The organism is Methylopila capsulata (assembly GCF_016907975.1).
Lineage (GTDB): Bacteria > Pseudomonadota > Alphaproteobacteria > Rhizobiales > Methylopilaceae > Methylopila > Methylopila capsulata.
Genome location: NZ_JAFBCY010000003.1, coordinates 222,923 through 276,995 on the forward strand (window position 1 = coordinate 222,923; position 54,073 = coordinate 276,995).

The 54,073-nt window shown below is 69.9% G+C and carries 57 protein-coding genes (2 of these 57 cut by a window edge); 35 read left to right on the forward strand and 22 right to left on the reverse strand.

The features are described 5' to 3' along the window. The 3 genes from JOD31_RS12310 to JOD31_RS12320 form a co-directional block, all read left to right on the forward strand. Positions 1–121, forward strand: the 3' portion of a protein-coding gene (locus JOD31_RS12310; RefSeq protein ID WP_204950649.1) for an agmatinase family protein. The gene continues 1,085 nt to the left of window position 1, outside the view; only the last 121 of its 1,206 coding nucleotides appear in the window; its start codon lies off the left edge, out of view; the stop codon is at positions 119–121. Between the two features lie 217 nt (positions 122–338). Then, positions 339–854 carry a hypothetical protein gene (locus tag JOD31_RS12315; protein WP_204950650.1) on the forward strand — a complete coding sequence of 172 codons (516 nt, stop codon included), beginning with the start codon at positions 339–341 and terminating at the stop codon, positions 852–854. Between the two features lie 20 nt (positions 855–874). Then, the gene (locus JOD31_RS12320; protein ID WP_204950651.1) at positions 875–1,468 is read left to right on the forward strand and encodes a HupE/UreJ family protein; all 594 of its coding nucleotides are present in this window, start codon (positions 875–877) and stop codon (positions 1,466–1,468) included. Between the two features lie 230 nt (positions 1,469–1,698). Here JOD31_RS12320 and JOD31_RS12325 read toward each other — a convergent pair whose 3' ends face one another. The 3 genes from JOD31_RS12325 to JOD31_RS12335 all read right to left on the reverse strand — a co-directional run bounded on the left by JOD31_RS12325 (position 1,699) and on the right by JOD31_RS12335 (position 4,368). After that, on the reverse strand, positions 1,699–2,919 hold the full coding sequence (locus tag JOD31_RS12325; protein ID WP_210341488.1) for a lytic murein transglycosylase: 1,221 nt from the start codon (positions 2,917–2,919) through the stop codon (positions 1,699–1,701). 82 nt (positions 2,920–3,001) lie between these two features. Further along, the gene (locus JOD31_RS12330; RefSeq protein WP_204950653.1) at positions 3,002–4,045 is read right to left on the reverse strand and encodes a DNA topoisomerase IB; all 1,044 of its coding nucleotides are present in this window, start codon (positions 4,043–4,045) and stop codon (positions 3,002–3,004) included. After that, positions 4,045–4,368 carry a DUF7218 family protein gene (locus tag JOD31_RS12335; protein ID WP_204950654.1) on the reverse strand — a complete coding sequence of 108 codons (324 nt, stop codon included), beginning with the start codon at positions 4,366–4,368 and terminating at the stop codon, positions 4,045–4,047. The genes JOD31_RS12330 and JOD31_RS12335 overlap by 1 nt, the downstream gene beginning before the upstream one ends. Positions 4,369–4,496: 128 nt before the next feature. Between JOD31_RS12335 and JOD31_RS12340 the strand changes: the two genes are divergently transcribed. After that, positions 4,497–5,510, forward strand: coding sequence for an asparaginase (locus JOD31_RS12340; RefSeq protein WP_204950655.1), 1,014 nt, complete (start codon positions 4,497–4,499; stop codon positions 5,508–5,510). 135 nt (positions 5,511–5,645) lie between these two features. Here JOD31_RS12340 and JOD31_RS12345 read toward each other — a convergent pair whose 3' ends face one another. Both JOD31_RS12345 and JOD31_RS12350 read right to left on the reverse strand, forming a co-directional pair. Further along, positions 5,646–6,488, reverse strand: a complete 843-nt coding sequence (locus JOD31_RS12345; RefSeq protein WP_204950656.1) for a transporter family protein — start codon at positions 6,486–6,488, stop codon at positions 5,646–5,648. Between the two features lie 405 nt (positions 6,489–6,893). Then, positions 6,894–8,267: a TIGR03808 family TAT-translocated repetitive protein gene (locus tag JOD31_RS12350; RefSeq protein WP_204950657.1), complete on the reverse strand. Its 1,374-nt coding sequence runs from the start codon at positions 8,265–8,267 to the stop codon at positions 6,894–6,896. Positions 8,268–8,371: 104 nt separating this feature from the next. On the opposite strand from JOD31_RS12350, the gene JOD31_RS12355 reads away from it, so the two are divergent. Further along, complete coding sequence (locus tag JOD31_RS12355; protein ID WP_204950658.1) at positions 8,372–9,148, forward strand: TlyA family RNA methyltransferase; 777 nt, start codon at positions 8,372–8,374, stop codon at positions 9,146–9,148. After that, positions 9,145–10,398, forward strand: a complete 1,254-nt coding sequence (locus JOD31_RS12360; RefSeq protein WP_204950659.1) for a class I SAM-dependent RNA methyltransferase — start codon at positions 9,145–9,147, stop codon at positions 10,396–10,398. Before JOD31_RS12355 ends, JOD31_RS12360 begins: the two co-directional genes overlap by 4 nt. Positions 10,399–10,514: 116 nt before the next feature. Here the strand turns inward: JOD31_RS12360 and JOD31_RS12365 are convergent, their stop codons facing one another. Continuing rightward, entirely contained in the window at positions 10,515–10,712 is a 198-nt protein-coding gene (locus JOD31_RS12365) for a DUF2735 domain-containing protein (protein WP_204950660.1), read from the reverse strand. A 536-nt stretch (positions 10,713–11,248) separates the two neighbouring features. Between JOD31_RS12365 and JOD31_RS12370 the strand changes: the two genes are divergently transcribed. After that, positions 11,249–12,289 (forward strand): glutamine synthetase beta-grasp domain-containing protein, encoded by a 1,041-nt coding sequence (locus JOD31_RS12370; RefSeq protein WP_204950661.1) that lies wholly within the window; start codon positions 11,249–11,251, stop codon positions 12,287–12,289. A gap of 296 nt (positions 12,290–12,585) precedes the next feature. After that, a complete protein-coding gene (locus JOD31_RS12375; protein ID WP_204950662.1) occupies positions 12,586–12,933 on the forward strand; it encodes a hypothetical protein in 348 nt (115 codons plus the stop codon). 220 nt (positions 12,934–13,153) lie between these two features. Here the strand turns inward: JOD31_RS12375 and JOD31_RS12380 are convergent, their stop codons facing one another. Both JOD31_RS12380 and fabI read right to left on the reverse strand, forming a co-directional pair. Further along, complete coding sequence (locus JOD31_RS12380; protein ID WP_204950663.1) at positions 13,154–13,738, reverse strand: histidine phosphatase family protein; 585 nt, start codon at positions 13,736–13,738, stop codon at positions 13,154–13,156. Continuing rightward, complete coding sequence (gene fabI / locus JOD31_RS12385; RefSeq protein WP_020186062.1) at positions 13,735–14,550, reverse strand: enoyl-ACP reductase FabI; 816 nt, start codon at positions 14,548–14,550, stop codon at positions 13,735–13,737. The genes JOD31_RS12380 and fabI overlap by 4 nt, the downstream gene beginning before the upstream one ends. A gap of 200 nt (positions 14,551–14,750) precedes the next feature. Between fabI and JOD31_RS12390 the strand changes: the two genes are divergently transcribed. Next, on the forward strand, positions 14,751–15,221 hold the full coding sequence (locus tag JOD31_RS12390) for a nuclear transport factor 2 family protein (RefSeq protein ID WP_204950664.1): 471 nt from the start codon (positions 14,751–14,753) through the stop codon (positions 15,219–15,221). A gap of 46 nt (positions 15,222–15,267) precedes the next feature. Here the strand turns inward: JOD31_RS12390 and JOD31_RS12395 are convergent, their stop codons facing one another. Both JOD31_RS12395 and JOD31_RS12400 read right to left on the reverse strand, forming a co-directional pair. Continuing rightward, positions 15,268–16,215: a DnaJ C-terminal domain-containing protein gene (locus JOD31_RS12395; protein WP_204950665.1), complete on the reverse strand. Its 948-nt coding sequence runs from the start codon at positions 16,213–16,215 to the stop codon at positions 15,268–15,270. A 113-nt stretch (positions 16,216–16,328) separates the two neighbouring features. Next, positions 16,329–16,895, reverse strand: a complete 567-nt coding sequence (locus JOD31_RS12400; protein ID WP_271206180.1) for an RT0821/Lpp0805 family surface protein — start codon at positions 16,893–16,895, stop codon at positions 16,329–16,331. Positions 16,896–17,005: 110 nt separating this feature from the next. Here JOD31_RS12400 and pdxH point away from each other — a divergent pair, with 110 nt between their 5' ends. Then, positions 17,006–17,638 carry a pyridoxamine 5'-phosphate oxidase gene (gene pdxH / locus JOD31_RS12405; RefSeq protein ID WP_271206196.1) on the forward strand — a complete coding sequence of 211 codons (633 nt, stop codon included), beginning with the start codon at positions 17,006–17,008 and terminating at the stop codon, positions 17,636–17,638. A gap of 20 nt (positions 17,639–17,658) precedes the next feature. Then, positions 17,659–18,552, forward strand: coding sequence for an SDR family NAD(P)-dependent oxidoreductase (locus JOD31_RS12410; protein WP_246482488.1), 894 nt, complete (start codon positions 17,659–17,661; stop codon positions 18,550–18,552). A gap of 24 nt (positions 18,553–18,576) precedes the next feature. On the opposite strand, the gene JOD31_RS12415 is transcribed toward JOD31_RS12410, so the two are convergent. The 5 genes from JOD31_RS12415 to JOD31_RS12435 all read right to left on the reverse strand — a co-directional run bounded on the left by JOD31_RS12415 (position 18,577) and on the right by JOD31_RS12435 (position 25,558). After that, positions 18,577–20,946, reverse strand: a complete 2,370-nt coding sequence (locus JOD31_RS12415; RefSeq protein WP_204950667.1) for a putative bifunctional diguanylate cyclase/phosphodiesterase — start codon at positions 20,944–20,946, stop codon at positions 18,577–18,579. 273 nt (positions 20,947–21,219) lie between these two features. Continuing rightward, entirely contained in the window at positions 21,220–22,200 is a 981-nt protein-coding gene (locus JOD31_RS12420; protein WP_204950668.1) for a magnesium transporter CorA family protein, read from the reverse strand. A 274-nt stretch (positions 22,201–22,474) separates the two neighbouring features. Further along, positions 22,475–22,753, reverse strand: a complete 279-nt coding sequence (locus tag JOD31_RS12425; RefSeq protein WP_204950669.1) for an exodeoxyribonuclease VII small subunit — start codon at positions 22,751–22,753, stop codon at positions 22,475–22,477. 42 nt (positions 22,754–22,795) lie between these two features. Next, positions 22,796–23,722: a histone deacetylase family protein gene (locus JOD31_RS12430; protein WP_204950670.1), complete on the reverse strand. Its 927-nt coding sequence runs from the start codon at positions 23,720–23,722 to the stop codon at positions 22,796–22,798. A gap of 93 nt (positions 23,723–23,815) precedes the next feature. Beyond that, on the reverse strand, positions 23,816–25,558 hold the full coding sequence (locus tag JOD31_RS12435) for an acyl-CoA dehydrogenase family protein (protein WP_204950671.1): 1,743 nt from the start codon (positions 25,556–25,558) through the stop codon (positions 23,816–23,818). 110 nt (positions 25,559–25,668) lie between these two features. Here JOD31_RS12435 and JOD31_RS12440 point away from each other — a divergent pair, with 110 nt between their 5' ends. The 6 genes from JOD31_RS12440 to JOD31_RS12465 all read left to right on the forward strand — a co-directional run bounded on the left by JOD31_RS12440 (position 25,669) and on the right by JOD31_RS12465 (position 30,665). After that, positions 25,669–26,676 (forward strand): L-threonylcarbamoyladenylate synthase, encoded by a 1,008-nt coding sequence (locus JOD31_RS12440; RefSeq protein ID WP_204950672.1) that lies wholly within the window; start codon positions 25,669–25,671, stop codon positions 26,674–26,676. Between the two features lie 135 nt (positions 26,677–26,811). Next, positions 26,812–28,230, forward strand: coding sequence for an FAD-binding oxidoreductase (locus JOD31_RS12445; protein WP_204950673.1), 1,419 nt, complete (start codon positions 26,812–26,814; stop codon positions 28,228–28,230). Between the two features lie 51 nt (positions 28,231–28,281). Beyond that, the gene (locus JOD31_RS12450) at positions 28,282–28,620 is read left to right on the forward strand and encodes a hypothetical protein (RefSeq protein ID WP_204950674.1); all 339 of its coding nucleotides are present in this window, start codon (positions 28,282–28,284) and stop codon (positions 28,618–28,620) included. A 234-nt stretch (positions 28,621–28,854) separates the two neighbouring features. Continuing rightward, entirely contained in the window at positions 28,855–29,367 is a 513-nt protein-coding gene (locus JOD31_RS19825; RefSeq protein ID WP_204950675.1) for a DUF1643 domain-containing protein, read from the forward strand. A gap of 21 nt (positions 29,368–29,388) precedes the next feature. Continuing rightward, on the forward strand, positions 29,389–29,955 hold the full coding sequence (locus JOD31_RS12460) for a hypothetical protein (protein ID WP_204950676.1): 567 nt from the start codon (positions 29,389–29,391) through the stop codon (positions 29,953–29,955). A gap of 5 nt (positions 29,956–29,960) precedes the next feature. Beyond that, positions 29,961–30,665 carry a dCTP deaminase domain-containing protein gene (locus JOD31_RS12465; protein ID WP_204950677.1) on the forward strand — a complete coding sequence of 235 codons (705 nt, stop codon included), beginning with the start codon at positions 29,961–29,963 and terminating at the stop codon, positions 30,663–30,665. 232 nt (positions 30,666–30,897) lie between these two features. Here the strand turns inward: JOD31_RS12465 and JOD31_RS12470 are convergent, their stop codons facing one another. After that, positions 30,898–31,605 (reverse strand): SOS response-associated peptidase, encoded by a 708-nt coding sequence (locus JOD31_RS12470; RefSeq protein ID WP_204950678.1) that lies wholly within the window; start codon positions 31,603–31,605, stop codon positions 30,898–30,900. Between the two features lie 119 nt (positions 31,606–31,724). Here JOD31_RS12470 and JOD31_RS12475 point away from each other — a divergent pair, with 119 nt between their 5' ends. The 4 genes from JOD31_RS12475 to JOD31_RS12490 all read left to right on the forward strand — a co-directional run bounded on the left by JOD31_RS12475 (position 31,725) and on the right by JOD31_RS12490 (position 33,475). Continuing rightward, positions 31,725–32,192 carry a hypothetical protein gene (locus JOD31_RS12475; protein ID WP_204950679.1) on the forward strand — a complete coding sequence of 156 codons (468 nt, stop codon included), beginning with the start codon at positions 31,725–31,727 and terminating at the stop codon, positions 32,190–32,192. Then, the gene (locus JOD31_RS12480; protein WP_204950680.1) at positions 32,189–32,629 is read left to right on the forward strand and encodes an NUDIX hydrolase; all 441 of its coding nucleotides are present in this window, start codon (positions 32,189–32,191) and stop codon (positions 32,627–32,629) included. Before JOD31_RS12475 ends, JOD31_RS12480 begins: the two co-directional genes overlap by 4 nt. 41 nt (positions 32,630–32,670) lie before the next feature. Beyond that, positions 32,671–33,105 (forward strand): TIGR02301 family protein, encoded by a 435-nt coding sequence (locus tag JOD31_RS12485; protein WP_204950681.1) that lies wholly within the window; start codon positions 32,671–32,673, stop codon positions 33,103–33,105. A gap of 112 nt (positions 33,106–33,217) precedes the next feature. Then, positions 33,218–33,475, forward strand: coding sequence for a hypothetical protein (locus tag JOD31_RS12490; RefSeq protein WP_020186082.1), 258 nt, complete (start codon positions 33,218–33,220; stop codon positions 33,473–33,475). A 26-nt stretch (positions 33,476–33,501) separates the two neighbouring features. Here the strand turns inward: JOD31_RS12490 and JOD31_RS12495 are convergent, their stop codons facing one another. Next, a complete protein-coding gene (locus JOD31_RS12495; RefSeq protein WP_204950682.1) occupies positions 33,502–34,137 on the reverse strand; it encodes a LysE family translocator in 636 nt (211 codons plus the stop codon). A gap of 135 nt (positions 34,138–34,272) precedes the next feature. Continuing rightward, positions 34,273–35,604, reverse strand: coding sequence for a dihydroorotase (locus JOD31_RS12500; protein WP_204950683.1), 1,332 nt, complete (start codon positions 35,602–35,604; stop codon positions 34,273–34,275). Between the two features lie 90 nt (positions 35,605–35,694). Between JOD31_RS12500 and ygfZ the strand changes: the two genes are divergently transcribed. From ygfZ to JOD31_RS12515, 3 genes are all read left to right on the forward strand, one after another. Then, entirely contained in the window at positions 35,695–36,558 is an 864-nt protein-coding gene (gene ygfZ / locus JOD31_RS12505; protein WP_204950684.1) for a CAF17-like 4Fe-4S cluster assembly/insertion protein YgfZ, read from the forward strand. Continuing rightward, on the forward strand, positions 36,555–37,151 hold the full coding sequence (locus JOD31_RS12510) for a DNA-3-methyladenine glycosylase I (RefSeq protein ID WP_204950685.1): 597 nt from the start codon (positions 36,555–36,557) through the stop codon (positions 37,149–37,151). The genes ygfZ and JOD31_RS12510 overlap by 4 nt, the downstream gene beginning before the upstream one ends. Before the next feature lie 86 nt (positions 37,152–37,237). Beyond that, a complete protein-coding gene (locus JOD31_RS12515; protein WP_204950686.1) occupies positions 37,238–37,810 on the forward strand; it encodes a metallophosphoesterase in 573 nt (190 codons plus the stop codon). Between the two features lie 89 nt (positions 37,811–37,899). Here JOD31_RS12515 and JOD31_RS12520 read toward each other — a convergent pair whose 3' ends face one another. Further along, complete coding sequence (locus tag JOD31_RS12520) at positions 37,900–39,237, reverse strand: dicarboxylate/amino acid:cation symporter (protein ID WP_204950687.1); 1,338 nt, start codon at positions 39,235–39,237, stop codon at positions 37,900–37,902. 240 nt (positions 39,238–39,477) lie between these two features. On the opposite strand from JOD31_RS12520, the gene JOD31_RS12525 reads away from it, so the two are divergent. From JOD31_RS12525 to JOD31_RS12570, 10 genes are all read left to right on the forward strand, one after another. Beyond that, entirely contained in the window at positions 39,478–40,032 is a 555-nt protein-coding gene (locus tag JOD31_RS12525) for an HD domain-containing protein (protein ID WP_204950688.1), read from the forward strand. A gap of 16 nt (positions 40,033–40,048) precedes the next feature. Then, positions 40,049–40,558, forward strand: coding sequence for a tyrosine phosphatase family protein (locus JOD31_RS12530; protein ID WP_204950689.1), 510 nt, complete (start codon positions 40,049–40,051; stop codon positions 40,556–40,558). Further along, entirely contained in the window at positions 40,555–41,529 is a 975-nt protein-coding gene (locus tag JOD31_RS12535; RefSeq protein WP_204950690.1) for an NUDIX hydrolase, read from the forward strand. Before JOD31_RS12530 ends, JOD31_RS12535 begins: the two co-directional genes overlap by 4 nt. A 72-nt stretch (positions 41,530–41,601) precedes the next feature. Further along, complete coding sequence (locus JOD31_RS12540) at positions 41,602–43,032, forward strand: phospholipase D-like domain-containing protein (protein ID WP_204950691.1); 1,431 nt, start codon at positions 41,602–41,604, stop codon at positions 43,030–43,032. Between the two features lie 104 nt (positions 43,033–43,136). After that, the gene (locus tag JOD31_RS12545; RefSeq protein ID WP_204950692.1) at positions 43,137–44,018 is read left to right on the forward strand and encodes a LysR family transcriptional regulator; all 882 of its coding nucleotides are present in this window, start codon (positions 43,137–43,139) and stop codon (positions 44,016–44,018) included. A gap of 82 nt (positions 44,019–44,100) precedes the next feature. Next, a complete protein-coding gene (locus tag JOD31_RS12550) occupies positions 44,101–44,874 on the forward strand; it encodes a 2-keto-4-pentenoate hydratase (RefSeq protein ID WP_204950693.1) in 774 nt (257 codons plus the stop codon). 235 nt (positions 44,875–45,109) lie between these two features. Beyond that, positions 45,110–46,963 carry an OmpA family protein gene (locus tag JOD31_RS19520; RefSeq protein WP_246482489.1) on the forward strand — a complete coding sequence of 618 codons (1,854 nt, stop codon included), beginning with the start codon at positions 45,110–45,112 and terminating at the stop codon, positions 46,961–46,963. Positions 46,964–47,131: 168 nt separating this feature from the next. Continuing rightward, a complete protein-coding gene (locus tag JOD31_RS12560) occupies positions 47,132–48,532 on the forward strand; it encodes an APC family permease (protein WP_204950694.1) in 1,401 nt (466 codons plus the stop codon). Positions 48,533–48,557: 25 nt separating this feature from the next. Next, complete coding sequence (locus JOD31_RS19765) at positions 48,558–49,499, forward strand: diacylglycerol/lipid kinase family protein (RefSeq protein WP_204950695.1); 942 nt, start codon at positions 48,558–48,560, stop codon at positions 49,497–49,499. Further along, positions 49,496–50,371 (forward strand): metallophosphoesterase family protein, encoded by an 876-nt coding sequence (locus JOD31_RS12570; protein WP_204950696.1) that lies wholly within the window; start codon positions 49,496–49,498, stop codon positions 50,369–50,371. The genes JOD31_RS19765 and JOD31_RS12570 overlap by 4 nt, the downstream gene beginning before the upstream one ends. 14 nt (positions 50,372–50,385) lie before the next feature. On the opposite strand, the gene JOD31_RS12575 is transcribed toward JOD31_RS12570, so the two are convergent. Continuing rightward, a complete protein-coding gene (locus tag JOD31_RS12575; RefSeq protein ID WP_204950697.1) occupies positions 50,386–50,862 on the reverse strand; it encodes a hypothetical protein in 477 nt (158 codons plus the stop codon). A gap of 136 nt (positions 50,863–50,998) precedes the next feature. Between JOD31_RS12575 and JOD31_RS12580 the strand changes: the two genes are divergently transcribed. After that, positions 50,999–52,600: a peptide chain release factor 3 gene (locus JOD31_RS12580; protein WP_204950698.1), complete on the forward strand. Its 1,602-nt coding sequence runs from the start codon at positions 50,999–51,001 to the stop codon at positions 52,598–52,600. 183 nt (positions 52,601–52,783) lie between these two features. Here the strand turns inward: JOD31_RS12580 and JOD31_RS12585 are convergent, their stop codons facing one another. Further along, entirely contained in the window at positions 52,784–54,004 is a 1,221-nt protein-coding gene (locus tag JOD31_RS12585; protein WP_204950699.1) for a CCA tRNA nucleotidyltransferase, read from the reverse strand. Continuing rightward, positions 54,001–54,073, reverse strand: partial view of a DUF6111 family protein gene (locus JOD31_RS12590; RefSeq protein ID WP_204950700.1) — the 3' end only. It continues 203 nt past the right edge of the window; only the last 73 of its 276 coding nucleotides appear in the window; the start codon falls outside the window, past its right edge; the stop codon is at positions 54,001–54,003. Before JOD31_RS12590 ends, JOD31_RS12585 begins: the two co-directional genes overlap by 4 nt.

The following is a 54,073-nucleotide window of genomic DNA, read 5'->3' on the forward strand; positions in this document are numbered from 1 at the left end:
CACCTCCGACATCACGGCGCTGTTCGGCACCCGCGTGATCGTGGAGGCGCTCGGCTCGATGGTGGCCCACGGCACGCTCGGCAAGCACAAATCGATCATCGACAAGCCGGTGAGCTTCTGATGGGCGCGCACCGGACATCGCCGGCGGGCTTCGGGACGCGCGCGCGTCTCACCTCTCCCCTGTGGGGAGAGGTCGGCCCGCAGGGCCGGGTGAGGGGGCGCGCGTCATCCGGACAGCCTGCAAGCCCCCTCACCCGCTCGGCTTCGCCTTGCGACCGCTCCCCGCTGGGGAGAGGTGAAGGCGGCAGCCTGATCGAGAGCTGCTGAAGGAGATCGCCATGCACGACGGACATGACCACCCCCACGAGCACATGGGCGGCCACTCCCACAGCCACGCGCACGCCGGCCCCGGCCACAACGCCGGGCCCGGGCGGAACGTGCAGTGGCAGACGCCGCACCTGCCGCACGGCCATGCACCGCAGCCGGAAGACCCGCGGACGACCGACCTCGACCTCGTCGAGGCGGCGTTCGTGGAGGCCTTCTCGGCGGCCTCCGACCCGACGAGCTTCCTGCGCGTCGCCGGCATCCCCTTCGTCGGCGAGGACGAGACGGGCCGGCGCTTCCACCTGCTGCGCGTCGAGGTGGAGGACCGCGTCGACGTCGGCGCCGTCGCTCCGCTTCTGGGCGGCGCGGGCGTGCGCTACGATCCGCTGCCGGCTAAGATGACCTCGCGCCGCCGGGCGCTCGCCTTCCTGTTCCACGACGGCCGCGCCGTCGTCCGCCTCGACTTCGCCGCCGCGCGCGCGCTCAGCGACCGCTCGGCGGCCTCCCGCTTCGACACGCCCTCGGCATGATCCCCTCCGGAGACAGACCCATGCGCCGTTCCCTCCTCCGCGCCGCGCTCGCCGGCGCATCCGTCCTCGCCCCCACGCTCGCGCTCGCCCACCCGGGCCACGGCGACGCCTTCGGCTTCGCGGCGGGCGTCGGCCACCCCGTGGGCGGGCTCGACCACTTGCTCGCCATGGTGATGGTGGGCGTGTTCGCCGCCCAGCTCGGCGGCCGCGCAATGTGGGCCGTGCCGGCCACCTTCGTCGCCGTGATGGCGCTTGGCGGCGGGCTCGGCATGGCGGGCGTCGCGCTGCCCTTCGTCGAGACCGGCATCGCGCTGTCGATCGTGGTGCTCGGCGCCGCCGTCGCGCTCGGCGTCAAGGCGCCCGTCGCCGCCGCCATGGCGCTGGTCGGCGTGTTCGCGACCTTCCACGGCTACGCCCACGGCGCCGAAGCGCCGGAGACCGCGAGCGGAGCGGCCTACGCCGCCGGCTTCCTGCTCGCGACCGCGGCGCTCCATGCGGCGGGCGTCGGCTTCGGCCTGCTCACGGCGAAGCTCTCGGCCGCGAACGGCGGCTTGGTCGCCCGCGCGGCCGGCGGCCTCGCCGCGCTTGCCGGCGTCGTGATCCTGCTGGGCTGAGGTTCAGGGAAACGCCAAACCCGGACGGCGCACGCGCCGTTCGGAGGGACCTCGACAGCGTCCTCAACGACGCCGTCCTCCACGCCGTCAAGGTCCGGCTTGACCGGACCATCCATGTCCAACGATGTGCTAGACGTCGCCGGTGGGTCCTCCGGTCAAGCCGGAGGACGACGGCGCGCTCTATGTCAGGCGGCGGGACGCGCGTGACCGGTCACTAACGCGCCAGCCCCTCAGCCGCCCGAGGCCGCCAGCGCCTGGAGCACCTCGAGCGTGGGGTAGCCGTCTTGGGGAAGGCCGAGCTTGGCCTGCGCCTTCCGCGTCGCCTTGCGGGTGTCGCCGCCGAGCTTGCCGTCGGGCGCGCCCGTGAGAAACCCGTCCTTCGCCAGCAGACGCTGCAACTCGTGCAGTTCCTCGGTCGTCAGCGGCCGCACCGGCGCGGCGCCGATCGAGACCTCTGGCGCGCCGTCGAAGCGGGTGGCGAGATAGGCCGCGGTCGTCGCGTAGATGAACGACTGGTTCCACTTCCGGTAGACGTCGAAATTGTCGTAGGCGAGGAAGGCTGGCCCGTTGCGGCCCATGGGAAGCAGCAGCGCCGCCTTCGACTCGTCCGGCGGCAGCGTCCCGTTGCGCGGCTTCACGCCCCAGCCCGCCCACTGCCCCACGGGGTGCTTGACGTCGATGTCGGCCTCGACCCACGGCATCTCCGCCGGGACGACGACCTCCTGCAGCCACGGCTCGTCGCGCTTCCAGCCCATGTCGGAGAGGTACTTGCCAGCCGACATGATGGCGTCGGGCACGCTGCGCATCAGGTCGCGCTTGCCGTCGCCGTCGCCGTCGACCGCGTCGCGGAGGTAGTCGATGGGCATCATCTGGGTGTGGCCGAGCTCGCCCGCCCAGGCGCCGCGCATGTCGGCAGGCGCGAGATCGCCGCGGTCGACGATCTTGAGCGCCGCGATCAGTTGCGGGCGGAAGAAGTCGGGCCGGCGGCAGTCGTGGGACAGCGTCGCCAGCGCGTTGCGGGTGTCGAACTTGCCGAGATTGGCGCCGTAGTCCGTCTCCAGCCCCCAGAAAGCGGTAATGACCGAGGCCGGGACGCCGTAGTCGGCCCTTACCCGTTCGAACAGCGCCGCGTTCTGCTTGATGACCTGCGGCCCCTTCGTCAGCCGCTGGCCCGCCACCATGCGGCTGGCGAACTGCAGGAAGGTCTGCTGGAACACCGCCTGGCCGCGGTCGAGCGCCAGAACCTTGGGGTCGATCACGACGCCCGCGAGGCCGTCCGCGATCGCGCGCTCCGAGACGCCCTGCGCGCGGGCTTCAGTGCGGACGCCGTCGAGCCAGGCGGCGAAATCCCCGCCGCAGGGGGCGGTCTGGACGGGAGCTGTCTGCGCCAAGGCGCCGCCGCAGGCGACGATCATGGCGAAGGCGCAGGCGCTGCGAAGAAGGTGCGTCATAGGCTCGTCGGCTTCGACTTCGAATGGCGACACATCGACCGAAGGGGCGCGCGGGTCAAGCCGAAGTGGTGGGCGGCGCGCCTCAGCCGCCGGCCTTCATCCGCCGCACGAGCCGCGCAAGCGCCGTCTCCGCCTTGCGCAGGCCGGGCTTCGCCCGCGCGCCCTCATAGGCCTTCTTCAGCGCGCCGGAGGCGAAGGCCTCGACCACCACGGCGTGGACGTAGGACTTGCGCACCACGGCGGGGGTGTTCGCGAGCCGGTCGGAGACGGCGCGCATGACGGCGGCGAGCTGGCGCCGGCGGCCGGTCTCGCTCTGCGCGGGCGCGACCTCGAACAGCTGCTCGGCCGCCGCGGCGCTGGCGCCCAGCATGCGCAGGTCCTTCGCCGTTACCGGCAGGCCGGTGACCTCGCGCAGGTACGCGTTGACGTCGACGGACGTGATCCGCCGGACCTTGCCGTCGGCGTCGCGGTACTGGAACAGCCGCCGCCCCGGCAGCGAGCCGACGCGGCCGAGCGCGCGGGCGAGCCGGCCTGAGCGGATGCGGGCGGCGACGTCCTTGCCGCCCTTGCCGCGGAAGGCGAGCTCCACAGTCTCGCCCGTCACCGTCACGTGCCGCTTCAGCAGCGTGGAGGCGCCATGCGCCTTGTTGGAGCGGACGTAGGATTCCGACCCCACCCGAATGTGGGTTTCGTCGATCAGCGCCACCGCGCTCGCGAGCGCCTTGGTCTTGCTGAGCTTCGGGCTCGCCATGTCGCGGGCCAACGCGCGGCGCAGCTTCGGCAGCGACTCGATCACCTTGTCGAGCCGCTCCACCTTGCGCGTCTCGCGCACCACGTCCCAATCGGGATGGTAGCGGTACTGCGTCCGGCCGGCCTCGTCGCGGCCGACGGCCTGGAGGTGCCGGTTCGCCTGCGCCGCGATGCGGACCTCCTCATAGGCCGGCGGGATCGCGAGCGAACGGATTCGGGCGAGCGTCGCCTCGTCCGCCACGCGCTTGCCCCGGCCGTCGAGATAGGTGAACCCCGTCCCGGCGCGGCGTCGGACGATCGAGAGATCGCGCGCCGCCGTCAGCTTGAGGCCGGCTTCCTTCGCGAGCGTTTCGAGCGCGACCTCGTCGTCGGCCATCAGTGCGACCGCAGCGCGTGGATGAGATCGCCCTTGGACGCCTTCGAGAGGCCCGAGAGCCCGATCTCCTTGGCCTTGCCGTAGAGCTCGTTGCGGCTCCACTCCTCGTAGTCCGGCGTCTTGCCGCCCTTGTGCGACGGCGACTTCGGCCCCGTGTCGCCGTACTTCGCCTTGGCGTTGGCGATGCGCGCCGCCTTCTCCTTGCTGGCCCCCTGCTCCCGCAGCGCCTCGTAGACCTCGGCGTTCTTGATGGAGGGGTTTTCGTCAGCCGGCGGGCGGGACGCCTTGCTCCCCGCCTTGGCCTTTGTCTGCTTCGCAGCCATGATCGGCTCCTCGTGGATGCGCCTATTTCAGCGGTCTCTCGCCGTGCGGCGCCGAACGTGCTGTGTGAACACGCCACCCTCGGGCCCGGTTCCTGCCCCGCGATCCATCTTTCAACCAAAGGCCCCGCATGACCGCTTCCGCTTTGCTCGCCGAGGTGACGCGGGGCGTCGCCGTGGAGAGCCGTCACTATGGCGCGCTCGCCGTCTCCGACGCTTCGGGCCGCCTGCTGCTGGCACTGGGCGACGTCGAGCGGCCGGTCTTCGGCCGCTCCGCGGTCAAGGCGCTGCAGGCGCTGCCCCTGGTGGAGAGCGGTGGGGCGGAGCGCTTCGGCTTCAGCGACCGCGAACTGGCGCTCGCCTGCGCCTCCCACGGTGGCGAGCCGGAGCATGTGGAGACCGCCGCGGGCGCCCTCGCACGCCTGGGTCTCGGCGTGGAGACGCTGGAATGCGGCGCGCACTGGCCGACGAACGACGCCGCGGCGCGGGCGCTCGCCGCGAGCGGCGCAGGGCCGATCGCGCTTCACAACAACTGCTCCGGCAAGCACGCGGGCTTCCTCTGCCTCGCCTGCGCCATGGAGACGGACCCCGCGGGCTACGTCGAAGCGGAGCACCCCGTGCAGCGGGAGGTGACGGCGGCGCTCGAGGGCGCGTTCGGGCTGTCGCTGGCGGACGCCGCCTTCGGGATCGACGGCTGCGGCATCCCCACCTACGCGGCGCCGCTGGCGTCGATCGCGCGCGCCTTCGCCCGCTTCGGTTCGGGCGAGGGATTCGGACCCGAGCGCGCCCGCGCGGCGCGGCGGCTGCAGCAGGCGGGCTGGTCCGCGCCGTTCGAGATCGCGGGCACGGGCCGCTTCGACACCGAGGCGATGCAGGTGCTGAACGGACGCGCCTTCGTGAAGATGGGCGCCGAGGGCGTGCACGCCGGAGCGCTGCCGGGGCTCGGGCTGGGCGTCGCCATCAAGATCGACGACGGCGCGACCCGCGGGGCGGAAGCCGCGATGGCGGCGGTGCTCGCGCGCTTTCTCAGGCCGGAGGGCGACGCCGCAACGTGGCTGGCGTCGCGCGAGCGTCGTTCGCTCAGGAACTGGGCCGGCGCCGAGGTCGGCGAGGTCCGCGCGGCGGGCGAGCTGGCGGGCGGCTGACGGAACGTTTTCCGACGCCCGCGCTCCGCGGCCGGTTTCAAACGGCTGCAAACGAACGTGCGTCGTCGCAAACGAAAACGGGGAGCGCCGAAGCGCTCCCCGTCCCGAACAGTCCGAAAGGACCGAAGACTTTGCTCAGTACTTGGTGACGAGCGGGGTCATCGGGGTCTCGGGGGTCCACAGCGGCACGATCAGACGGACCCAGCCGCGCGTGTCGTCGTCGGAGTTCTTGGAGTAGATGCTGGTCGTCAGCGCGGCCTGGGCGATCACCGGACCGAAGTTGTAGCCGACGAGCGGACCGACGGCGAAGCCCTCGACCTTGCCGCCGTTCAGGCGCCGGTCACGACGGGAGACGTCATACTGGGTCGAGCCGAAGCCGATCGCGCCGATTTCCCACTTGCCGAAGGTCTTGGTGGCCGTGAGGTCCAGGTTGAAGCCGTCGCGGACGTCGTTGTCCTTGATGCCCCAGATCAGGTTGGCGGTCAGGTTCCAGCCGTCGGCCGTGTAGCTGATCGCGAAGTCCTGACGCCAGGTGGTGGCGTGAACGCGGATGTTCTTATCGCCGGCGTTGAAGTAGACGCCCGAGAGGTAGCTGACGCCGAAGCCGTTGCCGAGGTCGAAGGCGACCTTGGCGGCCAGGAAGGGGTTGTAGAGGCCAGCGTCGTCAAAGGCGGCGCCGGGGCCGTCGTTGTGGATCATCGGCAGCGCGCCGAGCAGCTGGAAGTTCGCGCCGAGCGGATGCCACGGGGTCGACCAGGCAATGACCGGAATGTTGACGCCGCTGCGCGTGTCTCCGCCGCGGGTGTCGGTGACGCCCCAGTCGAGCGTGTTCACGAAGTACACGCCTTCCGGGAGGGGGGCGCCCATCGCGAGGCCGGCGGTCTCGCCCGGCTGGGCCGTGGCGTTCGCATACGCCGCAGTAGCGGAGGCGCTCAGCGCGAGAGCGCCGGCAGCCGCAATCTTGATCACGTTCTTCATTTCGATCTTTTCCTCCGATCGACGCGTTGCTCACGCGTCGCCCTACCCGAGCTCTTTCGTTTGCGCTTTCGACTGGGTTTCTAAACGCCCCGAAATCGAAACCCGCCGAAAGTCGATACTTAAAGCGGAACAGCGTCGGTGAGTCGACGCCGTCACCAGCAGAGGACAGTTTTTCCTCGACGAATGCTAGAGGAACAGCGGCTCTCGACACCGATCTGCAGGCGGTGTCTCCGAAATGTCGCATCCTCGCCACCCGCCGCCACGATTCACCTTGGGCGATGCCGCATTGCGGCGAACAACGCGAGTTTTGTGCAAATTCTAAAAACTTCAAACGGTTACGTGATCGGGCGCCCGGAATTCGGGCGCCGCTGAGCACCGACTGGGCGCTCGAAGGTTAACGAAAGATTAACGGACGGTGTTCTGCCCCACCGTCAGCGCGGGCAGGCCGCCAGACCCGCCGACGCCAAGTTCCGGCGTGGCGATCTCAGTCCAGCGGTATCCGAGAACCGCGCCCCGCCGGGATCCGGTGATCGTGTTGCCGACGATCGTCGCCGCGCCGACGCCGTCGACGACGGAAACGCCGATTCCCACCTCGCAACTCCGCACCACATTACCACTGATGCTGACGTCCCGAAGGTAGGGACCCCACCCGGCGTGGATCCCGAAACTCGGCGCGCCCTCGATCACGTTGCCGGTGACCGCGACGTCGGCTTCGACGCCGATCCCCTGGCCGTAGCTGTCGCCGGGCCCGTCGAGCTTCTTGCGTCGAAAGAGGTTGCGCACGACGTTGCCGACGATCGCGCCGAGGCGGCCGCCCTCGTTGAAGTTCGCCACTGAGATGCCGTTCGCGGCGCCGTCCACGAGGTTGCCGGAGATGACCGCGCCGGCGAAGCCGAACTCGGCGTAGAGCGCGGTCTCCCCGCAATCGAGGCACATGTTGTCGGCGATCTGCACGTCGTCCGATTCGTGCGCCCGCACAGCGGTGAAGGCGGACCGCCGGATGGCGTTGCCCGACACGATCACGCCGCTCGCCTTGGAAAGGTTCACGGCGTTTCCGTTCCAGCCGAGACCGCCGTCGAGCGCGCCGGTGCCCTCGATTCGGTTCCGCGACACGATCGAGCCGTCCTCGCCCTTGGCCGAGCGGCGGATCACCACCCCGTTGTTGCGGCAGCCTCGGATCAGGTTGTCGGTCACGGTCAGCCCGCGCCCGTCCAGGGCGAACAGCGCCGCATGCCGGGCGTTCTCGACCCGGCTCGCCCGCACGACGCCGCCCGAGCGCAGCATGACGATCCCGGAGCCGCCGGCGTCGACCACCGCGACCTCGTCCAGAAGCGCGGCGGCGACGTCCTCGAACTGGACGACGCCGAGCTGCGGCTCTCCGGGAATGTTCCCGCCGTCGAGCGCCAGTCCGCGCAGCGCGACCCGCGCGGCGCCGCGCGCGACCAGCAGCGGCCCGGGCTCGCTCAGCTCGAGCCGGGTGGCCTCGGGCGCGCCTATAAAGGTGGCTCCGTCCGGCAGGCTGAGCCGCGCCGCGCGGTAGACGCCGGGACCCAGGGCGAGCGGCCGTCCCTCGCGGACGGCCCGGGTGAGCGCGCGGGCGAGCGCGCGCGTCTGGTCGCCGTCGCCGGGCTTGACGCCCATCGTCGCCGCGTCGAGCGCGCCCGGCAGGGCGTCGGCGAAGCTCGGCGCGAGGCCGGCGGCGGCCGCGCCGGCGATACCGCCGAGGAGCCGGCGTCGATCGATCTGGCGCTCGTCGGGAGCGGAACCTCCTGTCGGCATGCGGCGTCTCCATGGGGCGTCGGCCATACGATCCGCCTCACGATGCCGGACGCCGCGTTAAACTCACGTGTCGTGTGGGCGCGGCTTTGCTAAAGACTGCGCCGATGCCCCCTTCGCCCTCCGCCTCTCCCCGCCGCCGCGCCGACCTGCTTCTGGTCGAGCGCGGCCTGTTCGAAAGCCGCGCGAAGGCGCAGGCCGCGATCGCGGCCGGCGGCGTCGTGGCGGACGGCGTCGCCGTCGCGCGCGCCTCGGACATGCTGGCCCCTGACGCTGCGATCGCGGCGGAGCCCGCCCACCCCTACGTCTCGCGCGGCGGCGTGAAGCTCGCCCATGCGCTCGATGTCTTCGCGCTCGACGTGGACGGCCTGCACGCGCTGGACGTCGGCGCCTCCACCGGCGGGTTCTCCGAGGTGCTGCTCGCCCGCGGCGCGGCGCACGTCACCGCCGTCGACGTCGGGCGGGACCAGCTGCATCCCCGCCTGCGGGGCCATCCGCGGCTGACGAGCTTCGAAAGCCTCGACATCCGCGCGCTCGACGCGGGCGCCCTGCCCCAGCCGCCCCAGCTCGTCGTCATGGACGTGAGCTTCGCGCCGCTAGCGGTCGTCCTGCCGGCGGCGCTCGCGCTCGCGGCCCCGGCGGTGACGCTGGTCGCGCTGGTGAAGCCGCAGTTCGAGGCGGGGAAGAAGGACATCGGCAAGGGCGGCGTGGTGAAGGACGAGGCGGCGCGCCGGCGCGTGGTCGAGGCCGCTGAGGCTCTGGTCCGCGGGCTGGGGCTAAACGTGCGCGGCGTCGTCCCCTCCCCGATCGCCGGCGGCGACGGCAATGTGGAGTATCTGCTGGCGGCGGGCCGCGATCCCGGCGCGGGGGGAAGCCGACCATGAGCGAGCCCGCCCGGGTCCAGACCCTCGCCGTCGCCCGCCTCGGCCACCGCGGCGACGGCGTGGCCGAGACGCCCGAGGGCGCGGTGTTCGTCGGCCGCGCGCTCGGCGGCGAAACCGTCGAGGTCGAGCGGCGAGGCGAACGCGGCCGCCTGCTGCGTGTGATCGAGGCCTCCCCCGACCGCGTCGAAGCCTACTGCCCCGAGGTTCCCCGCTGCGGCGGCTGCGCGATCCAGGAGTTCGCCCAGCCCGCGGCGCTCGCCTGGAAGCGCGGGCTGCTGATCGACGCGTTCCTGCGCGAGGGGCTCGACGTGGCGGAGCGGGTGGCGCCGACGCTGGACGCCCACGGCGCCGGGCGGCGGCGCGCCACCTTCCACGCCCGGGCCGACGCCACGGGCCGCATTCATGTGGGCTTCGCGGAGGCGCGCAGCCACGCGATCACGCCGATCGCCGCCTGCCCGCTGCTCGCGCCCTCGCTCGCCCGCGCGCTGCCCGTCGCCCGCGCGGTCGCGGCCGCGCTGTCCTCCCGCAAGAAGCCGCTCGACATCGTCACCACGGGCACGAGCGGCGGGCTCGACGTCGACGTCCGCGGCTCCGGTCCGCCGCCCGAGGCGCTGCGTCTCAAGCTCGTCGCGCTGGCCGAAAGCCTCGATCTGGCGCGGCTCGCGATCCACGGCGACGTCGTCGTCGAGCGCCGGCGGCCGGAGATCGCGATGGGCCGCGCGCTGGTGGCACCGCCGCCCGGCGCCTTCCTGCAGGCGACCGCGGAGGGCGAAGCCATTCTCGCCGCCCTGGTGACGGACGCCGTCGGCAAGGCGAAGCGGGTGGCCGACCTGTTCTCGGGCGTCGGCACCTTCGCGCTCAGGCTCGCCGAGGCGGCCGAGGTTCACGCCGTCGAAAGCGGCCGAGAGGCGATCGCCGCGCTGGAGGCTGCGGCGCGCCGCGCCTCAGGCCTGAAGCGTCTGACGACCGAGGCGCGCGACCTGTTCCGGCGCCCCTTGCTGGCGGCGGAGCTCGCCCGCTTCGACGCCGTCGCGTTCGATCCGCCGCGGGCGGGCGCCGAGGCCCAGGCGCGGATGCTGGCGGAGTCGAAGGTTCAGAAGGTGATCGCGGTGTCGTGCAGCGTGGCGACGCTCGCCCGCGACGCGGCCATCCTGACGCGCGGCGGCTACGCGCTGGAGCGCGTCACGCCGGTCGACCAGTTCAGGCATTCCGCGCACGTGGAGGCGGTGGCGACGTTCACGCGCCGCTGATCGCGACGGATCCTGACGGCGGCCATGAAAAAGGGCCGGAACGCTGAAGCGCCGGCCCTTTCAATCGCAATTCGTGAGGTGCGGATCGACGCTGGAAGCATCGTATCCGTCGGAGATCAACTCTTCCGTCCCTTCTGGGCGTCCTGAACCGCTTCGTCGTGGTACCAGGCCCCGGTCTGCACGACGGGAGCCTGCGCGGCGAGACGCATCTCGGCGGCGAACTGCGCCTTCCGGCGCGCGTCCGCGGACGCCATGTGGCTCTGGGGGAACGCGTAGATCTTGGCGGTCGGCTGCGGGTGGTGAGCCGGTGTCATTGAGAAAACCCTTTCGTCCTCTGCGCGAGCCGCGCGGCTCGCTTCGTCTTTCAATATGGGAAGACTGAGTAGTTTTTGATCGGTTTGCCTAGTAAAAAAGCAGAAATTGGCTAAACTATCAGCATGCACGCTTCAGCCGCGCTTTTTGCCGCGGCTCGCCCACTCCGCACGCACGCACATTAGGCAGGCGCGCGCCATGCGGACCGGAGGGGTTGACAGCCGCGCCCGCCGCACGCTCCGGCGAAGCCGTCCTGACAGGGGCGCGGCCCGCCGTCGCCCCGCACCATCCGCCAAGGCCTTGATTCCAGAAGCGCTTCGCCGGGGACGCCATCGCCCGTCGGCTGCGCGCGGCGCGCCTTGCGCAAGCTGAGATGGCGCGGAAGCCCGGGACGCCCAGCCCGCCCCGAGACCCCGCCTCGTTAACTGGCATGTTTAATGCTTTTGCAGAGTGCGGTCGTCGACGTCTGCGTCGGCGGGCGACCGGCCGCGCCGAGATTCTGGACCCCTCGCGTCATACGCTTTCTGAGAGGCTCGAAATGACGAAGTTTAAGCTCGAGTACATCTGGCTCGACGGCTACACCCCGGTGCCGAACCTCCGCGGCAAGACCCAGATCAAGGAGTTCGACTCCTTCCCGACTCTCGAGCAGCTGCCGCTTTGGGGCTTCGACGGCTCGTCCACGCTGCAGGCCGAGGGGCACTCGTCCGACTGCGTGCTGAAGCCGATCCGGCACTTCGTCGACCCGGCCCGCACCAACGGCGTGCTGGTGCTCTGCGAAGTCATGATGCCGGACGGCGTCACCCCGCACTCGACCAACAAGCGCGCCACCATCCTCGACGACGACGGCGCCTGGTTCGGCTTCGAGCAGGAGTACTTCTTCTACCAGGACGGCCGCCCGCTCGGCTTCCCCGAGCAGGGCTACCCCGCCCCGCAGGGTCCGTACTACTGCGGCGTCGGCTCCTCGAACGTCGGCCCGCTCGCCCGCAAGATCGTCGAGGAGCACCTCGACCTCTGCCTCGAGGCCGGCATCAACCACGAGGGCATCAACGCGGAAGTCGCGAAGGGCCAGTGGGAGTTCCAGATCTTCGGCAAGGGCTCCAAGAAGGCCGCCGACGAGATGTGGATGGCGCGCTACCTGCTGCAGCGCCTCTGCGAGACCTATGAGATCGACATCGAGTATCACTGCAAGCCGCTCGGCGACACCGACTGGAACGGCTCGGGCATGCACTGCAACTTCTCGACCGAGTACCTGCGCACGGTCGGCGGCAAGGACTACTTCGAAGCGCTGATGGCGGCCTTCGACAAGAACCTGATGGACCACATCGCCGTCTACGGCCCGGACAACGACAAGCGTCTCACGGGCAAGCACGAGACCGCGCCGTGGAACAAGTTCAGCTACGGCGTGGCCGACCGCGGCGCGTCGATCCGCGTGCCGCACTCCTTCGTCAAGAACGACTACAAGGGCTACCTCGAGGATCGTCGCCCGAACTCGCAGGGCGACCCCTACCAGATCGCTTCGCAGGTGCTGAAGACGATCTCGGAAGTCCCGACCGCCAAGTCCGCCGCCGCCGCGGCCTGATCGGCTCCGTCCGGCCGGGACGTCAGCGTCCCGGCCGGACCTTCCGCTCTTTCGAACGCCGACGGGCCCCGCCCGTCGGCGTTGGTCGTTCTGGGGTGCGGATGGAGCGAGAACCAGCGGGGCTCAGGTCGGCGCGCTAGGCGCTTCAGCGCTTTGGGGCGCATGAAGAGCAAACCGCGCTTGCGAAACGTCCAAAAGCAGGCTCACCAACGCTCTGGGCAATTGCGAAGTTTTACTGTGCAATCGAGACTAGGTCGTCTGATTCATCGCACGCTGAGAAATTGGGGGAAGAGCGCATGAAGCTTGTTGAAGCGGCGGGCATCGCCGCTTGCGTCCTGTTGTTGGGGGGATGCGCAACGACCGTCGATCCTAAAACGTTCGCAGCGGGACGCGAGGTCTTGATCGGGAGTCCTGCGGCCGTGCGACATGTCACGGCCGATTGCGCCGCCAAGGTACGCCGCAACCCGCAGCTCCATCAATCCATCAACCTTTTGGTGAGTTTGCCCCCCGATCGCTCGCCTGATGTCTTCTGCGAACGCTTCATAAAGGCCTACCGCGACGGCAGGATCACCTATGAGAAATACTTGGAGAGTTCGAAAAAGATCGTAGATCCGGATTTAGTCCGGATAGCGCAAGGCCGTTAGTCGCCCGCGTTCAATGTCGAAGCGGCGGGGGCAGGCTCATTGACGGTGCGCCGAGGCCGGCATGGTCGCTGCCCCGCCGCGCAAAGCCCGATCCGCTCAGGATCGATCACCCGTCATGCCCGCGACTTAGCCCAGGTATCCACGACTTGTGCGCAAGCGCTTGACTGCCAAGTCGTGGATACCCGGCTTCGCCCGGCATGACGCCGCGCCCCGACGCGCCTTACGACGTCCAGCGCCAGCCGGCGTCGTCGAACACGATCGCGCGGCCCTGCACGATCGCCATGTCGGGCACGGCCGCGCGGTCGACGCCGCCCCTCAGCGCCAGCAGCACGCGCGAGACGCCGCCGTGGGCGACGAGCACGGTCGGCCCGTCGAGCCCGTCGACGGCTTCACCGACCCGCAGCGACAGGTCCGCGTAGCTCTCGCCCTCGGGCGGGCGGAAGTCCCAGATGGCCTTCGTGCGGCGGGCGACGCTCGCCGGGTCGCGTCGCTTGAGCTCGCGGAAGGTCGCGCCCTCCCATGTCCCGAACGAGAGCTCCTTCAGGCGTGGATCGCGGTCGAAGGCGTCGGGGTCGAGCCCGAGAACGGCCCGCAGGCGCCGCATGGTCTCGGAGGCGCGCGACAGCGGGCTCGCGACGAAGCGGTAGCCCGCGGCGTCGCCGAGCGCCGCCTTCAGCGTGCGGCCGACGGCGTCCGCCTGGTCGCGGCCGCGGCCGTTCAGCGGAATGTCGGTCTGGCCCTGCAGCCGGCCCTCGGCGTTCCAGTCGGTCTCGCCGTGGCGGACGACGACGAGCGGAGCCGTCACCCCGCGACCGACATGTCCGGCGCGTCTGGGTTCTTCATGCCGACGATGTGGTAGCCCGCGTCGACGTGGTGCACTTCGCCGGTCACGCCGCGGCCCATGTCGGACAGCAGGTAGAGCGCCGAGTCGCCCACCTCCTCGATGGAGACGGTGCGACGCAGCGGCGCGTTGTACTCGTTCCACTTCAGGATGTAGCGGAAGTCGCCGATGCCGGACGCGGCCAGCGTCTTGATCGGGCCGGCGGAGATCGCGTTGACGCGGATGCCGCCCGGGCCGAGGTCGGCCGCGAGGTAGCGCACGGAGGCCTCCAGCGCGGCCTTCGCGACGCCCATGACGTTGTAGTGCGGCATCCACTTCTCGGCGCCGTAGTAGGTCAGCGTCAGGATCGAGCCGCCGTTCCCCATCAGCTTCTCCGCCCGCTGCGCGACGGCGGTGAGCGAATAGCAGGAGATGAACATGGTCTTGTGGAAGTTCTCGGCGGTGGTCTCGACGTAGCGGCCGTCGAGCTGGTCCTTGTCCGAGAAGGCGATGGCGTGGACCACGAAGTCGAGCCCGCCCATCAGCTCGCCGGTCTTCTCGAACACGGCGTCGATGCTCGCGGGGTCGGTCACGTCGCAGTGGCCGACGACATGCGCGTCCAGTTCCGCCGCCAGCGGCTCCACGCGCTTCTTCAGCGCGTCGCCCTGGTAGGTGAAGGCGAGCTTCGCCCCGGCCTTCGCCGCGGCCTTGGCGATCCCCCAGGCGATGGATCGGTTGTTCGCGACGCCCATCACGAGGCCTCGCTTGCCGGCCATCAAGCCTTGGACATCGGTCATGAAAACACCCTCACAGCGCGCGTTATCGCGGAATTCGCCCGCTATGGCATAGGGCCTCAAGGCCTTCAAGCCGCAGCGGTCGCCCGTTCATCACAGCGCGTTTCATTTCGCGCCCGCTCGCGCCGCCCCAGGCGCGTTGACGGACGTCCGGCCGCATGGTGCGCTGCACCCCGCACGCACCGAAGCGCCGGGGAGATCCTATGAGCGACACGCGTCCGCCGTTGCCGCCGTTCACCTTCGAAACCGCAACCCTCAAGGCCCGCAAGGCGGAGGACGCCTGGAACACGCACGATCCCGAAAAGGTGTCGCTCGCCTACACCGAGGACAGCTCCTGGCGGAACCGCTCGGACTTCTTCACAGGCCGCCCCGCCATCGTCGCGTTCCTGACGCGCAAGTGGGCGAAGGAGCTGGACTACCGCCTGATCAAGGAGCTGTGGGCCTTTCACGACAACCGAATCGCCGTCCGTTTCCAGTACGAGTGGCACGACGCCGCCGGCGACTGGTTCCGCTCCTACGGCAACGAGCAGTGGGAGTTCGACGAGCGCGGCCTCATGCGCCGCCGCGAGGCGAGCATCAACGACGTCGTGATCAAGGAAAACCAGCGCAAGTTCCTGTGGCCCAAGGGCCCCCGCCCGGACGACTTCCCCGGGCTGACGGAGCTTGGACTGTAGGACGGCTTGCGGCGGCCTTGGAGCCGCCGCTCGCCTTCGGCGCGCCTCAGCCGCGCGGATCGTAGGGCGCCTCGTCGCGCAGGCGCTTGGCAAGCTCTTCGAGCTTCGGGTCGCCGCCCGGCGGCAGCGCGATGCGCAGCTCCACCAGCAGGTCTCCGGCCGAGCCGTCGGCGCCGATGCCCTTGCCGCGCAGGCGCAGCGTGCGGCCGCCGTCGGAGCCGGCCGGGACCTTGAGCTCCACCACGCCGTCGAGCGTCGGCACGCGCACCTTGGCGCCCAGCACCGCCTCGTAGAGCGCGACCGGGACCTCGACGCGCACGTCGCGGCCCTCGGCGCGGAACTGCGGGTCGGGCGCGACGCGCACCCGCACCAGCGCGTCGCCCGGCGCGCCGCCGAGCCCGCTCGCCTGTCCCTGGCCCTTGAGGCGGATCGACTTGCCGTCCTCGATGCCCGCCGGAACCGAGACCTCGAGCTCCTTGCCCGTCGGCAGCCTCACCCGGCGTTTGGCGCCCCGCGCCCACTCGCGGAACGGCACAACGATCTCCGCCGTCACGTCCTCGCCGCGCGGCGGCTCGCCGCCGAATCCCGCGCGCGGCCGGCGACCGCCGAAGGCGCCGAGAATGTCCTCGAAGATGTCCTCGCCGCCCGCGCCGCCGCCGAAGCCCCGGCGCGCGCCGCCGAACGGCGAGCCGCCCGCGTCGAACTCGAAATGGGCGCTGCGGGGGCCAGCGCCGGGGCGCGCGGAGGCGCCCTCGAACCCGCGGAACCGCGGCTTGCCCTCGGCGTCGATCTCGCCGCGGTCGAACTGGCCGCGCTTGTTCTCGTCGGACAGCAGCTCGTAGGCCGAGCTGATCTCGGCGAAACGCTCCTTCGCCTTGGGATCGTCGGGCCGCTGGTCCGGATGCCACGTCTTGGCGAGCTTGCGGAAGGCTTTCTTGATGTCGGCGGACGTCGCCGAGCGCGTCACGCCGAGCACGTCATAGGGATCGCGCATCGGGTCGTTCGTCACCGTCGTTGATGTTGGGCGCGCCGCCGCGGAGAGGCGCGACGCGTGTCGTCGTCAATGTGGAGCGGCTGTGACTGGAATGCAACAATCCGCGAGCGCGTTCAGAGCGAACGGCTCGCCGTGGTGCGGATCGCCACCGCCTCCCAGTAGCCGGCGGCGGTCCGGCAGGCCGTGCCTTCGAGCCGCTGCTCGCGGCCGCTCGCGCTGTGGCTCGCGACGAAGGGCCGACAGGTGGCGCCGTTGGCGTTGCTGACGGCGGCCGCGGCGACAAAGGAGCCGTAGGAGCCGCTGTCGGGGTTGGCCCAGGGCACGGAGGCGTTGACGGCGTCGGCCGTCATGGCGAGGCCGAGCGCGCCGCGGGCGTAGCCCCAGTCCGAGGCGGTCAGTCCTGGCGGGGTCGCGGCGGGCTCGACGGCGGCGGCGGGCGCATAGGCCGCAGGCTTCGGCGCCTCCGACGGCGCGGCCGAGGCGACGCCCGGCGGCGGCGCGAGCGGGGCCGAGGTCACGGCGCTCTTCGCCTCGCCTTCGTACTTGAAGTCGTCCGCCTGCCGCTCGGCGGCGGGGCGGCGGATGCTGCCGGTCTTCAGCTCGTCCGCGTCCGAGCCGAACAGCGGATAGGATACGCTGCAGCCGCCCATGAGCAGGGCGAGGCCGAACGCCGCGCCCACGCCGCCCCCGCGGCGGAGCGCCGCTCGCGACGGGCCGGCGGCTCGTGTAGACCGTTCGCTGTCGGACAAACGCTGATACAGGCTACGCATCCGCACTCGTAAACTCCGTGATCACGGTACGAACTGAACGGCAGGAGCGGTTAATGTCGAGTGACTTCCACGCCACAGACGATCCTTTCCAGGCGTTCGACGCGTGGATGGCGGAGGCCGTCGCCGCGGAGGTCAACGATCCCAACGCCATGGCGCTCGCGACCGTGGACGCGGACGGCCTGCCGGACGTGCGGGTGGTGTTGCTGAACGGCCTCGATCGGCGCGGCTTCGCGTTCTACACCAACCTCGGCAGCGCCAAGGGCCGCGAGCTGACGGCCCAGCCGAAGGCGGCGGCGGTGTTCCACTGGAAGTCGCTGCGGCGGCAGATTCGCATCCGCGGCCCGGTCGAGCGGGTGACCGAGGCCGAGGCCGACGCCTACTTCGCGACCCGGCCGCGGCTGAGCCGGATCGGCGCCTGGGCCTCGCGCCAGTCGACGCCGCTCGGCTCCCGCCGGGAGCTCGAAGACGCGGTCGCCGCCTTCGAGACTCGGTTCGAGGGCGAAGAGCCGCCGCGCCCGCCGCACTGGACGGGCTTCCGCATCGTCCCCATCTCGATCGAGTTCTGGCAGGATATGCCGTTCCGCCTGCATGACCGCGCGACCTTCGCGGCGCAGCCGGACGGCTCCTGGACCCGCACCCGCCTCTATCCGTGACCTCCCGCCCAGGATCAGCGATGAGCCCGACCGATCCGAAGCCGCAAGCGGCGCCCGGCGTCTGCCCGATGACCGGCGCGCGCCCAGGCGACCCGTCCCCGATCGCCGCCGCGCCCACGGCGACGCACGCCGCGACGCCGGCCGCCTCCCCCGCGCAGCGCCCGCGGGCGTCGGGCTCCAACGAGCCGCGCAAGACGCTGCTGCTCACCGGCGCCAGCCGCGGCATCGGCCACGCCACGGTCAAGCGGTTCTCCGCCGTCGGCTGGCGCGTCATCACCTGCTCCCGGCACCACTTTCCCGAGGAGTGCCCCTGGGGCGCGGGGCCCGAGGACCATGTCCAGGTCGACCTGTCCGACGTGGACGACACGGTGCGCGCGATCGACGAGATCAAGAGCCGGCTCGACGGCGGCCTGATCCACGCGCTGGTCAACAACGCCGGCATCTCGCCGAAGGCCCCCGGCGGCGGTCGCCTGAACGGGCTCGAGACCGCGCTCGACGACTGGAAGACCGTGTTCCAGGTGAACTTCTTCGCGCCGATCATGCTGGCGCGCGGTCTCTCCGCCGAGCTTACGGCGGCCAAGGGCTCGATCGTCAACGTCACCTCGATCGCCGGCGGCCGGGTGCACCCCTTCGCGGGCGCGGCCTACGCTACCTCGAAGGCGGCGCTCGCCTCGCTCACCCGTGAGATGGCCGCCGACTTCGGCCCGCTCGGCGTCCGCGTCAACGCCATCGCCCCGGGCGAGATCGACACGGCGATCCTCTCGCCCGGCACCGACAGGATCGTGGCGCAGATCCCGCTCCGCCGGCTCGGCACGCCGGACGAGGTGGCCAAGACGATCTACTTCCTCTGCACCGAGAACTCGTCCTACGTGACGGGCGCCGAGATCCACATCAACGGCGGCCAGCACGTCTGAGCGGCTGGCCGCGGCCGTTCGGGCTCACCGGCTCGCGAAAGCCCGCGCCCGCGTCATGGAGCCGTCGAACGACACCACCGGGCTCGGCCGCCCCACGAGATATCCCTGGATCTCCTCGCAGTTCAGCTCGGCGAGGAAGGCGCGCTGCTCGAGCGTCTCGACGCCCTCCGCGGTGATCGGCATGTTCAGGCTTTCACCGAGCGCCACGACCGCCCGCACGATGGCCTTGGCCTGCGGGCTGGTGGAGAGCTGGCGGATGAACGAGGCGTCGATCTTGATGCGGTCGAACGGGAACGACTGCAGGTACGACAGCGACGAGTAGCCGGTGCCGAAGTCGTCCATGGCGATCTGGACGCCGAGCGCCTTGAGCCGCCGCAGCGTGTGGAGCGCGCTGGAGAGGTTGTCGAGCAGCACGCCTTCGGTGATCTCGAGCTCGAGGCGCGGCGCCGGCAGCCCGGTCTCGACCAGGATGCCGTGCACCAGCTCGACGATGTCGCCATGCTGGAACTGCACCGGCGAGAGGTTCACCGCGACCTTGCCGGGCTTGATCCAGCCGGCCGCGTCCTGGCAGGCTCGGCGCAGCACCCACTCGCCGATCGGCACGATCGCGGCGGTCCCCTCGGCGACGGGAATGAACACGGCGGGCGACACCACGCCGCGCGTGGGATGCTTCCAGCGCAGCAGCGCCTCGAAGCCGACGATCTCGCCGGTCTGCGTGTTCGCCTGCGGCATCCAGTGCAGGAACATCTCGTTGCGGGAGATCGCGGTGGCGAGGTCCTGCTGCAGGGCGCGGCGCTCGCGCAGGGCGAGGTCCATCTCGGGCTCGAAGCCGCGCGCTAGGCCCCGTCCCTCCGCCTTCGCCCGGTAGAGCGCGCTGTCGGCGTTGGCGAACAGCATGTCCGTGGTGGAGCCGTGGCGCGGATGGACCGCATAGCCGACGCTCGCGCCGCAGCGGATGGTCTTGCCGGCGATCACGGTTTCGGTGTTGAGCCGCTCGGCCAGCCTCGCCGCGAGCTTGTCCACGTCGCCGGCGTCGGGGCCGGTGCCGATCACCACGAACTCGTCGCCGCCCAAGCGGAAGGTCATCGCTCCCGGGGCGGCCGAAACGATCCGGCGCGCCGCCGTCCGCAGCAGGTCGTCGCCCGCCGCGTGGCCGAAGACGTCGTTGACCTCCTTGAACTTGTCGAGGTCGACGCAGAACAGAGCGACCTCCCCTCCCCGCTTCAAGGCGGCGGCCAGCGCTTCGTTGAAGGCCGCGCGGTTGGCGAGGCCGGTCAGCGGGTCGTGGTAGGCGAGATGGCGGATCCGGTGCTCGTTGCGGCGCTGCTCGGAGAGGTCGCGCAGCGTGTAGACGCGGCGAAGCCGGCCCTCGAGCGTCATGTCGCGGCTCGCGATCTCGACCGGCACGGTCGCGCGGCCGGTGGCCTTCAGCACCGCCTCCTGCGGCTTGGCGAAGCTCGCCGACAGCAGACGATCGGGATCCGGCGCCGCGAGGAAATCGCGGAGCGCGCGGCCGCGCAGCACCGCGGGGTCGAGCCCGATCAGACGGGCGGCCGCGAGGTTGACGTCGACGATGCGCTGCTCCTCGCAGATCACCAGGCCTTCGTTGGTCAGGTCGGCGAAGGCGCGATCGCGGGCGTTCTGCTGGCTGCGGCCGGCGCCGCCGAAGCTTCCCTCCGCCATGGCGCCGGCGAAGGCGGCGACGAGCGAAACCACGCTGACGGCGGCGGCGGCGAACGCCAGCTGCATGCCGTTGATCGCGTGGGGAAAAGTCAGGAGACGGGGGTTCGGGCTGACCACGGCGGAGAAGGTCGCGACGGCGTGAAACGCGAACAGCGCAATCCCGAGCAACGCGGCTGCGAGCGCGTATCCGGCGATGGTCCTGAGTTTCCCCGCGAGGGCGAAGGCGCCGGCGGCGCCGCCGCCGACGACGACCGTCGCCAGGAAGAACGCGGTCATGTCGAGCGACGCGCGTCCCGGCGCGCGCAGCGCGGTGACGCCGAGGAAGCCGGCCAGCGCCGCGGCCGAACCCAGGAGCGCGCCGCCGAGCGCCGCCTTCGCCACGGCGCCGCTGTTGAAGGCGGCGCCCGTGACATAGACGGCGGTCACGGCGACGACGAGCGCGATCACCAGCGACGCGCCGAGGATGCGCAGATCGTAGGCCGCGCCCTCGACGCCGCCGAGCATGAGCAGAGCCAGCGCATGGCCGACCCACGCCGACATTCCGAGCGGCCCGCCGGCGAGCCCGGCGCGCCAAATCCGCCCCTCGTCGGAGGCCTCGTCCATGCGAGCCAGCAAGACGATCGCAAGCGCCCCGGTCAGGCAGCACGTAAGCAGAAGCGTCGCCGCCCCCGGGAGCGCCAGACCGATCGAAGCTGCGGAGAGCCAGGGCATTCTGCGAAAGCCGGTGCAAGATCTGTTGTTAGCAGCCGACTAAACACCCGCTGGGATAATAAGTGATGAAACTCCACCACGGTCGCATGGGAAATGTGGCGGTCGACAGGGCTCGGACGCGGCGTCAGTCGCCCGCGTGGTCCCGCGGCGCGGCGCCCGGCGCCGGCCGCTCGACGCCTCGCCGGATCGAGGACGTCGAGCTCAGCCCAAGTCGTGGATGCCCGCTCGATAAGCGCGGGCATGACAGCGTGATCGATCTGAACGGGTAAGGCTCTAAAGCCAGCGCCGCCACTTGAAGACGATGTAAGGCACGATCGCGCTGACCAGCATCAGGCCGAGCGCCATGGGATAGCCGAGGCGCCATTGCAGCTCCGGCATCGCCTCGAAGTTCATGCCGTAGATCGACGCCACCAGCGTCGGCGGCAGGAAAACCACCGCCATGACCGAGAACAGCTTCACGATGTCGTTCTGGGCGAGGCTGACCATGCCGAGCATGGCGTCGAGCAGGAAGGTGACCTTGTTGGCGAGAAAGCCGGCGTGCTCGATGAGCGAGGCCACGTCCCGCTGCATGGGGCGGAGCTGGGCCTTGGTCTCCTTCGAAGGCTTCACGCCCTCGATCTCGGCCGAGAGGTAGAGCACCACGCGCTGGAGCGTGACGAGGCTCTCGCGCGACTTCGACAGCAGGTCGCCCTTGCGGCCGATCAGCTTCAGAAGCTCCTGGTACGGCTTGCGGTAAGCCTGGGCGCCGGCGCGCTCGAAGATCAGGTGCGACAGCTCGTCGACGTCGGCCCCGACCCGCTCGAGGATGTCCGCGACGCGGTCGATGACCGCGTCGAACAGGCCGAGCAGGACGCCCTCCGGCGACCGGATCGGCTGCACGCCGTTCGCCTTGCAGGCGCGGGCGGCGAACAGCGAGAACGGCTTGGGGTCTTCGTAGCGCACCGTCACGAGCGCCTTCGGCGTCAGGATAAAGCTGACGGCGGAGAGCAACGGCATCCGCGTGTCGACGTGGCAGAGCACGGACGCCGTCATGTAGCGCGCGCCGTTCTCCACGTAGAGCCGGCTGGACGGCTCGATCTCCACCATCTCCTCGCGGGTCGGCACGCCGGCCCCGATGGTCGCCTCGACCAGCTTATCCTCGTCGGGGGTGGGCGAGATCAGGTCGATCCACACCAGATCGCTGGGCAGCGCCTCGCCGGGAGACGGATCGACGCGCTGCAACGCGCCGTCGCGGGCGACGTAGACGATGAGCATGACAAACGCTCCGCCGGCGGGAGGGACTGGACGATCAGCGGCCAAGCCGCGGTAGCATGCTCCGCGAGGCTTCGCCAGCGTCGCGCCGCTTCCCTGCCCTGCTTGCGGGAGAAGGTGGCGCGGAGCGCCGGATGAGGGGTCGTCTGGGGCATCCGCGACGCCCCCTGAGGAGTCGTCCGCGACATCCTGAACGGTCCTGAACACCGGGGAGGGCGTCCCAGGCGACGGAGCGAGCCTGACTCAGTTGCCTACGACCCGCGCGTTTGCCCCCACGTTATCCCGGGTCGAGCGGCGAGAGACCCTTGGCCGCTCCGTCGGCGCCGACCGAGATGATCTCGACCCGGGCCTCGGCCTTGGCCAGCAGCTCGTCGCAGCGCTTCTTCAACGCCTCGCCGCGGCGGTAGATCTCGATCGATTCCTCGAGCGACGCCCGCCCCTGCTCCAGCCTCGAGACGATGCCCTCGAGTTCGCCAAGCGCGGCCTCGAAGGTCAGGGCGGCGACGTCAGGGTCGGCCGCCTGCGGGTCGGACGTTTGGGGGGCGATGTCGGGCACGGCGCGGCTCCTCTCGTCGAGAGGGGGTGGTTTAGGCGCGGATCAGCCGCGCATCAAGGCGCGGACGTGCGCCGCGGTGGACTGGCCGAGCCCCTGCAGGTCGTAGCCGCCCTCCAGCACCGAGACCACGCGGCCGCCCGCGTGCTCGTCGGCGACGTCCATCAGCCGCTTCGTCATCCAGCTGTAGTCGTCCTCCACCAGCCACAGCCCGCCGAGCGGGTCGCGCTTGTGGGCGTCGAAGCCGGCCGAGATGACGATCAGATCCGGCGAGAAGGTCTTCAGCGACGGCAGGATGGCGTCGTCGAAGGCCTCGCGGAAGCGGTCGCCGCCGTCGCCGGCGCGCATCGGGCAGTTGACGATGTTGCCGACGCCGGTCTCCGACCGCGCGCCGGTGCCCGGAAACAGCGGCATCTGGTGGGTCGAGGCGTACATGATGCTGGGGTCGTCCCAGACGATCGCCTGGGTGCCGTTGCCGTGATGGACGTCGAAGTCGACGATCGCGACCTTCTGGGCGCCGTAGGCCTTCTGGGCATGGCGCGCCGCGCAGACGACGAAGTTGAAGAAGCAGAAGCCCATGGCGGTGGTCTGCTCGGCGTGGTGGCCGGGCGGGCGGATGCCGCAGAACGCGTTCTGGGCGCGGCCCGCCATCACTTCGTCGACCGCGTGCGTCACGCCGCCCAGCCCGCGCAGCAGCGCCTCCCAGGTGCCGACGCTCATCACCGTGTCGCCGTCGATCCGGACCGAACCCTCGCGCGGGCGGACGCGGTCGAGCGCCTCGACGAAGGCTTCGGGGTGGGCGAGCGTCGCGACCGCGGCCTCGGCGAGCGGGGCCTCGACGCGGGCGAGCGCCTGGAACGTTTCGGCCTCCAGCGCCTGCTCCACCGCGCGCATGCGCTCAGGCCGCTCGGGATGGCCAGGCGGCGTCAGATGATCGGCGAAGGCCGGGTGCGAAACATAGAGCGTGGACATCGCGGCTCCGGCGTTGACGTGAGGCTCGCCCGCGGCGCGGCGCCGCAGGCGTCTGCACGATATGGCGCTGGTACGCCAGCCGCCAACCCGCGATCAGGCGCCGAGGGCTGCGTCCACAGCTTCGCCCTCGAGCGCGCCGGCGCCCTCGGTCACGGTGCGCGCCAGCCCCGAGGCCGCGACCGCGAGGTTCTCGGCGAAGAAGCGGGCGAGCGCGACGCGGCCCGTCGCCCGGTCCTCGGCGCGCAGCCCCGCCAGCGCCTCCTCCGCGAGGCCTGCGCCGCCGGCGGCGAGCGCGAACAGGCGGAGGTAGGGCGTCGCGCCGGCGAGCGTCTCGGCTTGCGTGCGGGCCGCGCCGGTGAGCCACAGCGTCGCGTGCTCCAGCGCGTCGACCGCCTCGGCGAGCCGCGCGGCGGTCGCCCCGAAGCCCGGATCGTTGGCCTCGGCGACGCGCCGCACGGTGTCGCGCAGCGACAGGATCACGCTCCGCACGGTCTCGCCGCCGCCGAGCGGCAGCTTGCGGGCGACGAGGTCGATCGCCTGGATGCCGTTGGTGCCCTCGTAGATCGGTGTGATGCGCGCGTCGCGCAGGTAGCGCGCGGCGCCGGTCTCCTCGACGTAGCCCATGCCGCCGTGGACCTGGATCCCGAGCGAGGCGACCTCGCAGCCGACGTCGGTGCCGAAAGCCTTGGCGATCGGGATCAGCAGGCTGCCGCGGCGCTCCGCCGCCGCGTCGTCGTTGAGCCGCCCCCGGTCGAGCTCGACCGCCGCGCGGAAGCAGATCGCGCGCGCCGCGGCGGTCAGCGCCCGCATGGTGAGCAGCATGCGGCGGACGTCGGGGTGGGCCGCGATCGGCGCCGCGCCGTCGTGTCCCTCCGCCCGCCCCTGCCGGCGCTCCTGCGCGAAGGCCTGCGCGCCTTGCGTCGCGCCCTCCGCCGCCGCCACGCCCTGCAGGCCGACGCCGAGGCGGGCGTTGTTCATCATCGTAAACATGCAGGCGAGGCCACGGTGCTCCTCGCCCACCAGCCAGCCCACCGCGCCGCCCGCGTCGCCATAGGCCATGGTGCAGGTGGGGCTGGCGTGGATGCCGAGCTTCTCCTCGATCCCGACGCAGGCGACGTCGTTGCGCTCGCCGGACGGCAGGATCTTCGGGACCAGGAACAGCGAGATGCCGCGGGTGCCGGCCGGCGCGTCGGGCAGCCGCGCCAGCACCAGATGGACGATGTTCTCCGCCCAGTCGTGCTCGCCGTAGGTGATGTAGATCTTCTGGCCGAACAGCCGGTAGGTCCCGTCGTCCGCACGCTCGGCCCGGGAGCGCAACAGCGCGAGGTCGGAGCCCGCCTGCGGCTCGGTCAGGTTCATGGTGGCCATCCACTCGCCGGAGACGAGCTTGGCGAGGTAGGTCGCCTTCAGCTCCTCCGAAGCGTGGGCCTCCAGCGCCTCGAGCGCGCCTTGCGTCAGCATCGGCCCGAGGCCGAAGGCGATGGAGCCCTCGTGCCAAAGCTCGGTCAGCGCCGCCCAGACCGAGAGCGGCAACCCCTGGCCGCCGTGGTCCTCGGAGGCGAGCGTCCCGTTCCAGCCGGCCTCGCGCCAGCGGCGGTAGGCGTCGGCCCAGCCCGGCGGCGTCGTGACCTTGCCGTCGGCGAAGCGCGCGCCCTGGCGGTCTCCGGCCTTCGCCAGCGGCTCCAGCACCTCGGCCGCGAAGGCGCCGGCCTGGCCGATCACGGCGGCGACGGTCTCCGCGTCGAGGTCGCCGTACACCCCGTCCTCCCGCGCCGCGGCGAAGCCTGCGGCGTCGAGCGCGAACAGGATGTCGGCGACGGGGGCGCGGTAGGCCATGGGCTGAACTCTCCTGAAGCCTCGAAAGCCAAGGCGCTCTTGACGGCGCCGAGGGCCTTGGGGCAATGCCGGGCGGCGGCTCGGGGCCGTGCGGGCGAGCTTAGGGCGCGATGACGACGGATAAAGAGGCAAGCGCGGAGGCGCAGTCAGGCTTTCGTCGCACGGCGCGGCTTGCGCCGGCCGACGCCGCGACCGCCGGCGCGCTGCTCGCCGCGGGCCGCCTCGTCGCCTTCCCGACCGAGACCGTCTACGGCCTCGGGGCCGACGCGACCGACGCCGGCGCGGTCGCCGACCTCTACGCCGCCAAGGGCCGCCCCGCGTTCAATCCGCTGATCTCGCACGTCCCGAGCGCGCCGGACGCGATGCGGCTCGGCCGCTTCGACGCCCACGCCCGCGTGCTGGCCGAGGCGTTCTGGCCGGGCCCGCTGACGCTGGTCGTGCCCGTCACCGAGGATTGCCCGGTGTCCGATCTCGCCCGCGCCGGCCTCGCCACGCTCGCGCTTCGGGTGCCGGCGCATCCGCTGGCGCGCGCGGTGCTCGCCGCCGCCGGCCGGCCGATCGCGGCGCCCTCCGCCAACCGCTCGGGCCGCGTCAGCCCCACGACGGCCGCCCACGTGTTCGACGACCTCGCGGGCCGCATCGACGCCGTGCTCGACGGCGGCGCAACGCACGTCGGCGTTGAATCCACCATCGTCGCGTGCTTCGGGGCCGAGGTCCGCATGCTCCGCCCCGGCGGCGTCTCCCGCGCCGAGCTCGAACGCGTCCTTGGCCGCCCGCTCGACGGCGACGTCGCCGACGACGCCGCGCGACCGCTCGCGCCCGGCCGCCTGCTGTCGCACTACGCCCCCGCAGCCCCCGTCCGGCTGGACGCGACCGAAGTCCGCCCCGGCGAGGCGCTGCTCGCCTTCGGCCCGCTCGTTCCCGGCGCGGAGAGCGCGACCGCGGTCGAAAACCTCAGCCCGACCGGCGACCTGCGGGAAGCCGCCGCCAACCTGTTCGCGGCGCTCCGCCGGCTCGACGCCGCCGGCCCCGCGGCGATCGCGGTCGCGCCGATCCCGAGCGACGGCCTCGGCGAGGCCATCCGCGACCGCCTGGAGCGCGCCGCGGCCCCGCGCTGAGCGGCGGGATCGCCGCGGGCTTAGGGGCTCCGGGACGCGGCCCGGAGCGACGCAGCGGGTGGCCCTGACGGCCGCCTAGGCCTTCAACCCTCCCGCGATCCGTGCCACATGACGCTCGATCCACGGAGGCTTCCCATGTCGCCCGAGCTCGCCGCCCGCTTCGCAGCCCTGGTCTCAGCCCGCGACGTGCTGGACGCCGACGCCGCAAAACCCAAGCTCTCGGAGCCGCGCGGGCTCTACCGCGGCAAGGCGGCGCTCGTCCTCACGCCGCGCTCGACCGAGGAGGTCGCGGCCATCGTGCGGCTGGCGCATGAGACGGGCACGGTGGTGGTCCCCCAGGGCGGCAACACCGGCCTCGTCGGCGGCCAGACGCCGGACGGAAGCGGCGAGGCGATCCTGCTCTCCACCGCCAAGCTCGACCGCATCCGCGAGGTCGACGCCGAGGGCGACCTGATGGTGGTGGAGGCCGGCGTCACGCTCGCCCGCGCCCAGGACGCCGCGGCCGAGGTCGGGCGGCTGTTTCCGCTGAGCCTCGGGTCCGAGGGAACCTGCACGGTCGGCGGCAACGTCGCGACCAACGCCGGCGGCACGGCCGTGCTCGCCTACGGCAACACCCGCGACCTCGTGCTCGGCGTCGAGGCGGTGTTGCCGGACGGACGGATCTGGAACGGCCTCCGCCGCCTGCGCAAGGACAACACCGGCTACGACCTCAAGCACCTGTTCATCGGCTCGGAGGGCTCGCTCGGGATCGTGACGGCCGTGGTGCTGAAGCTGTTCCCGGCGCCGCGCGAGACCGCGACCGCCTTCGTCGGCCTCGCCTCCCCCCATGCGGCGCTGGAGCTGTTTCGCATCGCCCGCGCCCACGCCGGCCCCGCGCTCACCGGCTGCGAGATCATCCCGCGCATCGGGATCGAGTTCGCGCTGAAGCACCTCGACGGCGCGCGCGACCCGCTCGCCGAGCCGCACCCCTGGAACCTGCTGCTGGAGCTGTCGTCGCCTCTGTCGGTGGGCCTCGCCGCCACCATGGAGGCGATCCTGGAGGAGGGCTTCTCGAAGGATATCCTGCAGGACGCGACCATCGCCGCCTCCGGCGACCAGGCGGCCGCCTTCTGGCGCATCCGCATGGGGCTGTCCGAGGTGCAGGGCCACGAGGGCGGCTCGATCAAGCACGACGTCTCGGTTCCGCTCGGCTCCGTCGCGGTCTTCATCGAGGAGGCGACGGCCGCGGTCGAGGCCCATGCGCCGGGCGCCCGCGTGGTGGCCTTCGGCCATCTCGGCGACGGCAACATCCACTTCAACGTCAGCCAGCCTGTGGGCGCCGACAAGGCGACGTTCCTCGCCGGCTGGGACGCAATGAACCGCGTGGCCCACGCGGTCGTCCACGCCCACCACGGCTCGGTCGCGGCCGAGCACGGCGTCGGTCGGCTGAAGCGAAACCTGCTCCGCGAAGTAAAAACCGACGTCGAACTCGATCTGATGCGTATGGTTAAGAAAGCGCTCGATCCGAAGGGGCTGTTTAACCCCGGAGTAATACTTGAAGAAACGCAGTCTTAACGCCGACTGAGTCACGACAGGGGCGACAGTTTCTCCGACCGGAGCCGCCCGATGCCGATGACCCGACTGGCCGGCCGTCTGATGTTCGCGATCGTGCTTCAGATCATAGCGACCAACGGCGTGCGCGCGGCCGACGCCGCCTACTCCTCCGGAGCCTATCGCTACGGCGGCGTCGACGACCGCTGCGGGCGGCCCGAGGTCGTCGAGACCAAATACAAGGAACAGATCTGCTACGCGGGCGAGAGCGGCTACGGCTATGCCGCCTGCCGCTGGGTCAAGCGCACCTACGCCGTCCGCATCCCCGCCGAATGCGCGCGTCCTCCGGTGCTCGAAGACGCCTACCGCATCGAACGCCCCCGCCACGAGCGCGCGCTCTCGACCAAGGGCTGACCCTGCGCGTCAGCTTTGACAGGGTGATGCGCGCAAACCCGGGCGCATCATGCTTCGGCTTTTCCGTGGCATCCAGGGTTCGGTTGACGCGTGCCAGATGACCAGCCTGGATTCCCCGGATAAACCCGGGAGTGACAAACGTCTTCGACCGCGACGACTGTTCTCCCGCACTCGGTCGCCGTGCGGGACCCATGTCTTCGAAGCCGTCTCAGGCGGCGCTAGGAAGAGAGGATGATGGGCGCTGTTTTTTCTCAGTGTGGACGTTACCGCTATCGCCTCGATCGCCATATCGGCGGCGGCGGCCCCCCCGTGACCTTCATCCTACATAACCCCAGCACGGCTGATGCCGTCGCGGATGATCCAACCCTTCGTCGCGCTATGGGCTTCGCGCGTAAGTGGGGGTGCGACCGGCTGGTTTTGGTTAACCCTTGGGCAAGGGTCGCCACCAAGCCGAACGAGCTTTGGATAACCTCCGATCCTGTCGGGCCGGAGAACGACGCATACATTGACCAAGCGATCGGAGAAATGATTCAACAGGGAGGGTTTTTAGTTTGCGCTTGGGGGGTGATTCGGCCGCCAAAGCCGGTCTGGCCAGTGGCGGTGAAGCGAGTTTTATCCATCCGAGAGAGGCTCAGAGCGTGCAGTGCCGACGTCCGTGCTCTTGGTCTCAATAATGACGGCTCGCCAAAGCATCCGCTCTATCTTCGTGCAGATGCCACACCTGCGACTTGGGCGCTTCCTGGGTAGCGTCCGTCTCGTGACGCAGCCGTGCTTGATAGCGAACGGCATAGGGGAGCATTTCCGGTGATCCGGCTAAGACCCATTCGTAACGAGACGCTATATCTATCTCCGGACGATTTGTTGCGCCTGCAAAAGGAGCAGCACAAACACGACTGCAGAAACCATGCCGACATTCACAGCCTGCACAAAGTCGAGCGGCTAAAGCACTACGGTTTGCATTTTTGCAAGTATTTGGGTCGATTGGCGCGAAGCAGCGAAGCCGTTGACGTTCAACCAACTCTGACCGATGCCTTTTTGGTTGCCCTCAGCGCTGCCAATACGTTGCATCAGGATCTTTCAAGGTTGACGTTCCCTTACAAGTCGCTAGCGACGAAAGAAGCCTTTTACACGTTTGCCGACGCTGCTGGACGGTTTGCCGACGCGTGCGAGAAGATCGATCATATTGAAGAATTTGTTGAGATGGCGCGTGCTGCCAATCGCGACATTATCGTTTGCATAGGTTCTATGGCTTTAGATCTTCAGTTTGACTTGCAGAAATCAATAAAGGACCGCAGATCGCAACTGCGAGAGCGCGCTTTTTACATCGAGGATTAGCGCTTATGGCGTTCTGGAGTGACAAGACCTGGAACGATCTCGATGTAACAACATCCCCAGTCCGTCCGTTCAAGAAGAAGCGCATAGACGACTCGAACTATCTCCTTTCAATTGGGGAGGAGATTTATGTTTCTTCGCCAGATTCTAAGAACAATGTTAAAAAACTTAGTGATAATGAAAGTTTTTCTATAGATCCTGGACAATTTGCATTCTTATTGACCGAAGAAGAAATTATAATACCGTTCGATAAAATAGGCTTCATCTCCATAAGAGCTTCCGTAAAATTCAATGGGTTGGTGAATATTTCGGGCTTCCACGTCGACCCCGGCTACAAAGGAAAGCTGATATTCGCCGTTTTCAACGCCGGCCCTATTCGAATACATCTTCGTCGAGGCGAGGACATATTCCCCCTATGGATAGCTGATCTTGATAGACCCTCAACAAGAACAGAATATAAGAAGGGGCACTATAATATTCCATCGAAGTTAATAAACCAGATATCTGGTGATTTTACAACTGCTTATCAACTTTCTGAGCAAATAAAGTCTGCTAGAAAGGATATAGATGAACTTAAGTCATTCAACTTTTATTCTAAGATAATAATAGGGCTGCTACTGCTGGTGCTTTCGCCGTATATTAAAAGCACAATTGATAAAACTTTAAGGACTCCTGAAGCAGCCCAAGTTCAAACAAAAGACGGAGCAAACTAGTTCGGATTTTTGCGGTAAATCTATTTCTTACGTAGATTTTGTGGGTTTAGCCTGTTGATCTGCGAGTGGCTTAGCCTTGACCAGCCTGCGGATACGGTAAGCGAGGAACCACGCCGTCTGATACTGGACCTATAGGATGCGGCGCAGTTGGTGGGCGCTTATCCAGACAGACTAAAACAAAGTCGCGGGTGCCCGGCTCCGCCGGCCACCTCTGTCCAGAACAACCGCCGCTTCAGATCAGCCGCGGCTGCGCGTCGGCGACGGGCTCCGCGATCGCCGGCGCGGGCTCCTGCACCTCGGGGCCGTCGTTCGTCGTCTGGTTGACGCGCGCGCCCACCGTCACCGTTTCGAAGGTTCCGACCGGCGCCGGGTGCAGGCCGCGCAGCGCAAGGCTGCGGCCGTCGACGCGGGTGTCGAGCCAGGCCTCCCAGGCCTCCGGCGGCAGGACCGCGGGCATCCGGTCATGCACCATGGCGAGATCGGGGCTCGCCGTCACCGTCACGATGGCGACCGACCTCAAAGCCTCGCCGTCCGGCCGCTTCCAGCTTTCCCAGATCCCGGCGAACATGACGGGCTCCCGGTCCGGCCGACGGATGAGATAGGGCTGCTTGAAGCGCCCCACCGCGCGCCACTCGTACCAGCCGTCCGCCGGCACGAGGCAGCGGCGGCGCTGCAGCGCCGAGCGGAAGGCCGGCTTCTGGGCCAGCGTCTCGGCGCGGGCGTTGAACATCAGCGGACCCGAGGCGAGGTCGGGCGCGAACTCCGGCACGAGGCCCCAGCGGTGGAGCGCGATGCGCCGCGCGCCATCCTCGACGAGCGCGACCGGAATCATCTGCGTCGGCGCGATGTTGTACCGCGCGGGAAAGTCCGTCTCGGCGGCGGCGCCGAGCAGCGCTTCGAGCGACCTGCGGCTCGTGGTTTGGGCGTAGCGACCACACATGCGTAAAACCCCTGAGGCCCTTGCAGGCCGAGGCTTAACTTGCAGGAAACCGAAACGCCACGATCATCTGGCCCGAAACGCGCGCGAACGACGTCGCGCGCCCCGGAACCTCAGTCTCCATGATCGCCGCCGAGCTTCTCCTGACCGCCCCCGCGCCCGACGCCGACGTCGCGCTGACGCCGGAGGCGTTGAAGGCCGCGAACGTGCACCCCCTGACCGGGCTCGCCACCGATTACCTCAACCACTTCAACGAAGTCGCCATGCTGCTCGATCTGCTGGCGGACATGCCGGAGATGCGCGAGGACGTGCTGGCGTGGCGGCCGGCGAGCTACCGCGCGCATTTCGAGCGCTCCGGCTTCCGCGGCCGGGCGATCGCCGTCGCCGCCTACGAGGCCGCGCCCGCCCACATCCGCGCGCCCTTCGACGCCACGGTGGCGGCGATCGACGCCAAGCTGACCGAGGTGCAGGCCGCGCTCGAATCGGCCGACGACGCCGCCGTCATGACGTTCGGGCCGGCGGCGGCGCTGGAGCTGCGCCCGATGCTCGCCCGCGCCGACGCGCTGATCCACGGCGCCCCCTCGACGTGAGCGACGAGGGAGGACGGCTGCGGCCCCCGCGCCCTCTGCTTGCGGCGAGCCTCGCCTGCTTCCGCGACGGGAAGGTCCTGATCGCCCGGCGCGGCAAGCCGCCCGCCCTCGGGCTGTGGTCGCTTCCCGGCGGCATGGTGAAGCTCGGTGAAAACGCGGCGGACGCGGCGGTGCGCGAGCTCCACGAGGAGACCGGCGTGCGGGCGACGGCGGTCGCGCTCGCCGACGTGGTCGAGGTGATCCTGCGCGCGCCCGACGGCGTGGTGGAGCGGCACGTGACGATCCTCGCCTACGCCGGCCGTTGGCTTGCCGGCGAGGGCGCCACGGGTCCGGAGGCGACCGAGATCGCCTGGGCGCGGCCCGACCGCCTGGGCGCCCTCGAGACGACGCCCGGCCTCGCCGCCGTCGTCGCCCGCGCGGCGGCGCTGCTTCCATGACGCGCTTGCGAAGCCCGTGTCCGCGCGCGAGGGTGCGCGCCATGTCCACCGTGTCCCGCGCCGCCCTCGCCGGCCTGCTGCTCGCGACGGCGCCCGCCGTCGCCCAGCCGCGCGAGTCCAAGGCGGCGCCCGCCTCGCCGCCGCAGCAGCCCGCCCCGCAGCCTCCGCCCGCCGCGGCGCCTTACGAGCCCAAGCTGATCCGCCTCGCCGAGACCCTCGGCGCGCTCCATCATCTGCGCGCCGTCTGCAAGGCGAAGGACGCCGACGTCTGGCGCGACCGCATGTCGGCGCTGATCGCGGCGGAGGCCCTCGCGCCCGAGCGGCGCGACGCCCTCGCCGGCGCCTTCAACGCCAGCTACCGAGCCTGGGCGCGCAGCTACCACGCCTGCACCCCCGCGGCCGAGGTCGCGACCGCGCGCTTCCTGCAGGAGGTCTCGGCGATCGCGACCGAGGTCAACGCCCGCTACGGGCCCTGACGCGGCGGAGAAGTCGTTTAACTTTTCCCTCCGGCGTTAACCCTTTTTTCGAGAATCGCTGCGCCCCGGCCGCCCTTCCGTTAGAGTCTCAGGCGGACAGGGAAGGGACGCCATGGCTCATGACGATTCGGCCGCGACGGACGAAGGCGCCGTCGACGACCGCCGCGCCGCGCTCGCGTATCTCGACGAGGCGTGGGAAGAGGCCCTGCTGGACGGCATCGCTCCGGACTGCGTCGCGCACGCCGCGCTGTTCGCCGCGCTGAAGGAGCTCGTGCTGTCCTTCGGCGAGGAAGCGACCGCCCGTTTCGTCGAGCGGCTGCCCGACCGGCTGCGGAAGGGCGACTACACGCTTCCGAGCCTCGCGCATTAACCCGCGGGTTACCCTGGCGTTACCCTTCAGTAGCCCAGCGCGACGCTGATCAGCACCGCGAAACCGAACAGCGCGAGGCCGCCGCCCGACACCGTGTTGAGGCGGCCGAGCCACTTCTCGGCGAGCCGCTCCCGCAGCCGGCTCGCCCCCATCGAGAGCATCAGCCACCACGCCGCGCTGCCGATCGCGACCCCGAGCGTGAGCAGCGCCGCGGCGCCGAAGTCGCCGACCTGCTCGCCGATCCCGGCGAGGCCGCCGAAGATCGCGAAAAACCCCAAGAGCACGGCCGGGTTCGTCACCGTCAGGGCGAAGGAGGCGAGCGCCGCGCGGAACAGCGACATCCGGGAGTCGTTGGCCGGCGCCGCGCCCTTCGAAGGCGCGTAGAGCAGCTTGACGCCGAAGGCGATCAGGATGGCCCCGCCCACCACCTTAATGACGCTGAGATGGCCTTCGATGAAGCTCGAGATCGCCGTCACGCCGAAGGCCGCGAGCCCAGCGAACAGCACGTCCGCCGTGAACGCCCCCGCCCCCGCCGCCATGGCCGACGCCGGACCGTTGCGGATCGCGCGGTGGATGCACATCACGTTCACCGGCCCGACCGGAGCGTTGACGCCGACGCCGATGGCCACGCCCGTCGCGATCAGCGAAACGTCGTCGATCACGCGAAGCGTCTCCCCGGAGACTCGCGCCGAAGCGCGGGTTGTGCACGGACGACTGCGGTCTTAGCCCGCGGTCGCTTCGCAGGGCAACATGGGGCTCGAACCGTCTCCCGCAAGCGCGCGTGATCGGTCAGCCGATCATCTCCGGAGCGTGTCGATGAAGCGCACCGGCTCGCCGGTTCCGGGCGCTGCGATCTCGCCCTCCCACATCACGCGGCGCCCGCGGAGGATGGTTCCGACCGGCCAGCCCTGCACCGACACGCCGTCGTAGGGCGTCCACCGGCTGCGCGAGCCGATCCAGTCGTTCGTGATGGTCTCGCGACGCTTCAGGTCGACGACCGTCACGTCGGCGTCGTAGCCGACCGCGAGCCGGCCCTTCGTCGCGATGCCGAAGATGCGCGCGGGCCCAGCGCTCGTGAGGTCCACGAACCGCGCCAGGCTGAGGCGCCCAGCCGCGACATGGTCGAGCATGATCGGCACCAGCGTCTGCACGCCGGTCATGCCGGAGGGGCTGTCGGGATAGGCCTTGGCCTTCTCCTCCAGCGTGTGGGGCGCATGGTCGGAGCCCAGCACGTCGACGATGCCCTGGTGCAGGCCCCACCAGATGCCGGCGCGGTGGGCGTCGTCGCGCACCGGCGGGTTCATCTGCGCCCGCGTGCCGAGCCGCGCATAGGCGTCCGAGCCCATGGTGAGGTGGTGCGGCGTGGTCTCGACCGTCGCCACGTCCTTGAAGTCGGCGAGATAGCGCATCTCCTCGGCCGTGGAGATGTGCAGCACGTGGACCTTCGCGCCGTGCTCGCGGGCGATGGCCGTCAGCCGCCGGGTGCACTTCAGCGCCGCTTCCGCGTCGCGCCAGACGGGGTGGCTCGACGGGTCGCCGGCGACCCGCTCGCCCTTGCGCTCGGTGAGCCGGGGCTCGTCCTCGGAATGGACCGAGACCCGACGCCGGGTGCGTTTCAGGATCTCGCCGACGCCGACGTCGTCCGACACCAGCAGCGAGCCGGTGGACGAGCCCATGAAGATCTTGATGCCGGCGGCGCCGGGCAGGCGCTCCAGTTCGGCGACGTCCCGCGCGTTGTCATGGGTGCCGCCGACGAAGAAGGCGTGGTCGCAATGCATGCGGCCCTTGGCGCGGGCGAGCTTGTCGGCCAGCGCCTCGGGGGTGACGGTGAGCGGGTTGGTGTTCGGCATTTCGAACACCGCCGTCACGCCGCCGAGCACGGCCGCGCGGGAGCCCGTCTCGAGGTCTTCCTTGTGGGTCGCCCCCGGCTCGCGGAAATGCACCTGGGTGTCGATCACGCCGGGCAGCAGGTGAAGCCCCGCGCAGTCCACGACCTCCCCGGCGGACGCCGCCGCGAGATCGCCGATCGCGGCCACCCGGCCGGCGCGGACGCCGAGATCGGCGCGGCGCTCGCCGTCCTGGTTGACCACGGTCCCGCCTTTGAGCAGGAGGTCGAAGGTCTCGGACATCGTGCGTCCTCCGGAAAAAGGTTCGGCTTGAAGGCGGGGCTCCCGGGGGCCTACCTTCGCGCGGCATCGAAGGCAACAGGAACCGAGACCATGCGCGGCGCGATCCTGGACATGCGTGGAACGATCGAGGTGACCGGCGCCGACGCCGGCCGCTTCCTCGACAATCTGCTCTCGAACGACGTCGGAGGGCTGGCGCCCGGCCGCGCCGCCTACGCCGCGCTCCTGACGCCTCAGGGCAAGATCGCGGTCGACCTGCTCGCCTCGGCGATTCCGGGGGGCGTCCGCCTCGACGCGCCGAAGTTTCTCGTGCCCGATCTCGTGCGCAAGCTCGGCCTCTACAAGCTGCGCTCGAAGGCCGAGGTGCGCGACACGAGCGCGGAAACCCGCGTCGCAGTGCTATGGGGCGACGGGCTTCTGCCGAACGGCCTGCCCTCCCTCGTCTTCGATCCGCGGCTCGCGGCCCTCGGCGCCCGCGCCTACCTGCCGGCCAACGGGGCGCTTCCCGAGGGCGTGATCGACGTCGGCCCGGAGGGCTGGCGCGCGCACCGCGTCACGCTCGGCGTGCCGCAGGGCGGGCTCGACTTCGTCTACGGCGACGCCTTCCCGCATGAGGCCTGCATGGAGCAGCTCAACGGCATCGACTTCAAGAAGGGCTGTTATGTCGGCCAGGAGATCGTGAGCCGCATGGAGCACCGGGGCACCGCCCGCACCCGGGTGGCGCCCGTTCGGATCGACGGGCTTCCGCCGGAAATCGGCGCGGCGGTGACGGCCGGCGAACGCGTGATCGGGCGCATGGGCTCGGCGATCGAAGGCCGCGGCCTCGCGCTGCTGCGGCTCGACCGCGCGGAGGAGGCCCGCGCCGCGGGCGTGCCGCTGATGGCGGGCGCCGCCATGCTGACGGTCGAGAAGCCGGCCTGGGCGCGGTTCGCCTTCCCCGGCGAGACGGCGGCGTGAGCGAAGCCGCGCCCCGTCACGCCGACGGAAAATGCCGCTGCGCCTGGTGCGGGACCGACCCGCTCTACGTCGCCTACCACGACACCGACTGGGGCCGCCCGGAGCGGGACTCCCGCGCGCTCTACGAGAAGCTCGTGCTGGACGGCTTTCAGGCCGGGCTCGCCTGGATCACGATCCTGCGCAAGCGGGAGGCCTTCCGTGCGGCCTTCCAAGGCTTCGAGCCGGAGGTCGTCGCGCGCTTCGGCGAGGTCGACGTGACGCGCCTGCTGGGCGACGCCGGCATTGTGCGCTCCCGCGCCAAGATCGAGGGCGCGGTGAAGTCCGCCCGTGCGGTGCTCGCCATGCGCGAGCGCGGCGAGGACTTTTCGGAGTACCTCTGGGGCTTCGTCGACGGCGCGCCGATCGTAAACCCGTGGCGCGAGCGCGGCGAAGTCCCGGTCTCGACCCCGCTGTCCGAGGCTCTTTCGAAGGACCTGAAGCGCCGCGGCTTCACCTTCTGCGGTCCAGTGATCGTCTACGCCTTCATGCAGGCGGTCGGCATGATCGACGACCACGTCGCGGACTGCTGGCGGAAAGGCGCGCATGAGGCTTGAACCGCGACCGCCTTCGGCGTCGGAAGCTTCATCACGCGACTTCCCGCCTTGCGCGGCTAAGGCTGCCTCCTCTCCAAAGATCAAAAATGACGACGATTTGGTACAGCGCGGACCCGCATTTCGGTCACAAGAACATCATCAAGTATGCCAATCGACCGTTCGCCTCGGTCGAGGACATGGATGAGGCGATCCTACGGAACTACGAGGAGGCGTTCAAACCGGGCGACCTCTTTTTCTGCCTCGGAGACTGGGCGTTCAAAGGCGGGCAGAGGGCCCTCAATCGCATTCTGGAGACTGGCGTCATTCCGACGCTCGTCCTCGGCAACCACGACACGACCGCCGCCGACCTCGCGCGAGGAAAAACCGCCAGCTATGGAGTTGGGTGGTCCGAGGTCGTGCACTATCGGGAGGTGCGGCACCCGAACGCCGTCGGCGACGACCTCGTCGTATGTGCGCATTACAGCATGCGCGTCTGGAACCGGTCGCATGCCGGCAGCTACATGCTGTATGGACGCAGTCACGGGGCGCTTCCGCCCATCCTCCGATCCATGGACGTCGGCGTGGATTGCTGGGCGTTCAGGCCCATCACGCTGGACATGATCAAGGCGAGACTGACCTCGCTCTCGCTCGACGCCTACGCGCCTCCCCCGTTGCGCTGAACGGTGATGCGCCAGAGATTGGCGACCAGCAGCAGCGGCGCGCAGCTGTCGGGGACCTCATCAGGGCGCTCAGGCGAGGAGGCGCGCCCTCACGCCCGTATAGGAGCCGCCGCCGGCTCGTCGTCGTCCGCGCTCCCGCCGCTGTCGAGCTGGGCGTGCAGGCGTCGTTCGTCCAGCGCGCCCTCCCACTTTGCGACGACGATGGTGGCGACGCCGTTGCCGACGAGGTTGGTCAGCGCGCGGGCTTCCGACATGAAGCGGTCGACGCCGAGGATCAGCGCGATGGCCGCGATCGGGATGTGCTCGACGGACTGAAGGGTCGCGGCGAGCACGATGAAGCCCGAGCCGGTGACGCCGGCGGCGCCCTTCGACGTCAGCAGCAGGATGGCGAGAATGCCGATCTGCTCCCAGAGCGTCTGCTCGGTGTTGGTGGCCTGGGCGAGGAAGATCGCGGCCATCGTCAGATAGATGCAGGTGCCGTCGAGGTTGAAGGAGTAGCCCGCGGGAATGACGAGGCCGACGACCGATTCATCCGCGCCGGCGCGCTTCATCTTGTCCAGCATCCGCGGCAGCACGGACTCGGACGAGGAGGTGCCGAGGACGATCAGCAGTTCCTCGCGGATGTAGCGCACGAACTTGAATATCGAGAAGCCGGTGAGGTAGGCCACGATCCCCAGCACGCCGAAGATGAAGATCAGGCATGTGACGTAGAAGCCGAGCATGAGGTAGAGCAGCGAGGCGAGCGCTCCGAGGCCTTGGGAGCCGATGGTGTAGGCCATGGCGCCGAAGGCGCCGATGGGCGCGACCTTCATCACGATGCCGATGATCTTGAAGAACACGTCCATCGACGAGTCGATGAGCGCCATCACGGGCTTGCCCTTCTCGCCCACCATGTGAAGCGCGACGGCGAAAAGCACCGCGAAGAACAGGACCTGGATGATCTCGCCCTGCGCGAAGGCCCCGACCACGGCGTCCGGTATGATGTGAAGGAAGAAGTCCGAGACCGACTGGCCTTCGGCGGCCTTCTGGTATTTCGCGATCGAGCCGGCGTCGAGCGTCGACGGGTCGACGTTCATGCCGGCGCCCGGCTTCAGCAGGTTGACGATGACGAGGCCGATGACGAGCGCCACGGTCGTCAGCGCCTCGAAGTAGATCAACGCCTTGAGGCCCACGCGCCCGACCTTGCGCATGTCCTCCATGCCGGCGATGCCGTGCACCACGGTGAGGAAGATGATCGGCGCGATCAGCATCTTGATCAGCTTGATGAAGGCGTCGCCGAGCGGCTTCATCTGCTTCGCGAGATCGGGCGCGAGATAGCCCAACAGGATGCCGATCGCGATGGCGAGCAGGACCTGGAGGTAGAGGATCCGGTACCAGGGACGGGACGCCCTTGGAGCGACGGGCTCCGCTGCGTGGGTCGTAACCATATCGCTCTCCTCCGGCGCGCCGTGTGCTTGAGGTGAGAGCTAGATCACGAAGCCGCGAGGGCGAGCGCCGCGCGGCGCGATAGGCCCGCTCGTCTCGCTTGCGTCCGGGCGTTCGGGCGACTTCAACGATGGGGTCGCGCCGCAAGTTCGAGATTCGCCCGCCCCATGACGCCCCGCCCTACGACGCCCATCCCCCCTCGCCCCGCCGCACGCGACGCCGCCCCGCGCGCATGGCAGCGCATGCTGTCCGGACGTCGGCTCGACCTGCTCGACCCCTCGCCACTGGACGTCGAGATCGCCGACATCGCCCACGGGCTCGCGCGGGTCGCGCGCTGGAACGGGCAGACCAGCGGCGAGCACATCTTCTCGGTCGCGCAGCATTCGGTGCTGGTGGAGGACATCGCGGCGCGCCTATCGCCCGGCTGCGACGCGCGGCTGCGGCTGACGGTGCTGCTGCACGACGCGCCGGAGTACGTCATCGGCGACATGATCAGCCCGTTCAAGGCCGTGCTGGGCGGGGAGTACAAGGCCGTGGAGGACCGTCTGATGCGCGCGATCCACGTGCGGTTCGGGCTGCCGCCGGAGCGCGGCGAGAGCGCGACCAAGCTGCTGAAGCGCGCGGATCGCTCCGCAGCCTTCCTCGAGGCCACCCGGCTCGCCGGTTTTTCCCTGACCGACGCGCGGCGCGTGTTCGGCCGGCCGGAGGGCGCGCCGGCCGAGGTCGATTTGACGCCTTGGCCGGCGGAGCTCGCCGCGCGACGCTTTCTCGCGCGGTTCGAAGAGCTCCACGGCTGAGAGGGAGATAAAACGGATGATCATCGTCTGCCCCGCCTCGCAGCTCGAAGACAGCGTCGCGCGCTATGGCGTCAAGCGCGTGCTGACGCTGACCAGCGGCGGCCTGCCGACGCCGCGCCCGGCGGGCGTCGCGGCCGAAGACCATCTGACGGTCACCTTCCACGATCTGCTCGGCGCGCGGGACGGCCACGTCGCGCCGGGCGCGGCCCATGTCGCCGAAGCGCTGGCCTTCGCCGCGCGCGACGACCTCCCGCTGCTCGTGCACTGCTACGCCGGCGTAAGCCGCTCGCCCGCCATGGCCTACGCCATCGCCTGCGCGCGGGCGCCGGACCGCGACGAAGCGGAGATCGCACAGGAGCTCCGGCGCCTGAGCCCGAGCGCCACGCCGAACGCCCTGGTCGTGGCGCTCGCGGACGACGCCCTCGGCCGCGGCGGCCGGATGCGCGCGGCGATCGCCGCCATCGGCCGGGGCGAGGACGCCTTCGAGGGCGAGGTCTTCGTCCTGCCGACGGGGCCGGTACGATGACGCCGGCTGCGACCGTCGGCGTCGGCCTGTCGGCGGCGGTGGTCGCGGTCGAAGGCGACAGGCCGCTGATCCTGGTGGCGCAGCCCCCCGGCGGGGCCAAGGCGCTCGGCCTGCCGTCCGGCTCGTTCGACCCCTTGCGGGACCGCACGCTCGAGATCGCGCTCCGCAGCTCGATCGCCGACCAGACCGCGCTCGACGTCGGCTACGTCGAACAGCTCTACACCTTCGGCGACCGCGGCCGGGCGGCCGAGCCGGGAGACCTTGCGCCGCACATGGTCTCGATCGGCTATCTCGCGCTCACCCGCCGTCCCCGCGACGGCGCGGCTCTGGCGGCCGCCGGCGCCGCCTTCCGGCCGTGGTACGGCTTCTTTCCCTGGGAGGACTGGCGCGAGCGCCGTCCCGACGTCCTCGACGCGCAAATCCTGCCGGCCCTCGCGCAATGGACGGCGGAAGCGCCTGAGGCTGAGCCCGGCCGGGCTCTGCCCCGCCTCGTCCGCGCCCGCCAATGCTTCGGCTTCGACGGCGCGCCCTGGGACGAGGAGAAGGTCCTCGACCGCTACGAGCTGCTCTACGAGGCGGGTCTCGTCGAAGAGGCGGCGCGCGACGGCCGGCCGGCGGCGCTCGGCCGCGCGGCCCTGCCGCAGCTCGGCGCGGCCATGCGCGACGACCACCGCCGCATCCTCGCCACCGCCATGGGGCGCATCCGGGCCAAGCTAAAGTACCGGCCGCTGGTGTTCGAGCTGATGTCGCGTCAGTTCACGCTGACCGCGCTCCAGCGCACCGTGGAGGCGGTGGCCGGGCGCCATCTGCACAAGCAGAACTTCCGCCGGCTGGTGGAGGCCGCGGCCCTCGTCGAGCCGACCGGCGCCGCCGAGACCGCGACCGGCGGACGCCCCGCGCAGCTTTACCGCTTTCGTCGCGAAGCGCTTGAGGAGCGTCCCGCGCCGGGGCTGCGATTGGGCCGAGGCTGAACCGAAGGAAAGAGCGGGACGCGGGGCGACCCTGCCCTATAACCCCCTGCCCGCCTCCCCTTCCGGACATCGATGGCTTCCGACATCCTCATCCCTGGCGACACCTGCTGGCGGATCGCGCATGCGAACCGCCTGTCGGTCATCGTCGACGCCGCCGACTACTACCGCGCCGCCCGCGCCGCCATTCTGAAGGCGCGACGGTCCGTGCTGCTGATCGGCTGGGACTTCGACAGCCGGATCGAACTGGAGCCGGAGGGCGAAACCCTCGAGGGCCCGAACGCGCTGGGCCCGTTCCTCAGCTGGATCGCCGACCGGCGGCCGGAGGTGAGCATCCATCTGCTGAAGTGGAACCTCGGCATGATCGAGACGCTCGGCCGCGGCGAGACGCCGTTCTACATGCTGCAGTGGATGTGGAAGACGAACATCCGGATGAAGCTCGACGCCGCCCATCCCCCGCTTGCGGCGCATCACCAGAAGATCGTGGTGGTCGACGACGCCCTGGCGTTCTGCGGCGGCATCGACATGACGCTCGGACGCTGGGACACCCGCGCCCACAAGGACGACGACCCGGCGCGCCGCTCGCCCCGGGGCAAACCGCTGCAGCCGTGGCACGACGCGACCATCTGCGTCGACGGCCCCCTCGCTGCGGCGCTCGGCGAGCTCGCCCGCGAACGCTGGCGGCGCGCGACGAAAGAAGACCTTCCTCCCCCGTCGGCGGCGGAGGATCTGTGGCCGGACTTCCTCGAACCGACGATGAGGGACGTCGACGTCGGGATCGCGCGCACCGTCGGCGCGTACGGCGCGATCGAACAGGTCTGCGAGATCGAACGGCTCTACCTCGCCGCCATCGCGAGCGCCCGCAGCGCGCTCTACATCGAGAGCCAGTACTTCGCCTCGCGCAAGATCGCGGAGGCGATCGCGGCGCGGCTGCAGGAGCCGGACGGGCCGGAGATCGTCATCGTCAATCCGGACGCGCAGGACGGCTGGCTGGAGGAGACGACCATGGGGTCGGCGCGCGCCAAGCTGCTCCGGTTCGTCCGCCGCGCGGACCGCCATGGCCGCTTCCGGATCTATTTTCCGCAGACGACGGCCGGCGCGCCGATCTACGTCCACGCCAAGGTGATGATCGTGGACGACCGGCTGCTGAAGGTCGGCTCGTCCAACCTCAACAACCGCTCCATGGGCTTCGACACCGAGAGCGACCTCGCCGTTGAGGCGCGCTCCGACGACGAGGCGCTCAGGGCCCGCATCCGCTGGGTGCGCGACGACCTGCTGGCGGAGCATCTCGGCGTCGCCGCCGAGGACGTCGCCCGCAAGATCGACGAGGCCGGCTCGCTGATCGCCGCGATCGAGGCCTTCGCCGTCGCGGGGCGGCGTCTCGCGCCGCTGGAGGCGCGGGAGGTCGGGGAGATCGAAGACGCGCTGTCGGAGAACGACCTGGTCGATCCCGAGCGACCGCCCGGCTTCTGGCGGCGGGCGCGCCGGACGCTCCGCTTGCGCTGAATTGGGGCGCGCCCAGAATCTGAAGACGCCCATGACAGGGCGGCCCGAATAGTCTAGTCCGGCGATCGTCTTTCTTCGCCGCCTGTCGCCGACGGAGGCCATCCATGCTCGCCTGGGACGACTTTCGGCTGGTGAAGGCCGTGGCCGAACGGCGCTCGCTCGCTGGCGCCGCGACGCTCCTCAACGTCAACGCCTCGACGGTGTTTCGTCGGCTCGGCGCGCTCGAAGAGCAGCTGGGCGCGCGTTTGTTCGAGCGCGGGCGGGCAGGCTACGGCCTAACCCCCGCCGGCGAGGAGATGCTGAGCGTCGCGGACCGCATGGCGGACGACATCGTCGCCTTCGAGCGGCGCATCTCCGGGCAGGACCTCGCGCCGGCCGGCGAACTGCGCGTCACCACCAACGACAGCCTGCTGATCCACCCGCTGACGGCGATCTTCGCCGGCTTCCGCGAGGCCTACCCCGACATCATCCTCGACGTCGTCATCGGCAACGACGCGCTCAACCTGTCCAAGCGCGACGCCGACGTCGCGATCCGCGCGACCGCCAACCCGCCGGAGACGCTGGTCGGCCGCCGGATCGCCGAGCTCGGCTGGGCGATCTACGCCAAGGCCCCGCGGGCGCCCGTGGCGGACATCGCCGAGTTGCAGGACGACGACTGGATCGGCCCGGGGGACATGCTCTCCCTGCTGCAGCGCTGGCTGCGCGAGACCGTCGGCGAGCATCGCACGGTCTACCGCATCTCCACGGTGCTCGGCATGGCGGAGGCCATCGAAGCCGGCCTCGGCGTCGGTCCCTTGCCCTGCTTCATCGGCGACATGAGGCCCGGCGTCGCGCGCGTGTTCGATCCGCCGCGCAAGGCTCCCGCCGAACTCTGGCTGCTGACGCACCCCGATCTGCGGTCCAGCGCCCGCGTGCGCGCCTTCATGGACCATGTCGGCCACGAACTGACGCGCCTGAGGCCGGCGTTCGAAGGCCGCCCGGCCTGACGGCGCGACGACGTCCGAAACCTCGACGGGTCGGCGCAAATCGGACCCAATGCGCGCCCGTTCTTCGCTCAAGGATGCCCCCATGCCCGCCGCCGCGCCCGCCAAGATCGCCGACGCCGCCCGCCTGCTGGAAAAAGCGCGCCGCAGCGGCGTCCAGCTTGCGGGCCTCCCCGCCGACCTCGCTCCGACGGACGAGGCGGAGGCGATGGCGATGCACTACGCCGGCGTCGCCGCGATCGGCCCCATCGTCGGCTGGAAGGTCGGAGCGCCGACCCCGGAGGCCGAGCCCGGCCAGGGCGCGCTCACGGCGTCGACCATCCATGAGAGCCCCGCCGCGCTTCCCGCCTCCGCGCTCAAGCTCTGGGCCGTCGAAGCGGAGATCGCCGTGCGGCTCGGCCGCGACCTGCCGGCGCGCGAGACGCCGTATTCGCGCGAGGAGGTCCTCGCGGCCGTTGCGACCTGGCACCCGGCGATCGAGGTGCTCGACACCGCCTTCGAGCGCTGGAGCGAGCAGCCGGCGCTGTGGCGCATGGCCGATCGCCAGAGCCACGGGCTGCTGATCCTCGGACCCGCGTCGTCGGAGCCGCCCCCCGGTCCGCTCGACCGCGCTCCCGTGCGCCTCGAGATCGACGGCGAGACGATCTTCGAGCATGAGGGCGGCAACACTGGGGGCGATCCGACGCGACTGCTGGTCGCGCTGGCGAATCGCCTGCGTCAGGGCCCCAACCGCCTGAAGGCGAGGGACGTCGTGACGACCGGCTCGGCGACGCCGTTCCGCCAGGCGGGCGCCGGGCAAACGGTCACCGCCTCGTTCGCGGGCCTGGGCTCCGCGACGCTGACGATCGGCGCCGGGTGAACCGGGAACGATTGCCCGGTCGCTGCGTTTAGACGAGCCTATTCACGCGCCGTTCATGTCGAAAGGCCTACCCAGAAGCACCAGCTGGGCTGAAGGCTCGCCCTACGGCTATTTTCGCATCCGAATACGTCACGCAGTGGTCGTAATCGGACGTCATTGCTCCAAGTGACGCTTGGGGCTTATTGGCGATCGCCGCACGAAAGAGGCGGACGCCGGAAACGAAACAAGGTTGGTTATGAAGACGACACGATATCTTCTTCTCGCCGGCGTGGCTCTGCCGTTGCTTGCGGCCTCCGCGCCGAGCATCGCCGCGTCCGGTCCGGCCCTCTCCGACGACCGACCGATCGTTCTCGCCCAGAGCGACGAGGACCGTGGTCGCGGCGGAGACCGCCCCGAACGCGCGCAGCGCGCCGAAAAGCCTGAGCGGGCCGAGCGGCCCGAGCGGGCTGAAAGGCCCGAGCGGGCGGAGAAGCCGGAGCGGGCGGAGCGCAACGACGCCGCCGACGAGCGCCGCCAGCAGCGCGCTCAGGAGCAGCAGGAGCGCCGCGAGCAGCGCGTGCAGGAAAAACGCGAAGCCGCCCCGGAGCGCCGCGAGGCGGCCCAGGAGAAGCGCGACGACGCGCGCGAGGATCGCCAGAAGGCCATCCGCGAGCAGCGCCAGGACGCTCAGCAGGACGACAAGCGGAAGGACGCGCAGGAGAAGCGCGAGCAGGACCGCAAGGACGCCGTCAAGGACAAGAGCGACACGGCTCAGGACAAGCGCGACGAGCGTCTGAAGGAGCTGCGCGAAAAGCGTCAGGACGACCGGAAGGACGCCGTCGAGGATCGCAAGGACGCGGCCAAGGACAAGAAGGACACCGCCGAGGACCGGCGCGAGGACCGTCTGAAGGAGCTGCGTGAAAAGCGTCAGGACGACCGGAAGGACGCCGCCGAGGATCGCAAGGACGCGGCCAAGGACAAGAAGGACACCGTCGAGGACCGGCGCGAGGACCGTCTGAAGGAGCTGCGTGAAAAGCGTCAGGACGACCGGAAGGACGCCGCCGAGGATCGTCGCGACGATCGCAGGGACGCCGCGAAGGACCGGCGCGACGATCGCCGCGAAGAAGGCCGCACCGCCGATCAGAAGCAGCGGATCGAGCGTCTTCAGGATCGCATCCGCGACGAGCGTCGCGACGCGAGCCGCGACAAGGATCGCATGAACGACCGCATCGACCGCCTGCGCGATCAGCGCAAGGAGCGGCGTGACGGCGATCGGGTGGTGATCACCGAGGGCGACCGCACGATCATCCGCGAGGGCGGCCGGACCATCATCCGCCGTGACGAAGGCGCGCGCTTCCGCATCGGCGCCCGTGACTGGCGCGAGGAGCGCCGGGGCGACGAACGGGTGCGCATCTCGGTGCGTCCGGACGGTTCCGAGGTCTACACCTATGTGGACGACGACGGCCGCCTGCTCCGCCGCACCCGTCGCTACCGCGGCGAGGAGTACGTCCTGATCGACAACCGCCCGCGCGGCGGCGGCGCGATCGGCGCGTTCATCGACCTCGGCCTGCCGCCGCCCCGGATTTCGATCCCGCGCGAGGAGTACATCGTCGACGCCGACACCGCCTCCTACGACGACATCGAGACGGCCTTCGCGGCGCCGCCGGTGGAGCGCGTCGAGCGTCGCTACACGCTCGACGAGATCCGCACCAATCCGCCGCTGCGCGATCGGGTGCGCTCGGTCGATCTCGACTCGGTGACCTTCGACACGGGCTCGTGGGACGTTCGCGACGACCAGATCACGAAGCTCGAGAACGTGGGCCTCGCGATGGAGGACGCGGTCAAGAAGGATCCGAAGACGATCTTCCTGATCGAAGGCCACACCGACGCGGTCGGTTCCGACGACGACAACCTGTCGCTGTCGGACCGTCGCGCCGAGGCGGTCGCCGAAGTGCTGACGAAGTACTTCGACGTCCCGGCCGAGAACCTCACGACCCAAGGCTACGGCGAGCAGTATCTCAAGGTGAAGACGGACGGCCCCGAGGAGCGCAACCGCCGCGTGACCGTCCGCAACATCACGCCTCTGCTGCAGACCAGCCAGGCGAACTGACGCCCCAATCGGCGCCGGACGAACGAACGCGCGGGCACTCGGCCCGCGCGTTTTCTTTTGGCCCTCGGGGAAATGCGGCGAAGAGGTGGCGGCGGCGGCGGAACGCTCTAGGTGCTTAGCAATGAACGAACGGCCGAACGGCCACGAGCACGAGGGGACCTGCCGCCGATGAGCGCCACAGATGCAGCCGACGCCCGGACCAAGGACGGCGAGCCCTCGCTCGATCGCTCCGTAACGCTCTTCCAGATCACGCTTTACGGCCTCGGCTCGATGCTCGGCGCCGGCATCTACGGGCTCATCGGCCAGGCCGCCGGCCAGCTCGGCAGCGCCGTGTGGATGGCCTTCGTGGTGTCCATGATCGCCGCCATGCTGACCGGGCTGTCCTACGCCAACGTCGTCTCCCGCCATCCCAAGGCCGGCGGCGCGGCCTACGTCACCCAGCGCGCCTATGGCATTCCGCTGCTATCCTACGTGGTGGGCCTCGCGGTCGTATGCTCGGGCCTCACCTCGATCGCGACGCAGTCGAACGTCGTCGCGGCGAGCGTCCAGAAGCTGTTCGGCCTCACCGCCATCCCGATCTGGGTGCTCGCCTTCGGCTTCCTGCTGCTCATCGCCGGCATCCTGCTGCGCGGCATCAAGGAGAGCATGTGGTTCAACGTCGTGTGCACGATCATCGAGGCCTCCGGCCTGCTGCTGGTGATCGCCGTGAGCGTGAGCTACTGGGGCTCCAATCCGCTGATGGAGTTCCCGCCGGAGGTGAGCCACAACGGCGAAGTCGGAGCCATCGCGGTCCTCGTCATGCAGGGCGCGGTGCTGACCTTCTTCTCGTTCATCGGCTTCGAGGACATGCTGAACGTGTCCGAGGAGTGCAAGGACGCCAGCCGCAACGTGCCCATGGCGATCGTGCTCGCGATGATCGGCGCGACCATCATCTACATGGCGGTGGCGATCTCCGCGGTCTCGGTGATGCACTACAGCGAACTCCCGAAGGAGCTCGCGCTGGTCGAGGTGGTCAGGCGCGCCGCGCCGTGGTTCCCGCCGGTGATCCTTTCCGTCGTCACGATCTTCGCGGTGTCGAACACGGCGCTGGTGAACTGGATCATGGGCTCGCGGCTGCTCTACGGCATGTCGAAGCAGGGCCTGATGCCCCAGGCGCTGGGGAAGGTTCACCCCACGCGCCGCACGCCGCATGTGGCGATCCTGACGCTGCTCGCGATCGTCGCCGTGCTGTCGCTGCTGGGCGACATCAAGGCGCTCGCCCAGGCGACCGTGCTTCTTCTGCTGACCGTGTTCACGGCCGTGAACATCGCGCTCGTCGTCCTGAAGCGTCGCCCGGGGGAGAAGCAGGGCCAGTTCGAGGTGCCGATCATCGTGCCGATCCTCGGCGCGATCATCTGCGCCACGCTGATCGTCGTGCGGCTGTTCCAGGAAGGCGGGCTGACCGCGCCCGCGATCGCCTTCGGACTGATCGCGCTGATTGCGGTGCTCTACTTCGTCACCGGCGCCGGCCGGGACCAGGAGCGCCTGCAGCGCTTCATCGAGCAGGACGAGGCGGCCGCCGAGGCGTGACCGCCCCGGCGAGGGGTAGCAACGCGTGAGGGTCGCTCTCGTCGTCAACGGCTCGTCCGGTTCGCTGCTCGGGCGCACCGGCATGGCCGAGGAGCTGGAGGCGAAGCTCACCGCGACCGGTCTCGAGGTCGTCGCGGTCCTCGACGGCGACGCCAGCGACGTCGCCGACCGGCTGAAGCGGGCCGCGGCCCTGCCTGTCGACGCCATCGTCACCGCGGGCGGCGACGGGACGATCGCGACCGCCGCCCAGCTTCTGATGGGAACGGACAAGGCGCTCGCGCCGTTGCCCTTCGGGACGATGAACCTGCTGGCCAAGGATCTCGGACTGCCGCTCGACGTCGACGCGGCGATCCAGCAGATGGCGGCCGGCGAAATCCGCGAGATCGACGTCGGCGAGGTCAACGGCCGCGTGTTTCTGTGCAACTCCATGCTCGGCCTGCCGGCCCGGCTCGCCGAACGGCGGGAGAAAAACCGCGAGCATATGGGCGCGCTCGGCTGGTGGCGTCTGTTCGCCGCCGGGCTCAAGGGCCTCTATCGCTACCCGCCGATGCGGATCGGGCTCGACCTCGGCCGCGGCCCCGCGGCGTTCCGGACCAAGGCCATCGTGATCGCCAACAACGGCTACGACGAGGGGTTCGGGCAGGTCCTGACCCGCTCGCGGCTCGATCGCGGCGAGCTCGTGGTCTACGCGACCCGCCGCCTGAGCGTCTGGCCACTGGTGCGGCTTTCGGTGCGCATGGCGCTCGGGACCTGGAGCAAGGACGCGGATCTCGAAACCTATCCGGTGACGCGGCTGGCGGTGACCAGCCGCCGCCGCAAGCTCCGCGTCATGAACGATGGTGAGACGATGCTGCTGACGCCGCCCCTGCGCTACCGCTCCCGTCACAAGGCGCTGAAGGTGCTCGCGCCGCGTTCGCCGGAGACGACCGCGACGGCGGACGCCTCAGCGCTGGAGGGCGCGGCATGACCCGTCTCGCCCACATCTCGGACCTGCACTTCGACCGCGTGGATCCCGCAATCGTCAAAGGCCTCAGGGACGAGCTGAACCACGACCGGCCCGACCTCGTGATCGTCAGCGGAGACCTGACGCAGCGCGCCTATCGCGAGGAGTACCGCTCCGCCGGCGCCTTCCTCCGCAGCCTCGAGTCGCCGGTGCTCGCGGTCCCCGGCAATCACGACATCACCTACATCCATCTCGCGCAGCGCTTTCTCGATCCCTACGCGCGCTGGCGCCGTTTTATCGCGCGCGAGATCGAGCCGACCTGGACCAACGATCAGGTGGCGGTGATCGGCCTCAACACCGCGCGGCGCATGGCCTGGGGATTCGACTGGTCGAAGGGGCGCTTCGGGCTCCGCCAGCTGCACCGGCTGAACAAGCGGCTGGAAGCGCTGCCCGAGCACCTGTTCCGGATCATCGTCGCGCACCACCCGCTGCATCCGCCGGCGCACGCGCCGGACCTCGACGTGGTCGGACGCGCCGACGACGCGCTCGCCTGCTTCCGCCGCAACCGCGTCGGGTTGGTGCTCGCCGGCCATCTGCACCGCGGCTACGTCCATGTCGATGAAATCGACCAGGGCGACGCGCCGCGGCTGCTCGTGGTGCAGGCCTCCACGGCCACCTCGACGCGGCTGCGCGGCGAGCCCAACGCCTACCACCGCATCACCGTGCGCCCCGGCGGTCGGGTGCATCTCGAAGTGCGCGCCTGGGACGGAGCGCGTTGGGTCGCCGTCGCGGCGCGCGACCAGGGAGCCAAGCTCACCATGGGCGAGCTGCCGTTCCACGCGCCCGAGGTGGAGGAGATCGCAGGGCGTGAAAACGCGCCCGCGGGGTTGGGATAAATCGACTACGGAATTTACTTCGCGAAAGCCTCTTTTAAACTAATCTCATCAGGTATTTGTCTTTCATCAGCCTCCGATATCATCCTCTCGAACGTCGATATCATTTTATTCTTCGATTTCGGAATATCATGATATTTTTCGACTAATTCTTTAATCTGAGCGATAGTGAAATTTTCGCTTAAGTTTGGAATCGTGAATGAGATATTTCGTCGAAGATACTTTGGTAGCTTTGGAACCATCGAGATCCCAGAGTGATTTGGAAACATCGACGATTGCCGCTCTGACTCTATCTTCTTCGCCGTCCTTCCGCCGACATCTTTGACTATCTGCATCAAAGCCATAGATGTAAGCTGCTCGCGAACGGAATTTATTTCAGACGAATGCCTTTCGATAAGAGCCGACGTCACCTTTTGATTACTATAGTTCCCTGTTTGAGCTAGCTCCCGGATTAGAGCTTCGACAATCGGCTTTAGATCCGTGATAGCGCGCATGAGATCCTTATCCCTCCGCCGTCGGATGTTCTATCTTTGATCCCTCTCTTTTGGGTTGCAACCTATTCCTGAAGGCACCCACAGGAAGCTTAAGCCGCCGATTGACATTTTCGGGCTGCGCGAGCCAAGACACGCCATGACCGACGCCGCCCTCGCCACGCCTGAGACGCCCCTCGCCCGCGAGGTGAAGCGTCGCCGCACCTTCGCGATCATCTCGCATCCCGACGCCGGCAAGACCACGCTGACCGAGAAGCTGCTGATGTTTGGCGGCGCGATCCAGCTCGCGGGGCAGGTCAAGGCCAAGGGCGAACGCCGCCGCACCCGCTCCGACTGGATGGCGATCGAGCGCGACCGCGGCATCTCGGTCGTGACCTCCGTGATGACCTTCGAGTACCGCGACTGCGTGTTCAACCTGCTCGACACGCCGGGTCACGAGGACTTCTCGGAGGACACCTACCGGACGCTCACCGCCGTCGACAGCGCGGTCATGGTGATCGACGCCGCCAAGGGCATCGAGGCGCGCACCCGTAAGCTGTTCGAGGTGTGCCGGCTGCGCGACATCCCGATCGTCACCTTCATCAACAAGATGGACCGCGAGAGCCGCGACCCGTTCGAGATCCTCGACGAGATCGAGACCACGCTGGCGCTCGACGCCACGCCGCTGACCTGGCCGATCGGCCGCGGGCGCGATTTCGCCGGCACCTTCGAATTGGGTTCCGGCCGCATCCGCCTGGTCGACGGCGGTGACGAGGCTGCCGGAGTGGGACTGGAGGCGCTGGGCGGTCTCGTCTCGGAGCATCGGCTGGCCGAGGTGACCGAGGAGCTGGAGCTGGCGCAGGGCGCGCTGAAGCCCTTCGAACTCGCCTCGTTCCGCGAGGGCCACCTGACTCCGGTGCTGTTCGGCTCGGCGCTCCGGAACTTCGGCGTCCGCGACCTGCTGGACGCCCTCGCCGACCTCGCGCCCTCGCCGCAGGGGCTCGACAGCGACAAGCGCCCGGTCGCGGCCGAGGAGCCGCGCATGACGGCCTTCGTGTTCAAGGTCCAGGCCAACATGGACCCCAACCACCGCGACCGCATCGCCTTCGTCCGGCTCTGCTCCGGCAAGCTGACGCGCGGGATGAAAGCGCTGCAGACGCGGACCTCCAAGACCATCGGCCTGCACGCGCCGCAGTTCTTCTTCGCGCAGGACCGGCAGCTCGCCGAGGAAGCCTTCGCCGGCGACGTCGTCGGCATCCCGAACCACGGCCTGCTGCGCATCGGCGACACGCTGACCGACGGCGAGAACCTGTCCTTCCTCGGCGTGCCAAGCTTCGCGCCGGAAATCCTGCGCCGCGTCCGGCTGGAGGACGCGATGAAGGCCAAGAAGCTGAAGCAGGCTCTACAGGAGATGGCCGAGGAAGGCGTGGTGCAGGTGTTCCGCCCCGTCGACGGCTCCCCCGCGCTCGTCGGCGTCGTCGGTCCCCTGCAGCTCGACGTGATGGAGGGGCGGCTCAAGGCCGAGTACGGCCTCGAAGTCGGGTTCGAGCAGAGCCAGTACTCGCTCGCCCGCTGGGTGTCGGCCGAGAACAAGCTCGACCTCGCCGAGTTCCTGAACGCAAACCGCGCCAGCACGGCCGAGGATCTCGACGGCGACCCGGTGCTGCTCACCGGCTCCGCCTTCCAGATGAGCCGCGCGCAGGAGCGCTGGAGCAAGGTCAAGTTCACCGACGTCAAGGACGTGCGGAAGGTGGCGGCGTAAGGACCCGCGGCCGCTGCGACCGGCGCAACGCCAGCCGATCGCCGTACCTGCCCCCAGCCTCCGTCGTCGTCCTCCGGCTTGACCGGAGGACCCACCGGCAACGTCGCGCTCGATGCCGGACATGGATGGTCCGGTCAAGCCGGACCATGACGGCGCGTTTGGACCCCCGGTGGATAGCCCGCGCTATCTCGTGGCCGCGTCCACCAACGCCTCGGCGGCTGTTCCCGCCGGAAATCCCGCTTCAATCCACGCCTCTTCCGCCGCGCGAAGCGCACGGCCTAGGGCGGGGCCCGGCGCGACGCCGCGCGCTATGAAGTCGCTCGCCGCGAACGGCGGCTTCGGGATCGTCCACCTCTCCGGGAGCGCTGCGAGCGCCGCCCAGGCCGCATCGCCCGGAGCCGCGGCGGCGTCGACCCACCCGAGCCGCGCGCGATCCTCGAACGCCTGCCGCCCCAGCCGGTAGAGCGCGACCTTGGCCGCCGCCTCGCCGGTCGCCGGGGTCAAGGGCGGCCGCGCGTCGCCGATGGCGGCGAGCCGCTGCGCCTCGGCGTTGGTCAGGCGAAGGCGTTGCTGGAGCCGCTCGCCATCCTCCGCCACGACCTGCGCCAGCGCCGCGAGGCGCAGCAGGGCGTCGCCCGCGCCGTCGAGTTCGACCATGCGTTCGAAGCGGCGGACGCGCGGCGCGCCGCCGAGCAGCAGGCCGGGCAGCCCCGCCTCGGCCATCGCGCGCAGGGTCTCTGCAGCCCGCGGCGCGATGAGCAGCTTGAGCAGCTCGACCCGCACCCGCTCGCGTGACAGCGTGGCGAGGCCCGCACGCTCGGCGACCGCGGCGGCGAAACCCTCGCGATCGAGCTCCCCCCTCCCGAACCGCGCGTGAAAGCGGAAGAAGCGCAGGATGCGGAGGTAGTCCTCGCGGATGCGCTCGCGCGCATCGCCGATGAAGCGCGCGCGCCCCGCCTCCAGATCGCCCAGCCCGCCGACGAGGTCATGGATGCGGCCGGCGCGGTCGAGGTAGAGCCCGTTCATGGTGAGGTCGCGGCGCTGCACGTCCTCCGCCCAGTCGCGGGTGTAGGCCACCACCGCGCGACGGCCGTCGGTCGCAACGTCCCGGCGCAGCGTCGTCACCTCGAAGGGATGGCCCTCCGCCACGACCGTCACAGTGCCGTGATCGATGCCCGTCGGGACCGCCTTCCAGCCGGCGGCGCGGGCGCGGCGCATGGTTTCTTCGGGCAGCGCCGTGGTCGCGACGTCGATGTCGCCGCGGGGCAGTCCGAGCCAGGCGTCGCGCACCGCGCCGCCGGCGATCCGCGCCTCTTCGCCGTCGCTGTCGAGCGCGGCCAGCACCTCGCGGAGCGGCGACGCCGTCAGCCAGGCGACGTCGTCGAGCCGCGCCGAGACCGTCATTTCGTGTCGGGCTCGATCATGCGGCCGGGCACGAACACGCCGTTCTCCATGCGCGCCGGCATGTAGAGC

Excerpts from the sequence above, each read along its gene's own strand:
- JOD31_RS12570 (WP_204950696.1), top strand. The coding sequence starts at position 49,496 with ATGACCCGTCTCGCCCACATCTCGGACCTGCACTTCGACCGCGTGGAT.
- JOD31_RS12540 (WP_204950691.1), top strand. The coding sequence starts at position 41,602 with ATGGCTTCCGACATCCTCATCCCTGGCGACACCTGCTGGCGGATCGCG.
- JOD31_RS19825 (WP_204950675.1), top strand. The coding sequence starts at position 28,855 with ATGGGCGCTGTTTTTTCTCAGTGTGGACGTTACCGCTATCGCCTCGAT.
- JOD31_RS12370 (WP_204950661.1), top strand. The coding sequence starts at position 11,249 with ATGACGAAGTTTAAGCTCGAGTACATCTGGCTCGACGGCTACACCCCG.
- JOD31_RS12315 (WP_204950650.1), top strand. The coding sequence starts at position 339 with ATGCACGACGGACATGACCACCCCCACGAGCACATGGGCGGCCACTCC.
- JOD31_RS12340 (WP_204950655.1), top strand. The coding sequence starts at position 4,497 with ATGACCGCTTCCGCTTTGCTCGCCGAGGTGACGCGGGGCGTCGCCGTG.
- JOD31_RS12475 (WP_204950679.1), top strand. The coding sequence starts at position 31,725 with ATGATCGCCGCCGAGCTTCTCCTGACCGCCCCCGCGCCCGACGCCGAC.
- JOD31_RS12325 (WP_210341488.1), bottom strand. The coding sequence starts at position 2,919 with ATGACGCACCTTCTTCGCAGCGCCTGCGCCTTCGCCATGATCGTCGCC.
- JOD31_RS12465 (WP_204950677.1), top strand. The coding sequence starts at position 29,961 with ATGGCGTTCTGGAGTGACAAGACCTGGAACGATCTCGATGTAACAACA.
- JOD31_RS12525 (WP_204950688.1), top strand. The coding sequence starts at position 39,478 with ATGCTGTCCGGACGTCGGCTCGACCTGCTCGACCCCTCGCCACTGGAC.
- JOD31_RS12585 (WP_204950699.1), bottom strand. The coding sequence starts at position 54,004 with ATGACGGTCTCGGCGCGGCTCGACGACGTCGCCTGGCTGACGGCGTCG.
- JOD31_RS12530 (WP_204950689.1), top strand. The coding sequence starts at position 40,049 with ATGATCATCGTCTGCCCCGCCTCGCAGCTCGAAGACAGCGTCGCGCGC.
- JOD31_RS12500 (WP_204950683.1), bottom strand. The coding sequence starts at position 35,604 with ATGTCCGAGACCTTCGACCTCCTGCTCAAAGGCGGGACCGTGGTCAAC.
- JOD31_RS12575 (WP_204950697.1), bottom strand. The coding sequence starts at position 50,862 with ATGCGCGCTATCACGGATCTAAAGCCGATTGTCGAAGCTCTAATCCGG.
- JOD31_RS12445 (WP_204950673.1), top strand. The coding sequence starts at position 26,812 with ATGTCGCCCGAGCTCGCCGCCCGCTTCGCAGCCCTGGTCTCAGCCCGC.
- JOD31_RS12335 (WP_204950654.1), bottom strand. The coding sequence starts at position 4,368 with ATGGCTGCGAAGCAGACAAAGGCCAAGGCGGGGAGCAAGGCGTCCCGC.
- JOD31_RS12470 (WP_204950678.1), bottom strand. The coding sequence starts at position 31,605 with ATGTGTGGTCGCTACGCCCAAACCACGAGCCGCAGGTCGCTCGAAGCG.
- JOD31_RS12490 (WP_020186082.1), top strand. The coding sequence starts at position 33,218 with ATGGCTCATGACGATTCGGCCGCGACGGACGAAGGCGCCGTCGACGAC.
- JOD31_RS12450 (WP_204950674.1), top strand. The coding sequence starts at position 28,282 with ATGCCGATGACCCGACTGGCCGGCCGTCTGATGTTCGCGATCGTGCTT.
- ygfZ (WP_204950684.1), top strand. The coding sequence starts at position 35,695 with ATGCGCGGCGCGATCCTGGACATGCGTGGAACGATCGAGGTGACCGGC.
- JOD31_RS12345 (WP_204950656.1), bottom strand. The coding sequence starts at position 6,488 with ATGAAGAACGTGATCAAGATTGCGGCTGCCGGCGCTCTCGCGCTGAGC.
- JOD31_RS12375 (WP_204950662.1), top strand. The coding sequence starts at position 12,586 with ATGAAGCTTGTTGAAGCGGCGGGCATCGCCGCTTGCGTCCTGTTGTTG.
- JOD31_RS12550 (WP_204950693.1), top strand. The coding sequence starts at position 44,101 with ATGCCCGCCGCCGCGCCCGCCAAGATCGCCGACGCCGCCCGCCTGCTG.
- JOD31_RS12545 (WP_204950692.1), top strand. The coding sequence starts at position 43,137 with ATGCTCGCCTGGGACGACTTTCGGCTGGTGAAGGCCGTGGCCGAACGG.
- JOD31_RS12355 (WP_204950658.1), top strand. The coding sequence starts at position 8,372 with ATGCCCCCTTCGCCCTCCGCCTCTCCCCGCCGCCGCGCCGACCTGCTT.
- JOD31_RS12330 (WP_204950653.1), bottom strand. The coding sequence starts at position 4,045 with ATGGCCGACGACGAGGTCGCGCTCGAAACGCTCGCGAAGGAAGCCGGC.
- JOD31_RS12520 (WP_204950687.1), bottom strand. The coding sequence starts at position 39,237 with ATGGTTACGACCCACGCAGCGGAGCCCGTCGCTCCAAGGGCGTCCCGT.
- JOD31_RS12535 (WP_204950690.1), top strand. The coding sequence starts at position 40,555 with ATGACGCCGGCTGCGACCGTCGGCGTCGGCCTGTCGGCGGCGGTGGTC.
- JOD31_RS12515 (WP_204950686.1), top strand. The coding sequence starts at position 37,238 with ATGACGACGATTTGGTACAGCGCGGACCCGCATTTCGGTCACAAGAAC.
- JOD31_RS12485 (WP_204950681.1), top strand. The coding sequence starts at position 32,671 with ATGTCCACCGTGTCCCGCGCCGCCCTCGCCGGCCTGCTGCTCGCGACG.
- JOD31_RS12560 (WP_204950694.1), top strand. The coding sequence starts at position 47,132 with ATGAGCGCCACAGATGCAGCCGACGCCCGGACCAAGGACGGCGAGCCC.
- JOD31_RS19520 (WP_246482489.1), top strand. The coding sequence starts at position 45,110 with ATGAAGACGACACGATATCTTCTTCTCGCCGGCGTGGCTCTGCCGTTG.
- JOD31_RS12420 (WP_204950668.1), bottom strand. The coding sequence starts at position 22,200 with ATGCTCATCGTCTACGTCGCCCGCGACGGCGCGTTGCAGCGCGTCGAT.
- fabI (WP_020186062.1), bottom strand. The coding sequence starts at position 14,550 with ATGACCGATGTCCAAGGCTTGATGGCCGGCAAGCGAGGCCTCGTGATG.
- JOD31_RS12440 (WP_204950672.1), top strand. The coding sequence starts at position 25,669 with ATGACGACGGATAAAGAGGCAAGCGCGGAGGCGCAGTCAGGCTTTCGT.
- JOD31_RS12435 (WP_204950671.1), bottom strand. The coding sequence starts at position 25,558 with ATGGCCTACCGCGCCCCCGTCGCCGACATCCTGTTCGCGCTCGACGCC.
- JOD31_RS12395 (WP_204950665.1), bottom strand. The coding sequence starts at position 16,215 with ATGCGCGATCCCTATGACGTGCTCGGCGTGACGCGCTCGGCGACGTCC.
- JOD31_RS12410 (WP_246482488.1), top strand. The coding sequence starts at position 17,659 with ATGAGCCCGACCGATCCGAAGCCGCAAGCGGCGCCCGGCGTCTGCCCG.
- JOD31_RS12360 (WP_204950659.1), top strand. The coding sequence starts at position 9,145 with ATGAGCGAGCCCGCCCGGGTCCAGACCCTCGCCGTCGCCCGCCTCGGC.
- JOD31_RS12430 (WP_204950670.1), bottom strand. The coding sequence starts at position 23,722 with ATGTCCACGCTCTATGTTTCGCACCCGGCCTTCGCCGATCATCTGACG.
- JOD31_RS12390 (WP_204950664.1), top strand. The coding sequence starts at position 14,751 with ATGAGCGACACGCGTCCGCCGTTGCCGCCGTTCACCTTCGAAACCGCA.
- JOD31_RS12365 (WP_204950660.1), bottom strand. The coding sequence starts at position 10,712 with ATGACACCGGCTCACCACCCGCAGCCGACCGCCAAGATCTACGCGTTC.
- JOD31_RS12350 (WP_204950657.1), bottom strand. The coding sequence starts at position 8,267 with ATGCCGACAGGAGGTTCCGCTCCCGACGAGCGCCAGATCGATCGACGC.
- JOD31_RS12580 (WP_204950698.1), top strand. The coding sequence starts at position 50,999 with ATGACCGACGCCGCCCTCGCCACGCCTGAGACGCCCCTCGCCCGCGAG.
- JOD31_RS12320 (WP_204950651.1), top strand. The coding sequence starts at position 875 with ATGCGCCGTTCCCTCCTCCGCGCCGCGCTCGCCGGCGCATCCGTCCTC.
- JOD31_RS12415 (WP_204950667.1), bottom strand. The coding sequence starts at position 20,946 with ATGCCCTGGCTCTCCGCAGCTTCGATCGGTCTGGCGCTCCCGGGGGCG.